Annotated in this window: 55 protein-coding genes and 6 tRNA genes (2 of these 61 only partly in view); 38 read left to right on the plus strand and 23 right to left on the minus strand. The window is 47.5% G+C overall.

The window, feature by feature from the left end:
* From H6X83_RS06010 to H6X83_RS06040, 7 genes are all read right to left on the minus strand, one after another.
* Nucleotides 1-79: the 5' portion of an energy-coupling factor transporter transmembrane component T family protein gene (locus tag H6X83_RS06010; RefSeq protein WP_212508222.1), read on the minus strand. It extends 755 nt beyond the left edge of the window; 79 of the gene's 834 nt are visible here — the first part of the coding sequence; the start codon lies at nt 77-79; its stop codon lies beyond the left edge, outside the window.
* Nucleotides 76-1803: an ABC transporter ATP-binding protein gene (locus tag H6X83_RS06015; protein ID WP_212508223.1), complete on the minus strand. Its 1728-nt coding sequence runs from the start codon at nt 1801-1803 to the stop codon at nt 76-78. The genes H6X83_RS06010 and H6X83_RS06015 overlap by 4 nt, the downstream gene beginning before the upstream one ends.
* A gap of 92 nt (nt 1804-1895) precedes the next feature.
* Nucleotides 1896-2453, minus strand: coding sequence for an ECF-type riboflavin transporter substrate-binding protein (locus tag H6X83_RS06020; RefSeq protein WP_212508224.1), 558 nt, complete (start codon nt 2451-2453; stop codon nt 1896-1898).
* A gap of 355 nt (nt 2454-2808) precedes the next feature.
* A complete protein-coding gene (locus H6X83_RS06025; protein WP_212508225.1) occupies nt 2809-3624 on the minus strand; it encodes a CAP domain-containing protein in 816 nt (271 codons plus the stop codon).
* 344 nt (nt 3625-3968) lie between these two features.
* Nucleotides 3969-4044, minus strand: a tRNA-Pro gene (locus tag H6X83_RS06030).
* A gap of 282 nt (nt 4045-4326) precedes the next feature.
* On the minus strand, nt 4327-4653 hold the full coding sequence (locus H6X83_RS06035; RefSeq protein WP_212508226.1) for an SCP2 sterol-binding domain-containing protein: 327 nt from the start codon (nt 4651-4653) through the stop codon (nt 4327-4329).
* A 140-nt stretch (nt 4654-4793) separates the two neighbouring features.
* Nucleotides 4794-4982: a hypothetical protein gene (locus H6X83_RS06040; RefSeq protein ID WP_212508227.1), complete on the minus strand. Its 189-nt coding sequence runs from the start codon at nt 4980-4982 to the stop codon at nt 4794-4796.
* Nucleotides 4983-5102: 120 nt separating this feature from the next.
* Here H6X83_RS06040 and gltX point away from each other — a divergent pair, with 120 nt between their 5' ends.
* The 9 genes from gltX to H6X83_RS06085 all read left to right on the plus strand — a co-directional run bounded on the left by gltX (nt 5103) and on the right by H6X83_RS06085 (nt 15010).
* Nucleotides 5103-6560 carry a glutamate--tRNA ligase gene (gltX, locus tag H6X83_RS06045; RefSeq protein WP_212508228.1) on the plus strand — a complete coding sequence of 486 codons (1458 nt, stop codon included), beginning with the start codon at nt 5103-5105 and terminating at the stop codon, nt 6558-6560.
* Between the two features lie 21 nt (nt 6561-6581).
* Complete coding sequence (locus H6X83_RS06050) at nt 6582-8273, plus strand: glutamine--tRNA ligase/YqeY domain fusion protein (RefSeq protein ID WP_212508229.1); 1692 nt, start codon at nt 6582-6584, stop codon at nt 8271-8273.
* A gap of 348 nt (nt 8274-8621) precedes the next feature.
* A complete protein-coding gene (locus tag H6X83_RS06055) occupies nt 8622-9803 on the plus strand; it encodes an acetyl-CoA C-acetyltransferase (protein WP_212508230.1) in 1182 nt (393 codons plus the stop codon).
* Nucleotides 9804-9840: 37 nt separating this feature from the next.
* Nucleotides 9841-10617: an enoyl-CoA hydratase-related protein gene (locus tag H6X83_RS06060; RefSeq protein WP_212508231.1), complete on the plus strand. Its 777-nt coding sequence runs from the start codon at nt 9841-9843 to the stop codon at nt 10615-10617.
* A gap of 47 nt (nt 10618-10664) precedes the next feature.
* Complete coding sequence (locus tag H6X83_RS06065) at nt 10665-11504, plus strand: 3-hydroxybutyryl-CoA dehydrogenase (protein WP_212508232.1); 840 nt, start codon at nt 10665-10667, stop codon at nt 11502-11504.
* Between the two features lie 36 nt (nt 11505-11540).
* Nucleotides 11541-12680, plus strand: coding sequence for an acyl-CoA dehydrogenase (locus H6X83_RS06070; RefSeq protein WP_212508233.1), 1140 nt, complete (start codon nt 11541-11543; stop codon nt 12678-12680).
* 21 nt (nt 12681-12701) lie between these two features.
* Nucleotides 12702-13484 carry an electron transfer flavoprotein subunit beta/FixA family protein gene (locus H6X83_RS06075; protein ID WP_212508234.1) on the plus strand — a complete coding sequence of 261 codons (783 nt, stop codon included), beginning with the start codon at nt 12702-12704 and terminating at the stop codon, nt 13482-13484.
* A gap of 18 nt (nt 13485-13502) precedes the next feature.
* Nucleotides 13503-14522, plus strand: coding sequence for an electron transfer flavoprotein subunit alpha/FixB family protein (locus tag H6X83_RS06080; protein ID WP_212508235.1), 1020 nt, complete (start codon nt 13503-13505; stop codon nt 14520-14522).
* 122 nt (nt 14523-14644) lie between these two features.
* Nucleotides 14645-15010: a DUF6483 family protein gene (locus H6X83_RS06085; protein ID WP_212508236.1), complete on the plus strand. Its 366-nt coding sequence runs from the start codon at nt 14645-14647 to the stop codon at nt 15008-15010.
* Nucleotides 15011-15062: 52 nt separating this feature from the next.
* Here H6X83_RS06085 and H6X83_RS06090 read toward each other — a convergent pair whose 3' ends face one another.
* The gene (locus tag H6X83_RS06090) at nt 15063-16406 is read right to left on the minus strand and encodes a butyryl-CoA:acetate CoA-transferase (protein ID WP_212508237.1); all 1344 of its coding nucleotides are present in this window, start codon (nt 16404-16406) and stop codon (nt 15063-15065) included.
* A 207-nt stretch (nt 16407-16613) separates the two neighbouring features.
* Between H6X83_RS06090 and H6X83_RS06095 the strand changes: the two genes are divergently transcribed.
* Nucleotides 16614-17678 (plus strand): helix-turn-helix transcriptional regulator, encoded by a 1065-nt coding sequence (locus H6X83_RS06095; protein WP_212508238.1) that lies wholly within the window; start codon nt 16614-16616, stop codon nt 17676-17678.
* Here H6X83_RS06095 and H6X83_RS06100 read toward each other — a convergent pair whose 3' ends face one another.
* Nucleotides 17679-18260, minus strand: a complete 582-nt coding sequence (locus H6X83_RS06100; RefSeq protein ID WP_212508239.1) for a manganese efflux pump MntP — start codon at nt 18258-18260, stop codon at nt 17679-17681.
* A 212-nt stretch (nt 18261-18472) separates the two neighbouring features.
* On the opposite strand from H6X83_RS06100, the gene hisH reads away from it, so the two are divergent.
* From hisH to H6X83_RS06115, 3 genes are all read left to right on the plus strand, one after another.
* Nucleotides 18473-19090 carry an imidazole glycerol phosphate synthase subunit HisH gene (gene hisH / locus H6X83_RS06105; protein WP_212508240.1) on the plus strand — a complete coding sequence of 206 codons (618 nt, stop codon included), beginning with the start codon at nt 18473-18475 and terminating at the stop codon, nt 19088-19090.
* A gap of 3 nt (nt 19091-19093) precedes the next feature.
* Nucleotides 19094-19855, plus strand: coding sequence for an imidazole glycerol phosphate synthase subunit HisF (hisF, locus tag H6X83_RS06110; protein ID WP_212508241.1), 762 nt, complete (start codon nt 19094-19096; stop codon nt 19853-19855).
* A 191-nt stretch (nt 19856-20046) separates the two neighbouring features.
* Nucleotides 20047-20637, plus strand: coding sequence for an ECF transporter S component (locus H6X83_RS06115; protein ID WP_212508242.1), 591 nt, complete (start codon nt 20047-20049; stop codon nt 20635-20637).
* 107 nt (nt 20638-20744) lie between these two features.
* Here the strand turns inward: H6X83_RS06115 and H6X83_RS06120 are convergent, their stop codons facing one another.
* The 5 genes from H6X83_RS06120 to nth all read right to left on the minus strand — a co-directional run bounded on the left by H6X83_RS06120 (nt 20745) and on the right by nth (nt 24942).
* Nucleotides 20745-22478, minus strand: a complete 1734-nt coding sequence (locus tag H6X83_RS06120; protein ID WP_212508243.1) for an ABC transporter ATP-binding protein — start codon at nt 22476-22478, stop codon at nt 20745-20747.
* 263 nt (nt 22479-22741) lie between these two features.
* A tRNA-Ala gene (locus tag H6X83_RS06125) sits at nt 22742-22817 on the minus strand.
* A 121-nt stretch (nt 22818-22938) separates the two neighbouring features.
* The gene (locus H6X83_RS06130; protein ID WP_212508244.1) at nt 22939-23766 is read right to left on the minus strand and encodes a Cof-type HAD-IIB family hydrolase; all 828 of its coding nucleotides are present in this window, start codon (nt 23764-23766) and stop codon (nt 22939-22941) included.
* A gap of 1 nt (nt 23767) precedes the next feature.
* The gene (locus H6X83_RS06135; RefSeq protein WP_212508245.1) at nt 23768-24292 is read right to left on the minus strand and encodes a cysteine hydrolase family protein; all 525 of its coding nucleotides are present in this window, start codon (nt 24290-24292) and stop codon (nt 23768-23770) included.
* The gene (nth, locus tag H6X83_RS06140; protein ID WP_212508246.1) at nt 24289-24942 is read right to left on the minus strand and encodes an endonuclease III; all 654 of its coding nucleotides are present in this window, start codon (nt 24940-24942) and stop codon (nt 24289-24291) included. The genes H6X83_RS06135 and nth overlap by 4 nt, the downstream gene beginning before the upstream one ends.
* Before the next feature lie 195 nt (nt 24943-25137).
* Here nth and H6X83_RS06145 point away from each other — a divergent pair, with 195 nt between their 5' ends.
* From H6X83_RS06145 to H6X83_RS06180, 8 genes are all read left to right on the plus strand, one after another.
* Entirely contained in the window at nt 25138-26391 is a 1254-nt protein-coding gene (locus tag H6X83_RS06145; protein WP_212508247.1) for a serine hydroxymethyltransferase, read from the plus strand.
* A 21-nt stretch (nt 26392-26412) separates the two neighbouring features.
* Nucleotides 26413-26565, plus strand: a complete 153-nt coding sequence (locus H6X83_RS06150; protein WP_212508248.1) for a hypothetical protein — start codon at nt 26413-26415, stop codon at nt 26563-26565.
* 27 nt (nt 26566-26592) lie between these two features.
* Complete coding sequence (locus H6X83_RS06155; protein WP_212508249.1) at nt 26593-27876, plus strand: replication-associated recombination protein A; 1284 nt, start codon at nt 26593-26595, stop codon at nt 27874-27876.
* 41 nt (nt 27877-27917) lie between these two features.
* Nucleotides 27918-28586, plus strand: coding sequence for a flavin reductase (locus H6X83_RS06160; protein ID WP_212508250.1), 669 nt, complete (start codon nt 27918-27920; stop codon nt 28584-28586).
* A 160-nt stretch (nt 28587-28746) separates the two neighbouring features.
* Complete coding sequence (locus tag H6X83_RS06165) at nt 28747-30483, plus strand: ABC transporter ATP-binding protein (protein ID WP_212508251.1); 1737 nt, start codon at nt 28747-28749, stop codon at nt 30481-30483.
* Nucleotides 30480-32231 (plus strand): ABC transporter ATP-binding protein, encoded by a 1752-nt coding sequence (locus tag H6X83_RS06170; protein ID WP_212508252.1) that lies wholly within the window; start codon nt 30480-30482, stop codon nt 32229-32231. Before H6X83_RS06165 ends, H6X83_RS06170 begins: the two co-directional genes overlap by 4 nt.
* A 149-nt stretch (nt 32232-32380) precedes the next feature.
* On the plus strand, nt 32381-33223 hold the full coding sequence (locus tag H6X83_RS06175) for a transketolase (protein ID WP_212508253.1): 843 nt from the start codon (nt 32381-32383) through the stop codon (nt 33221-33223).
* A gap of 2 nt (nt 33224-33225) precedes the next feature.
* Nucleotides 33226-34170 (plus strand): transketolase family protein, encoded by a 945-nt coding sequence (locus tag H6X83_RS06180; protein WP_212508254.1) that lies wholly within the window; start codon nt 33226-33228, stop codon nt 34168-34170.
* A gap of 74 nt (nt 34171-34244) precedes the next feature.
* Here H6X83_RS06180 and H6X83_RS06185 read toward each other — a convergent pair whose 3' ends face one another.
* Together H6X83_RS06185 and H6X83_RS06190 are read right to left on the minus strand one after the other, a co-directional pair.
* Nucleotides 34245-35246: a glycosyltransferase family 2 protein gene (locus H6X83_RS06185; RefSeq protein WP_212508255.1), complete on the minus strand. Its 1002-nt coding sequence runs from the start codon at nt 35244-35246 to the stop codon at nt 34245-34247.
* A 24-nt stretch (nt 35247-35270) separates the two neighbouring features.
* Nucleotides 35271-36536: an HlyC/CorC family transporter gene (locus H6X83_RS06190; RefSeq protein ID WP_212508256.1), complete on the minus strand. Its 1266-nt coding sequence runs from the start codon at nt 36534-36536 to the stop codon at nt 35271-35273.
* A 171-nt stretch (nt 36537-36707) separates the two neighbouring features.
* Here H6X83_RS06190 and H6X83_RS06195 point away from each other — a divergent pair.
* The 12 genes from H6X83_RS06195 to H6X83_RS06250 all read left to right on the plus strand — a co-directional run bounded on the left by H6X83_RS06195 (nt 36708) and on the right by H6X83_RS06250 (nt 46782).
* A tRNA-Ala gene (locus tag H6X83_RS06195) sits at nt 36708-36783 on the plus strand.
* A 105-nt stretch (nt 36784-36888) separates the two neighbouring features.
* On the plus strand, nt 36889-37701 hold the full coding sequence (locus H6X83_RS06200; protein ID WP_212508257.1) for a MerR family transcriptional regulator: 813 nt from the start codon (nt 36889-36891) through the stop codon (nt 37699-37701).
* Nucleotides 37702-37757: 56 nt separating this feature from the next.
* Nucleotides 37758-38435: a DUF554 domain-containing protein gene (locus H6X83_RS06205; protein WP_212508258.1), complete on the plus strand. Its 678-nt coding sequence runs from the start codon at nt 37758-37760 to the stop codon at nt 38433-38435.
* A gap of 20 nt (nt 38436-38455) precedes the next feature.
* Complete coding sequence (locus tag H6X83_RS06210) at nt 38456-39163, plus strand: B3/B4 domain-containing protein (RefSeq protein ID WP_212508259.1); 708 nt, start codon at nt 38456-38458, stop codon at nt 39161-39163.
* A 366-nt stretch (nt 39164-39529) separates the two neighbouring features.
* Complete coding sequence (locus tag H6X83_RS06215; RefSeq protein ID WP_212508260.1) at nt 39530-39943, plus strand: Fur family transcriptional regulator; 414 nt, start codon at nt 39530-39532, stop codon at nt 39941-39943.
* A 58-nt stretch (nt 39944-40001) separates the two neighbouring features.
* Complete coding sequence (locus tag H6X83_RS06220) at nt 40002-40547, plus strand: NADH peroxidase (RefSeq protein WP_212508261.1); 546 nt, start codon at nt 40002-40004, stop codon at nt 40545-40547.
* Between the two features lie 135 nt (nt 40548-40682).
* Complete coding sequence (locus H6X83_RS06225; RefSeq protein WP_212508262.1) at nt 40683-41801, plus strand: aminoacetone oxidase family FAD-binding enzyme; 1119 nt, start codon at nt 40683-40685, stop codon at nt 41799-41801.
* Nucleotides 41802-43421: an NAD(P)/FAD-dependent oxidoreductase gene (locus H6X83_RS06230; protein ID WP_212508263.1), complete on the plus strand. Its 1620-nt coding sequence runs from the start codon at nt 41802-41804 to the stop codon at nt 43419-43421.
* Between the two features lie 114 nt (nt 43422-43535).
* Nucleotides 43536-43609, plus strand: a tRNA-Gln gene (locus tag H6X83_RS06235).
* 35 nt (nt 43610-43644) lie between these two features.
* A tRNA-Pro gene (locus H6X83_RS06240) sits at nt 43645-43721 on the plus strand.
* A 178-nt stretch (nt 43722-43899) separates the two neighbouring features.
* A complete protein-coding gene (locus tag H6X83_RS06245; RefSeq protein ID WP_212508264.1) occupies nt 43900-44085 on the plus strand; it encodes a hypothetical protein in 186 nt (61 codons plus the stop codon).
* Nucleotides 44086-44970: 885 nt separating this feature from the next.
* Nucleotides 44971-46782: a PASTA domain-containing protein gene (locus H6X83_RS06250; protein ID WP_212508265.1), complete on the plus strand. Its 1812-nt coding sequence runs from the start codon at nt 44971-44973 to the stop codon at nt 46780-46782.
* Between the two features lie 120 nt (nt 46783-46902).
* Here the strand turns inward: H6X83_RS06250 and rpsR are convergent, their stop codons facing one another.
* The 5 genes from rpsR to H6X83_RS06275 form a co-directional block, all read right to left on the minus strand.
* Nucleotides 46903-47169: a 30S ribosomal protein S18 gene (gene rpsR / locus H6X83_RS06255; protein WP_212508266.1), complete on the minus strand. Its 267-nt coding sequence runs from the start codon at nt 47167-47169 to the stop codon at nt 46903-46905.
* A 50-nt stretch (nt 47170-47219) separates the two neighbouring features.
* Nucleotides 47220-47735, minus strand: coding sequence for a single-stranded DNA-binding protein (locus H6X83_RS06260; protein WP_212508267.1), 516 nt, complete (start codon nt 47733-47735; stop codon nt 47220-47222).
* Nucleotides 47736-47762: 27 nt separating this feature from the next.
* Entirely contained in the window at nt 47763-48059 is a 297-nt protein-coding gene (rpsF, locus tag H6X83_RS06265) for a 30S ribosomal protein S6 (protein ID WP_212508268.1), read from the minus strand.
* Between the two features lie 161 nt (nt 48060-48220).
* The gene (locus tag H6X83_RS06270; protein WP_212508269.1) at nt 48221-49096 is read right to left on the minus strand and encodes a UTP--glucose-1-phosphate uridylyltransferase; all 876 of its coding nucleotides are present in this window, start codon (nt 49094-49096) and stop codon (nt 48221-48223) included.
* Between the two features lie 66 nt (nt 49097-49162).
* A complete protein-coding gene (locus tag H6X83_RS06275) occupies nt 49163-50221 on the minus strand; it encodes an RING finger protein (RefSeq protein WP_212508270.1) in 1059 nt (352 codons plus the stop codon).
* Nucleotides 50222-50570: 349 nt separating this feature from the next.
* Here H6X83_RS06275 and prfB point away from each other — a divergent pair, with 349 nt between their 5' ends.
* Nucleotides 50571-51704, plus strand: coding sequence for a peptide chain release factor 2 (prfB, locus tag H6X83_RS06280; protein WP_212508271.1), 1134 nt, complete (start codon nt 50571-50573; stop codon nt 51702-51704).
* Between the two features lie 87 nt (nt 51705-51791).
* On the opposite strand, the gene H6X83_RS06285 is transcribed toward prfB, so the two are convergent.
* Together H6X83_RS06285 and H6X83_RS06290 are read right to left on the minus strand one after the other, a co-directional pair.
* On the minus strand, nt 51792-52772 hold the full coding sequence (locus tag H6X83_RS06285; protein WP_212508272.1) for an ATP-binding protein: 981 nt from the start codon (nt 52770-52772) through the stop codon (nt 51792-51794).
* On the minus strand, nt 52772-53794 hold the full coding sequence (locus H6X83_RS06290) for a DnaD domain protein (RefSeq protein WP_212508273.1): 1023 nt from the start codon (nt 53792-53794) through the stop codon (nt 52772-52774). Before H6X83_RS06290 ends, H6X83_RS06285 begins: the two co-directional genes overlap by 1 nt.
* Before the next feature lie 286 nt (nt 53795-54080).
* Here H6X83_RS06290 and H6X83_RS06295 point away from each other — a divergent pair, with 286 nt between their 5' ends.
* From H6X83_RS06295 to H6X83_RS06310, 4 genes are all read left to right on the plus strand, one after another.
* Complete coding sequence (locus H6X83_RS06295; RefSeq protein WP_212508274.1) at nt 54081-55292, plus strand: cation:proton antiporter; 1212 nt, start codon at nt 54081-54083, stop codon at nt 55290-55292.
* A gap of 122 nt (nt 55293-55414) precedes the next feature.
* Nucleotides 55415-55490, plus strand: a tRNA-Gly gene (locus tag H6X83_RS06300).
* Nucleotides 55491-55764: 274 nt separating this feature from the next.
* Entirely contained in the window at nt 55765-57585 is a 1821-nt protein-coding gene (gene typA / locus H6X83_RS06305; protein WP_212508275.1) for a translational GTPase TypA, read from the plus strand.
* A 23-nt stretch (nt 57586-57608) separates the two neighbouring features.
* Nucleotides 57609-57671: the 5' portion of a 3'-5' exonuclease gene (locus tag H6X83_RS06310; RefSeq protein WP_246419548.1), read on the plus strand. 825 nt of this gene lie beyond the right edge of the window; the window shows 63 of its 888 coding nt (coding positions 1-63); its start codon is at nt 57609-57611; its stop codon lies beyond the right edge, outside the window.

The following is a 57671-nucleotide window of genomic DNA, read 5'->3' on the forward strand; positions in this document are numbered from 1 at the left end:
AAAAAATGAGTTTGGTAACGCCGCACAGGCGGTGCATCCAGGTATCTTTTTCTTCGTAAGACAGCAGACGTCGATTCATTGCTGCACCTCCTCTTTTGCAGTTCGCAGGCTGCGGTCGTAGTGAATGAATCGTTCTACAAAACCGGAGCAGTCTGTGATTCCGCAGCGCTGTGCCAGATCATACAAACTTGTACGCTTTAAGTACGCTTTTTCTGCTAATTGTGTATCTGTCAATACCTGTGCGGGAGTTTCATCTGCCAGCAGGTGCCCTTCCGCGAGTACCAAAGCGCGGTCAGTATATTCAAGCATCAGGTGCATATCATGCGTAATCATGAGAATGGTAACACCGACTTGCTGATTGAGCCGTTTAATAAACTCCATGATTTCCGTATAATGCCGATAATCCTGACCGGCGGTTGGCTCATCCAGAATCATAATCTCGGGATTGAGCACCAGAATAGAAGCAATGGTCACACGTTTTTTCTGCCCAAAGCTCAATGCAGAAATAGGCCAGTTGCGCATTGGGTACAAACCGCAGGTTTTCAGTACTTCATAAATACGGGGGCGGGCTTCTACATCTGGTATGCGGCGTGCCGTTAAGCCCAGGGCAACTTCATCGTAGATCATTGGTTTGGAAATCATCTGGTTTGGATTCTGCATTACCAGACCAATGTGGTCCCCGCGCTCTTTAATCGAAAGGGGAGAAATGTCTTTGCTGTTCAGTAGGATTGTGCCGGAGCTTTGTTGTAAAAAGCCGCAGATCAGACTGGAAAGCGTAGATTTTCCAGCACCGTTGCGGCCGACCAGACTGACCATTTCGCCGCGATGCAATTTAAAGCTGACGTTTTGCAGTACGGGTTGATTCTGCGTGTAACCGAAACAGAGGTCCTTGACTTCCAACAGCGGTTCCGCTACTGGAGATTTGGAAAGGGAAGGGGAGGCGGTAAACCATTTGCGTACATTTTCAATACAGGAAGCAGAAAGATTCATGGTTTCAATGTGCTGAGGATGAGCAAATTCTTCAATTGTGCATCCAGCATATTTTAGTGCACTCAAATACAGAGGCTCGCGGATACCCTGCTCGGAGAGCAGGCTGCCGGAGAGCAGTTTGTCCGGAGTTGTATCGGCAGTAATGCGGCCGTTCCCAATTACAACAATGCGGTCAACATCACGCCATAATACATCTTCCAGCCGATGTTCAATGATTAAAATGGTGGTACCGTGCTTTTTCTGGATGTCATCAATCAGCGCAATAGTGTGTTTGCCGGTGGCAGGGTCCAAGTTGGCAAGCGGTTCGTCAAAAAGCAGCACATTTACATCACTTACCAGTACATCTGCAATGGCAACACGCTGTTTTTGCCCACCGGAAAGTGCATTTGGTGCATGGTCAAGCATACCAGACAAATCCACCATTTCTGCGGCCTGATTCACACGCTTGTACATTTCCTCCTGGGAAACCATATCATTTTCAAGTGCAAATGCAATATCCTCGCCAATCGTCAGGCCAAGGAATTGTCCATCGGTGTCCTGCAGAACAGTACCCACCGTTTTTGAAAGCTCAAAAATTCCCTGCTCCTTAACGGGGCGGCCGTTTACAAGGCAGTCGCCGGTGCTGGTTCCGGCATAGGAAAAGGGAGCAAGTCCGTTAATGCAGTGGGCCAGAGTCGATTTCCCAGAGCCGGAGGGCCCAAGAATCAATATTTTTTCTCCCGGGAAAATACGCAGGTTAATGTCGTACAGGGTTGGTTCCGTCTGGGAGCGGTATTTAAATGTAAAGTTTTTAAATTCGATGATAGGTTCCATAATCTTTCCTTTATTGTATGAATTACAGCACAGGGCGGCAGCCGAATGACTGACTGCCGCCCTGTATGAGATAAATTATGTAGAAACAGAATTTATTCTTCTTTTTTCAGGCTGGATGACTTTCCGGCAATTTTTGTGTATGCCACAGAAATCAATGTGCCGAGAATTGCAATAATAATAATGTTGGCAGCAAATGCGCAGATACCCTGTGTAAAGACTTTGTTAGCCGGTTCAGCATAAATCAGGATGTCAAGCGCAGGTGCCAAGGCACCCCATGCTACCAAATTGGCGATTACCTGCACAACGTTGAAAAGAATCGTATTCTTCTTGTTAAAGTTGCCTTCTTTAATGGCAAATTTCGTTGCAAACAGACCCATGATGATACCAAACAGTGCATCGGGGAAAACCCAGCTCCACCATACACTGCCGTAGAAAAGCGCATCACCGAGCGCGTGACCCAGCAGACCGATAATGCCGCCTGCCACTGGGCCGAACACAGCGGCAAAGAATGCCAGCAGAGCAGCACGAGGCTGCAGGGACGTGTTTGGGATGAAGCCTACCGGAATCTGTACTTCTGTCAGTGCAACGAACAGTGCAGTACCAATACCTGTAGCAACAACTTCACGGATACCGAATTTCAAAGATTTCATGTCTTTCCCTCCATTATACTTTTACGAAATAGTCAAGCGAATGTGCCGCATTTCGCTATTTTAACTACTACATTATAATAATTGCAATGATAAAAAGCAATACATGGAATGAAATTTGCAGGAAATTTGATCATAAAATGCAGGAATATTTGCAAGCAAATTTTGAAATTTTTAGATGCAACTGTGTAAATATATATTTACCATTCAAAATGTAATTTAAACGCCCTGCCTGTTATACCGTTTATATCCGGTTTAACAGGCAGGGCGTTTTTAACTTGAAATTCTAATCTTTTCTGAAATAGAAAGGGGAGAGTGAATGTTTAAATATCATAATCCTTATAAGAACTGGTTATGTTTAGCCAATAAACTGCTGGGTCCAAATATACTGTCCGTTTGTGTTTTTGGCAATGCCGACACCGATTTGTGTGAAAGAAGCATTCAAAATGTTTTTGCGGTGTCCTTCGGAGTTCATCCAGCCTGTCATGACCTGTTGCGGAGAAACCTGGCCTAATGCAATATTTTCTCCTGCGGTGCGGTAGCTGATACCGAATTGCTTCATCATTTCAAACGGAGTGCCATATGTTGGTGAAGTATGGTCAAAGTAATTCAGTTTGGCCATATCCTCAGATTTCAGAGTGGCAGTTCTTGTTAGCTGCGTATTAACGGATAAAGCGCTCAAACCGTTGGCTGCCCGCTGTTGATTGACCAGCGTGACCACTTCATTTTGAAAAGCAGCATAGCCAGACGAAATCTGTGAGGATACTGCACTTGAGGATTGCGCAGAAGAAGAGCTGTGGGATGCGCTGGAACTGCTTACCGGGATGCTGACAGCGCTGCTTGGCGGTAATGTATCAGAAGTAACTGAAGATGACTGACTGGGGGTATGGCTAACGGTACTGCTTGTTGGTTTGCCTACATTAGAAGATGTAGGACAGCTGGATTGTTTTTGAGAAGTACCACAGCTGGTATTGACAGATGCACCAGTGCTGCTGCTGACTTTGGAGGAAGATTGCTGTGAAACGAGCTCTACAGCTGTGTAGGAGGAAGTGCTTGCCGCTGAACTGGCAGCCGACTCGGACGTGGGTTTAGCCGGAGTCTGCGTTAAAGCAACGCCGCCAGCGGTAAGACTGGCAATTAAGGATGCGATGATTGCGAGCAATTTAAAATTCATGTTCTTATCTCCTTTTCAAAATCTAAGCAGATTACAAATATGTAATATTGCTTATGGTTATGTTACCACTGGAAAAGAGACATAGCAACGCACAAAACTTACCAATACCATTGAGAGATAGAAATCATTAGAGTTTCAAATTGCGGTGGCTGATTTTGCAGAGTGAATGTGCCCGAATTCGATTTTTAATGATATAGTGAACTTATAACGTTCCTGCTTAATGGATTAAAATACCTATTAAAAGCAGAAGAAATTTAGTCTGTTTCGTCCACACTTAGTCCATACATGGGAAGAAAAAACCGCACTGTTAAGCCATTTTTGACTCAACAGTGCGGTTTATCATATGGTCCGAGTGGCGAGACTTGAACTCACGGCCTCTTGACCCCCAGTCAAGCGCGCTACCAACTGCGCTACACCCGGATATCATTTTTGCAACGTTCATTATTGTAGCACAACTATTAAGAAAATGCAAGTATTTTATCAAACATAAAAGTATTGAAGGTGTTTTAAATAATGCAATGCATTTACAAAAATGAGTGTCTAATTACATTATTTCTGAATTAATGACCACATAACTTCCGTCACAGCTTATAGCAGAAATTCGTCAGAATTCACTTGCCTGTATAGATGATATTAAAACATTAATATACAGTAAAAAATAAAATCCACATGGACAAGTTTTGCCCGTGCGGATTTTATTTTTTACAGCAGCTTTTTCAGCTGCAGAACTTTTGTCAGGTTACCTTTAGTTTTGATTTTTCCATGTGCAAGCGCGGTCATGGGGTTTAGTCTGCGGTTAACAATATCCAAAAAATCTTCGGCAGAGATTTGCACACTGAGGTCTTTTTTTAAGCATGCTGTCGGTTCCATGAGAAACTCACCGTTCTTTACAGAAGCATAAAAGGCGCCGCCGCCCTCTCCGGTTAGTAAAACTTCAACCGTCAAGTTGCCAATTTTGCTTAAATCTGTGCGTGCCGCTTTGCCCACCATTTTTTCATGAATCAGCTGATAAGTATCCTGAAATGCCAATCTGTCCACTTCCTTGTATGATTTCTTGTTTTTCAGTATATCATATTTTTATGAGATGGCAAACAGAAAAATTGTAAAAACCAGAGAAGAGACTTTGAAAAAAGTCTGCTTCTCTGGTTCCAATCCGCACAGTCGGCTGCTTATTTTTCAACTTTTCCTTTTGGGGACTGCTGTTCCTGCTGCACATAATTTTCTGCAAACTTTGTTACAGCTTCAGCGGAACCTTCCTCCAGCGCAAGGCCGTGAATGGTTTCCTGCATGTAGACTGGAAGCTGTAACATGGCCTGCTGTGTGCTGCCCTTTTGCTGTTTCGTTTCGTTTTCCTGCATGTGTTTCACCTCCTGTAGGTAGGATTTACACGAATCTGTGAAATTACACTGGAAAATTTATTGCGTATTATCTGCTTTTTCGGTATAATAAAAAGAACGTCAACGAAAAGGGGTTATTATATGGAGAACCAGACAGTCAGGACCCGCTTTGCGCCCAGCCCAACGGGGTTTATGCATGTTGGCAACCTGCGCACAGCTTTATATGAATATTTAATTGCAAAGTCCCAGGGAGGCACCTTTGTTCTGCGGATTGAGGACACTGACCAGGAACGTTTTGTGGAAGGTGCCACCGATGTAATTTACCATACACTGCAGCAAGTAGGCTTACAGCACGACGAAGGTCCGGACATTGGGGGAGAGTACGGCCCCTATGTGCAGAGCAAACGTAAAGATATTTATCTGCCGTATGCACAGCAGCTTATTAAAGAAGGAAAGGCATACTACTGCTTCTGCTCGAAAGAACGCCTGGCATCCCTGCATGATGAAAACGGTCTTGGCGGGTATGACCGCCACTGCCGCGACCTGCCGCAGGAAGAAGTGGACAAGTTGCTGCAGTCCGGTACACCGTGGGTCATTCGTCAGAAGATGCCTATTGAGGGCAGCACGACATTTACGGACAGCGTCTTCGGCGACATCACTATTGAAAACAATGAGCTGGAGGACCAGATTTTAATTAAGTCAGACGGTTATCCGACTTATAACTTTGCAAACGTCATTGACGATCATCTGATGCATATTACCCATGTTGTACGCGGCTGTGAATATCTGACCAGCACGCCAAAGTACAACCTGCTGTACGAGGCATTCGACTGGGAAGTGCCGACTTATGTGCACCTCCCGCTGATTATGGGCCGCAATGCAGACGGCAGCACCAGCAAGCTTTCCAAGCGCCACGGTTCCACCGGATTTGAGGATTTAGTTAAAGAGGGCTACCTGCCGGAGGCAATTGTTAACTATATTGCGCTTCTCGGCTGGGCACCCAAGGGAACACAGGAACTGTTCACGCTGAACGAGCTGGCACAGAACTTTAATATTGAGGGCATCAGCAAAAGTCCGGCTGTGTTTGACTATGACAAACTGACATGGATGAACGGCGAATACATTAAAAAGATGCCGCAGCAGGAGTTTATCCAGAAAGCCATGCCGTATTTCTGCGAAGTGTTTGGCGATGCCGAAAAGGACTGGACCATTTTGGCGGACGTTTTGCAGCCGCGTGTACTGAAACTGCCTGACATTCCGGAAATGATTGCCTTCTTTAAGGAAATTCCGGACTATGGAGAAGATATTTTCATTAACAAGAAGAGCAAGGCAAACCTTGAGAACGCGCCAGTCATGCTGGAAGCTGCCATAGCGGATTTGGAAGCACTGACAGATTGGAGTGTTGCATCCCTGCATGAAAATCTGCTGAATTTGGCGAAAAAGCTGGAAGTGAAAAACGGCGTACTGCTTTGGCCAGTGCGTGTTGCTGCTGCAGGGCAGACGGTCACCCCCGGCGGTGCTATGGAAATCCTTTCACTGCTCGGAAAAGAAGAATCTCTGCACCGGCTGCAGGCAGGGCTGGACAAACTAAAGAAATAATAGGACAGCAGGAGGAACACCATGAGTGAAGCAAATGAAAATTTGACTGCACCGGAAGAGGGCAGCAGCAATTTTATTCATACATTTGTGACAGAGGATATTGCGGAAAACGGTCAGTTTGCCGGTCAGCGTGTACACACCCGTTTTCCACCGGAACCAAACGGCTATCTGCACATCGGTCACGCGAAGGCTATCTGCGTGGATTTCGGTACGGCGGAAAAGTTCGGCGGCCTGTGCAATCTGCGTATGGATGACACAAACCCTACCAAGGAAGACACCGAGTATGTGGATGCTATTAAAGAAGATATTCAGTGGCTCGGTTTCACATGGGATGACCGTTTCCACTATGCATCGGATTACTTTGATACCATGTATGAACTTGCGGTGAAGCTGATTCAAAAGGGTTTGGCTTATGTCTGCGAATTGACGCCTGAGCAGATGCATGATAATCGCGGCGATCTTTCCCATCCGGCGATCAGCCCTTATCGTGACCGGCCAATGGAAGAAAGCCTTGATTTGTTTGCCCGCATGAAGGCCGGAGAGTTTGAGGACGGCCGCATGACACTGCGTGCCAAGATTGACCTTACTTCCGGCAATTTCAATCTGCGTGACCCAGTCATTTACCGGATCAACCACATGAAGCACCACAGAACAGGTGAGAAATGGTGCATTTACCCGATGTACGATTTTGCACACCCTATTGAAGATGCAATGGAGAAAATTACACACTCCCTCTGCACACTGGAGTTTGAAGCACATCGCCCACTTTACGACTGGGTCATTGATAACATTGATCTGCCCGCAAAGCCCCGTCAGATTGAGTTTGCACGCCTTGGCATCAACAACACCGTTATGAGCAAGCGCAAACTGCGCAAACTGGTGGAGGGCGGTTACGTTTCCGGCTGGGACGACCCGCGCATGCCAACCCTGTGCGGTCTGCGCCGCCGTGGTTTCACTCCCGCTTCTATTCGGAATTTCTGTGAGCGCATTGGTGTTTCTAAAGTGAATTCCACTGTCGATTACGGTTTCTTGGAACATTGCCTGCGGGAAGACCTCAATGAAAATGCCCGCCGTACTATGGCCGTGCTGCATCCGGTCAAGCTGGTGCTGACTAACTATCCGGAAGAGCAGACAGAAGAATTTGAAGTGGAAAACAACCCGGAGCGTCCGGAAGACGGTACCCGCAGCGTTACGTTTTCCCGCGAACTGTGGATAGAGTCAGGTGATTTTCTTGAGGAACCTGTTAAGGGATACCGCCGCCTTTTCCCGGGGAATGAAGTCCGCCTGAAAACTGCTTATATTGTGCGCTGCACTGGCTGCGACAAAAATGAGGACGGCACAATTAAGACTGTTTATGCGGAATACGACCCGCAGACCCGCGGTGGCAATACGCCCGATGGCCGTAAGGTGCGTGGTACCATTCACTGGGTGGATGCGAACAACTGCGCAGAAGCAGAAGTCCGCCTGTACGGCAGTCTTTTTACAGTGCCGGAGCCGGAGCAGGAAGAAGACTTTTTGACTGTTCTGAATCCAAATTCTTTGGAAGTACTGTATGGCTGCAAGGTTGAGCCTTCCATGAAAGAAGCGGATGCAAAAACGGCATTTCAGTTTATGCGGGAAGGCTATTTCTGCTTTGATAAGGACTCTGCACCGGAACATTTGATTTTTAATCGTTCTGTTTCATTAAAAGATGGCTTTAAGCCTCAGAAATAAACGAAGAATCAAAAAGATTTCTTGATTTTCGAAAGTATAAAGGGTTTTACGGAAAATTATTTTCTGCAAAACCCTTTTGGTTTAAAAATTTCCAAATTTTTCGGTATTTCATAAAAATGTACAGGCATATTCGTCAGAAATATGGTATACTGTGAATGTTGAAACCGGGCATATTATGGATTATGCTGTTTGCAGCTTGCAAATGTATGAACATTGCTAAAACTTTAACGAAATTGTTGCAAACCCGGTGTGATTGTGATATATTTAACCTATGTGAATAACTGAGCTTTTTCGTGCCTGGGTGCAGCGAAGAGTACAGTGCTTAATTAATGAATGGAGGAAACAAACATGTCAAGAAAAATTGTTTTGGCCGGTGCGTGCCGTACAGCTATCGGTAAGATGGGTGGAGCTTTTGTTAATACAGAAACTCCCGAACTTGCAACGATTGTTGTTAAAGAAGCTATGAAGCGCGCAGGCATTCAGCCTGAGGTTGTGGATGAGGTTATCCTCGGCTGCGTATTCCAGGGCGGTATCGGCCAGAACGTTGCCCGCCAGGCAGCAATTTATGCCGGTATTCCGATTGAAACTCCTGCATTTACACTGAACAACCTGTGCGGCTCTGGCTTGAAGAGCATCAACGTTGCAGCTGCTCTGATTGCTGCCGGTGAAGCAGATATCATTGTTGCCGGCGGTGCTGAAAATATGTCCAACGCACCTTACCTGCTGAAAAAAGCACGTTTTGGCTATCGCATGAACGATGGCAAGATTATCGACTCCATGATTCATGATGGTCTGGAGGACAGCTTCCATCATTATCACATGGGCATTACTGCAGAGAATGTTGCTGAAAAATACGGCATTACCCGTGAAATGCAGGATGAATTCTCTGCAAACAGTCAGCAGAAGGCTCAGGCAGCTATTGCAGCGGGCAAGTTTAAAGATGAAATTGTTCCAGTCGAAGTTAAGCAGAGAAAAAAGACAGTCATTTTTGATACAGATGAAGGCCCGCGCGCAGGTGTTACAGCTGAATCCCTGGCTGGCCTGCGTCCTGCGTTCAAAGAGGGCGGCACTGTTACCGCCGGCAACGCTTCCGGCATCAACGATGCAGCCTGCGCTATGGTTGTCATGACAGAAGAAAAAGCAAAAGAACTGGGCGTAAAGCCGATGGCAGAGTGGGTCGGCGGCGCTTCCGCTGGTGTTGATCCGGCACTGATGGGCCTTGGCCCGATCGAAGCAACAAAGAAAGTTATGACAAAGACCGGACTGACTGTTGACCAGATGGATCTTGTTGAAGCAAACGAAGCATTTGCTGCGCAGTCCATTGCAGTTTGCCGCGATCTGAAGTTTGACATGAGCAAAGTGAACGTTAACGGTGGTGCCATTGCTCTGGGCCATCCGGTTGGCTGCTCCGGCGCCCGTATCCTGACCACACTAATGTATGAGATGAACAAGAGAGAGAGCGAGTACGGCCTTGCTACTCTGTGCGTTGGCGGCGGCATGGGCGTTGCTACTATCGTTAAGAAATATTAATTTCTTTGTTACTCTGAAAAAGAAAGCAGGATGAATCATGAGCTTTGTAAAATATGAGCAGAAGGACTTTGTCGGCGTAGTAACAATCGACCGCGAAAAAGCCCTAAATGCTTTGAATCCTGAAGTCCTGAAAGATTTGGAAGCGGTTATTGACGCAGTTGATTTGGATAAAACCCGCTGTTTAGTTCTCACCGGTGCCGGCCAGAAGGCTTTCGTTGCCGGTGCGGATATTGGTGCCATGAGCACCATGACTCCGGACGAGGGACGTGCTTTCAGCGCACAGGGAAATGCAGTGTTCCGCAAAATCGAGAAACTGCCGATTCCTGTAATCGCGGCGGTCAACGGCTTTGCACTCGGCGGCGGCTGCGAGCTGTCCCTGAGCTGTGACATTCGCCTTGCATCTGAAAATGCAGTGTTTGGTCAGCCTGAAACCGGCTTGGGCATTACCCCCGGCTTCGGCGGCACCCAGCGTCTTGCACGCACCATTGGTGTCGGCAAGGCAAAGGAACTGATTTATGCTTCCCGCAACATGAAAGCACCGGAAGCACTGGCCTGCGGCTTGGTAAATGCAGTTTATCCGGCAGAAGAACTGATGGATGCTGCACTGAAGCTTGCCAACCGCATTGCCGGCAATGCGCCGATTGCTGTGCGCCAAAGCAAAAAAGCTGTCAATATGGGCCTGCAGATGGACATTGACACTGCAGTTGCTTTAGAGCCGGAACTTTTCGCTGCGTGCTTCGGCACACAGGATCAGCAGAACGCGATGACCGCTTTCTGCGAAAAGCGCAAGCATGACCCGTTTATCAACAAATAATTTTGTTGATTTCCTGATAATTTAAATTCTGAATGGAGGATTTTCACATGATCGTTGGCGTTATTGGTGCCGGAACCATGGGCTCCGGCATTGCACAGGCTTTTGCGCAGACAGAAGGCTACGAAGTTCGTCTTTGCGACGTAAAGCCTGAGTGGGCTGAAGGCGGCAAGGGCAAGATCAAGAAGAGTCTGGACCGCTTGGTTTCCAAGGGCAAGATTGAGCAGGCTTACGAAGATTCTGTTCTGGCAAAGATTACAACCGGCACAAACGAAATTGCTGCCGACTGCGACCTGATTGTTGAAGCTGCTCTGGAAAAAATGGACATTAAGCAGGGTATCTTCAAGCAGCTCGATGAGCTCTGCAAGCCCGAGTGCATTTTTGCTTCCAACACATCTTCTCTGTCCATCACAGAGATTGCACACGGTGTGCAGCATCCGGTTGTCGGTATGCATTTCTTCAATCCGGCTCCTGTAATGAAGCTGGTTGAAGTCATTGCCGGCATCAACACTTCTGAAGAAGTTGTTGAGAAGATTAAGGCGATTTCCACAGAAATCGGCAAAACACCAGTACAGGTTAAGGAAGCTCCCGGCTTCGTTGTGAACCGCATTTTGGTTCCAATGATCAATGAAGCGGTTGTTGTTTTGGCAGAGGGTACTGCTACTGCTGAGGATATCGACACCGCTATGAAGCTTGGCGCAAACCACCCGATGGGCCCGCTGGCTTTGGCTGACCTGATCGGCAATGATATTGTTCTCGATGTTATGGAAGTACTCTATAACGAAACCGGCGACTCTAAGTATCGTCCTGCTCCGCTGCTCCGCAAAATGGTCCGCGGCGGCCTGCTTGGCAGAAAGACCGGCAAGGGATTCTATGATTATTCCAAATAAGAATCGTCCGTAAAGAACAGATTTGGAGGAACGAGTATGGACTTCACACTTAGTAAAGAACAGGAAATGGCCCGCACTCTCTTCAGAGAGATGGCGGAGAACGAAATTAAGCCGCTTGCCGCTGAAATTGATGAAGACGAGCGCTTCCCGAAAGAGGCACTTGCGCTTTTCCGCAAGTACAAAATGATGGGCATCCCGTACTCAAAAGAGTACGGCGGTGCTGGCTGCGATACCCTGACTTATGAGATTGCCCTTGAGGAAATCTGCAAGGTCTGCGCAACTACAGGCACCATGCTTTCTGCTCACATTTCCCTTGGCACATGGCCAATCGTGAAATTTGGTACACCAGAGCAGAAAGCAAAGTACCTGCCGAAGCTTTGCTCCGGTGAGTTTTTGGGCGCTTTTGCTCTGACAGAGCCGGGCGCCGGCACCGATGCTTCCGGCCAGCAGACAAAGGCTGTGCTGGAGGGTGACCATTATGTCCTCAACGGCAGCAAGATTTTTATCACCAATGCAGGCTATGCTGATACTTATGTTGTCTTCGCAATGACAGATAAGAGCAAGGGCAATCACGGCATTTCCGCTTTCATCGTAGAAAGCACTTTCCCGGGCTTCTCTGTCGGTAAGAAAGAGAAGAAGATGGGTATCCGCGGTTCTGCTACCTGCGAACTGATTTTTGAAAACTGCATTGTCCCGAAGGAAAACCTGCTTGGTCAGGAAGGCAAAGGCTTCGGCATTGCCATGGCAACTCTGGACAACGGTCGTATCGGCATTGCTTCCCAGGCACAGGGCATTGCAGAAGGTGCATTGGACGAAACAATCCAGTACATCAAGGAAAGAAAGCAGTTTGGCCGCCCGCTGGCAAAGTTCCAGAATACTCAGTTTGAGATTGCCGACATGGTTACAAAGACAAAGGCTGCACAACTGCTGCTGTACCGTGCTGCTATTGCAGCTTCCAATCAGAAGCGTTATTCTGAGGAAGCTGCTATGGCAAAGCTGTTCTGTGCCTCCAATGCGATGGATGTTACCACCCGCTGCCTGCAGCTGCACGGCGGCTACGGCTACACTCGTGAGTACCCGATTGAGCGTATGATGCGTGACGCAAAGATCACGGAAATCTATGAGGGCACCAGTGAAGTCCAGAAGATGGTTATTTCCAAGTATGCCATCGGCTAAAACTCGAAGGAGGGAAATTCGTTGAATATTGTCGTTTGCGTAAAGCAAGTTCCAAATACCAATGAAGTAAAACTTGACCCCAAAACCGGTACCCTGATTCGTGAAGGTGTACCGAGTATTATGAATCCGGATGATAAGGCTGGTCTGGAAGCTGCTCTGCAGCTGAAAGACAACACCGGTGCTCATGTAACCGTTGTTTCCATGGGCCCGCCGCAGGCAGACGCAGTTCTGCGTGAGGCTATGGCTATGGGTGCTGACGATGCTTATCTGGTAACTGACCGTGCATTTGGCGGCGCCGATACACTGGCAACTTCCACAACCATTGCAGCGGCTCTGAAGAAGATTCCGTTTGACCTCATCATCACCGGCCGTCAGGCGATTGATGGCGATACCGCACAGGTTGGCCCGCAGATTGCAGAGCACCTGGGCATTGCCAACGTCAGCTATGCAGAAGACATTAAGGTGGAGGGCGATACTGTTACTGTTAAGCGTCAGTATGAAGACCGCTATCATGTTGTGAAAGCAAAGCTGCCCTGCCTGATTACAGCTCTGGGTGATATGAACAAGCCTCGTTACATGACCCCAGGCGGCATTTTTGATGCTTATCAGCGCGAAGTTAATGTCATTACCCGCAAGGATATCGATGTTGAGGACGGCGTTATTGGTCTGAAAGGCTCACCAACCCGTGTTGCTCAGTCCTTCCCGAAGCAGCTTAAGGGCAGCGGCACAGTTATTACTCCTGATGATGCTGAGAGTGCTGCGGAGTATATTGTTGACCGTCTCAAAGAGAAATTCATTATATAGTTGAAAGTGGTGAGCAAAATGAGTTTTGAAGATTACAAAGGCGTGTACGTTTTCGTACAGCAGGTAGATAATAAAATCAGCGGTGTTTCTTTTGAACTGCTTGGCAAAGCCAAAGAGCTTGCGAAGGATATGGACACTGAAGTTACCGCTGTTCTGCTCGGTTACAAGGTTTCCAGCCTGTATGATGAACTGGCAAAGTGGGGCGCTGACAAGATTCTGGTCGTTGATGACCCGGCTCTGGAGCCTTACACAACTGAGCCTTATGCATACTGCATGAACTACATTATTAAGAATTATAAGCCGTCTGTTGTTCTGTACGGTGCTACTGCAATCGGCCGCGATCTGGCGCCGCGCGTGTCTGCACGTGTGAAGACCGGCCTGACCGCTGACTGCACAAAGCTGGAAGTAGACCCCGAAACCAAGGGCCTGCGCATGACCCGTCCGGCATTCGGCGGCAACATCATGGCTACTATTCTTTGCCCGGAACATCGTCCTCAGATGGCAACTGTCCGTCCTGGCGTTATGCAGAAGGTAAAGCCGCAGGCTGGCCGCAAGGTTCCGGTCGAGGTTGCAGATGTAAAGTTGGGTGCAGAGCAGAAGAATGTTGATGTTGTGGAAGTTATCAAAAAGATTTCCGACAAAATCGACATTCAGGATGCAAAGATCCTGGTAGCAGGCGGCCGCGGCATGGGTAAGGAAGAAAACTTCAAGCTTCTGAAGGATTTGGCTGACGTGTTGGGCGGCGAAGTTGCTTCTTCTCGTGCCTGCGTTGATGCTGGCTGGTGTGAAAAAGATATTCAGGTTGGCCAGACTGGTAAAACAGTTCGCCCGAACCTGTACATTGCGTGTGGCATTTCCGGTGCAATTCAGCATTTGGCCGGTATGGAAGAATCCGATGTGATTGTAGCTATTAACAAAGATTCTTATGCACCTATCTTTGAAGTTGCCGATTACGGCATTGTCGGCGATGCGCTGAAGATTGTTCCTGAACTGACCTCAAAGCTGAAAGAAGCACTTGCTGCTAAAGAAGCGGTCTGATTTTTCCCTTAAAAAAGCTTGGCTGTAAGTATTGGACTTGCAGCCAGGCTTTTTTGCTGTTATACTTGATTTGGCTACGAATAGCAACAAAATTCTCAAGTTTTCAAAGAAGGTACAGACTTATGCTGAAAAATGACTGGGCAGAAAAGCAAGTCGACGTAGATGCAAAAATGCTTGCAAAAATAATATTTAATAAGGAAACACCAAATTATCTGCCACTGGAGCACGAAAAAGATGTGCAGGTAAACGCGCTGTATGAGCAGTTGGATGAATTGCTCAAGCAAAATATGCTGAATGAAGCAGAGAATTTGCTTTACGAAAAAGTGGAAACACAGAATTTCCGTTATCTGGAGCTTGCAATTGATTTTTACGTAAAACTCAATCATAAAACAGATGATGAACTGGATGCGGCGGATTTTGACCGGCCCGAAATTGAGGAAGGCCTGCAGGAAATCATTCATCGCTTTAATATTACATTGCCCGCATAATAAAAAGCGGCTCCTATAAACGAATGTTATAGGAGCCGCTTTGCTTTGTAAATTAAATTTTGCTGCTTCTGTGCCAAATGCCCTGCTTTTCGGCATCTTGAATCAACTGTTCGCGGAAATTCGGGTGTGCAATGCTGATCAGTTTTTCAGCACGCTCCCACAGGGAAGCACCTTTCAAGTTGACCATGCCGTATTCTGTAACCACATACTGAATATTTGCACGGGTATCGGTTACCGTCGAGCCGGGATGCAGAATCGGCAGAATGCGGGACTGCAGTTCGCCTGCTTTGTCCTTAAAGGTAGAAGAGCAGCAAATGAAACTCTTGCCACCCTTAGAAAGGTATGCACCCATTACGTAGTCAAGCTGACCGCCTGCGCCGGTAATCTGGCGAATACCGTTGGATTCAGCATTTACCTGACCATACAAGTCCATGTTGACAATGTTGTTAATAGAAATCATGTTGTCATGCGCCGAAATTACACGAACATCATTGACATAATCAACAGGAGCTGCCATGCAGGCGGGGTTGTCGTCCAGATAATCGTAAAGCTTTTGGGTGCCGCAGGCAAATGCGTAAACTTGCCGACCGGGATTCAGCTGTTTTTTGGTGCCGGTGATAATTCCCTTTTCGGCCATATCGACAAAGGAATCAACATACATTTCGGTGTGGACACCGAGGTCTTTCAGGTCGGACTCTGCCAGCAGGGAACCGACTGCGTTTGGCATGCCGCCGATGCCAAGCTGCAGGCAGGCACCGTTTGGAATTTCATTGACAATAATTTTCGCAACTGCCTTGTCAACATCGGTTGCGGGGCGGCTGGCAGGCATACAGCGGGCATAAGGCTCTTTCATTTCGACTATTGCGTCTACTTTTGAAATGTGTACTTCTGCCTGGAAACCACCAAGGCAGCGCGGAATTTTATCGTTCACTTCTACAATAATGTGCTTTGCACGTTCGCAGATTGCTGCCTCCATGGAACCGGAAGGACCAAAGCTAAAGAAGCCATGTTTGTCCATTGGTGCAACCTGCAGCATGGCAACATCCATTGGTTCCACGTTTTCGCGGTAGTACCGCGGTATTTCAGAATAGCGAACGGGTACGTAGGTGATGAAGCCTTCCTTTGCCAGTTTGCGGTCAATGCCGGAATAATGCCAGGAGTAGAAAGAAAAATGTTCTTTCGAATTTGGAATCTTGAAAACTTCCGGTACTTCCATCAGAACTCCGCCGCGGATTTTTACGTCATGCAGTTCTTGACCACGTGCAGCTAGTGCAATGTCGAGATCATGTACAGTTGCCATGTTCCAGCCATAATCTACCCAGTCGCCGGGTTTTATCACTTTGACGGCATTTTCAGCGGTTGTCAGTTTTTGCTCATATTCTTTTGTGAAATCCATTCAAAAAACAGCTGCCTTTCTTTCGTTTCAAATGCAGAAAGCATTAAGTATACTTTACGAATGATTATGTAATAGCTTATTATACCATTTTCAAGAACAAATGACAAGTATCCGCTGGCTTGTACTTTGCACCGACAAAAAATTCTGCACTATTTTCAAAAACATGATAGAATAGTACACAAACAATAAAAAATGAAGAGATGGATTATGCTGACAGATGATATTTCAAAGCTGCGGCTGCTTGCGGTTATGCAGCTGTTAAACCACGTTTCCTCCAAAGAACACCCGCTGGGTATGCACGAGATAATCACACGGCTGAAAAAGCAGGGGATTACAGCGGAACGAAAGACGATTGGCCGCGACCTTACCGCCTTGCGCACAGTCGGATATCAAATTTCTTTTACGCGGACACCACAGCCAGGATATTATTTGACGCATCATTTACTGGAAGCGGCGGAGGTCCATTTACTGCTGGATGCAATCGGCGCAGCTCCTTTTTTGACAGAAGCAGCTACGCGTTCATTAACAGTAAAACTGCAGGAGTTGGTGGACTGTGGGGAGCAGAGGGTGCTGCAGGAGCAGGTGTACTTTGATGCCCAAAAGAAACTGACAAACGATGAAGTGGTAGATACTATTTCAGTTCTGCAGCAGGCGATTGCACAGAAGCAAAAAGTAACCTTTACTTATCATCATCGAGTGCTGTGCGATGGGCAGATTCAGATGGACAGCGGCAAACAGTTTTATTTAAGCCCTTATGCACTTTTTTGGCGGGATGACCATTATTATCTTGCCGGAAATTATGAAAAATACGATACGGTTGGGAATTACCGACTGGACAGAATGTACAGTGTTGTGATGCTGCCGGAGCCGGTTCGTCCATATTCCGAAATCACACCGTATACGGAGTATTTCGATACGCCGGATTACCTGCGGCACGAATTTTATATGTTTGGCGGCAGGGAAGAGCAGCTTTTGCTGCGATGCGATAATGGCCTGTTGGACATGCTGACAGACCGCTTTGGAACAGAACTGGAGGTGCTCGAATGGGATGCTTCCGAAACTTTTACCGCGCACGTCAGCGTACGGCTCAGTGAAGGACTGTATGACTGGCTTTTACAGTGCGGAGCACGGCTGGTAGTTCTTTCTCCAACCTATGTGCGGGATGAAATGCGAGGCCGGCTGTGTGAACTGTATCAGGTGTACAGAATTCCCACAGAAGAAGAAAAGCCGCCCAAAGAGGGCGGCTGTGAAAAGGCAAAGTTTGAATTGTGATTAAGAGCACCACATATGCTCCACAAAGATTTTAATGCCGATTGCAATCAGTACAAGGCCGCCAATAATCTGCGCTTTTGAAGTAAAAAGGTCGCCGAATTTTTTGCCAATATAAACGCCAATATAGCAAAGTACCAGTGTAATCACCCCGATAATACAAACCGAAATCAGCATGAGCTGCAGGGTGGCAGCACCAACGGCGCTTGGCAGAATAATGCCGGTTGCCAGTGCATCAATGCTAGTGGCGACTGCAAGGGTCAGCAGCGTTTTAAAAGGAATATCATCCTGCAGGCCATCTCCATTCTCATCTTTTTTGTGTGCTTCCCGCAGCATTTGAATGCCGATGAAGCACAGCAAAAACAGTGCAATCCAGTGGTCAACCGTGCTAATGAAGCTTTCTCCTGCTTTGCCGACCAGCCAGCCGATCATGGGCATGACTGCTTGAAAGATACCAAATGCTGCAGCGAGCTTCAGCGCGAAAGTCGGACGCACTTTGCGTGTTACCGCGCCATTGGCAATGCTGACCGCAAAAGCGTCCATACTCAGCCCCACAGCGATTCCAATTAATGCAACGTAATCCATTCTTATAATTCCTCCGAAATCCGCATATTTTATTATCATATCGCAAGGCAGGGCACCTGTCAAATTATTTTCAGCATTTGATGTTTATGCATGGTTTACCGCAATTATTGCAGCAAACATTGGATACTGTTGACTTTAGCGATGGACTATGCTAAACTATCTTGAAGAAGTGCAGTTTCGCGCTTCCTGACTCAGAAAACAGGGGTGTTACAATGATTGCAGTAATTGACTATGGAGCGGGCAACCTGCAAAGTGTGCTGAAGGCCTTTCAGTATATTGGCAGTAGCGTGCAGGTTACAGCTGACCCAGAGGTGCTCCGCGCGGCAGATGCAGTGGTTTTGCCGGGTGTGGGTGCCTTTGGCGATGCAATGGAAAACCTGAAAAAATCCGGTTTGGTCAATACTGTATATGACCTTGCCGATTCGAATAAACCATTTCTGGGTATTTGTCTGGGCCTTCAGCTGTTGTTTGAAGGCAGTGAGGAAGCGCCCGGCGTACCTGGACTCGGCATTTTTCGCGGTGAAATTCGCCGTATTCCTGCGGGAGAGGGGCTGAAAATCCCGCATATCGGCTGGAACAGCCTGGAGATTCGGGACAAAACGGGTGTTTTTCAAAATCTGCCGGAGAATCCGTATGTTTATTTTGTACATTCCTATTACTTAAAAGCTGACTACAAAAAGGAAGTGGCAGCTACTACACAGTATGGCGTGGAAATTGACGCTGCTGTACGCCGCAAAAATCTGTATGCCATGCAATTTCATCCGGAAAAGAGTGGAAAAGTCGGTTTGCAGATTTTACGGAATTTCACTGCGCTGACAAAGGAGGACTGAACCGTGTACGCAAAACGAATTATTCCATGTCTGGACGTAAATAACGGCCGCGTGGTAAAAGGAACCTCTTTTGTGCATCTGCGGGACGCGGGTGACCCGGTTGCCTGCGCCGCTGAATATGACCGGCAGGGGGCGGATGAATTGGTACTGCTGGACATTACCGCTTCTGCCCAAGCGCGCGGAACACAACTTGCGTATGTTAGCAGTGTTGCAAAGCAGATTTTTATTCCGTTTACAGTTGGCGGCGGAATTCGCACTGCAGAGGATTTTAATTCCCTGCTGCGTGCAGGTGCGGATAAGGTTTCTGTGAATAGTGCAGCGGTACAGCACCCGGAATTGCTGACTGAGGCGGCAAAAAAGTTTGGCAGCCAGTGTGTAGTGTGTGCGATTGATGCCAAGCGCAGGCTGCAGGGCGGCTGGACGGTGTACATTCACGGCGGACGAACAGACACCGGTCTGGACGCGGTAGAATGGGCACAGAAGGCGGTTGCGCTCGGTGCAGGAGAGATCCTGTTGACCAGTATGGACGAGGACGGCGTGAAGCAGGGCTATGATCTGGCTCTGACAGCGGCGGTCAGTGAGCGAATCAGTGTGCCGGTTATTGCATCCGGTGGTGCAGGCAAGCTGGAACATTTCTATGACGCTTTTACAAGAGGCAAGGCAGATGCGGTGCTGGCAGCGTCCCTGTTCCATTTTGGTGAAATTACAATTCCACAGTTGAAAACGTATCTGCAGGGCAGAGGGATTCCGGTTCGGCTGAACTGAACCAAGTCAGCAAGGAAAATATTTCCTTGTTTTTCCTGTAAAGTGTGCTATAATAAAGCAGCGAACATTCGTCATTTTTGGCGGTGGTTTGCTGCTTTTTCTTTTGGACTGTGGGGAATCTGCTTTCCCGTGTCAATAAATAAATTGCGCTGCATCTGCAAAAGCGGAGCGGCAGCAGGGAGGTTACTTTTATGAAAAAGCAGAAAACATTTCAACTGGCGCTGCTGGGCCTTTTCAGCGCGCTCATTATCCTGATGAGCCTGACACCAATCGGGTACATCCGCACGGGCGTGGTTTCTGTCACGCTGGTGCACATTCCGGTCATCATCGGTGCAATTATGCTTGGCTGGCAGGCGGGACTGATTCTCGGCGGTGTGATGGGCGTTTTCAGTATGATTTTGGCACTGACTGCACCCGGCGGCTGGATGGATGTGTTGTTCCAGAATCCACTGGTGGCTATTCCGTCACGTATGGCAATGGGACTTTTAGCAGCGCTTTTCTTTATGCTGTTTACCCGCCTTTTCAAAGGGAAAAAACAGTTGCTCAGCGTAGGACTTGCCGCAGCAGTCAGTAAATTCTGCAGTACGATTTTAACACTGCTTTCACTGGTGCTTGTCTATCATGGCGAGCTGGAACAGCATACCGGCCGCACTGCATTTGCGTGGCTGATTGGTTCTGTCATTACGGTAAACGGTATGGTAGAATTGGTGATTGGCATTGTCATTGCAATTCCGGTCTGTACAGCTCTGTTTAAGGCAGAACACAGGTTAGTGCACGCATAATAAGTATAAGAAAATTTACAATCTGTCAGGTGGTGGTACAGTTCCTGACAGAAATTAAAAAAGCTTTCGCAGAAATTACTCTGCGAAAGCTTTTTTGTGTTGCTGTGTCATTTTCCCTGGAACTGCATATTATAGTATTTTGCGTATAAACCGTTTTTGGCAAGCAGAGTTTCGTGCGTGCCGCGTTCCCGAATACCGTCGTTGTCAATCACAATAATTTCGTCAGCATTGCGGATGGTGGAAAGCCGGTGGGCAATCGTAATGGTCGTGCGGCCGTGTGCCAACTTGTCCAAGCTCTTTTGAATGTACTGTTCGCTTTCGTTATCCAGTGCGCTGGTGGCCTCGTCGAGAATCAGCATAGGCGGATTTTTCAGGAACACCCGTGCAATGGAAATGCGCTGTTTTTGACCACCGGAAAGGCGTGCGCCGCGCTCACCGACAAAGGTATCATAGCCGTCCGGCAAGGTGAGGATGAAGTCGTGAATATTCGCTTCCTTAGCGGCTTCCACAATTTCATCCATGGTTGCGTTCGGTTTACCGTAGGCAATGTTTTCCCTGACCGTACCGCCAAACAAGTATACGTCCTGCTGCACAATACCAATGGCATTGCGCAGACTTTGCTGTGTCAGGGTACGCACGTCTTTGTCGTCAATGCAGACCGCACCGCTGGTGACATCATAAAAGCGGGGAAGCAGGGAACACAAGGTGGATTTGCCGCCGCCGGAGGGACCGACCAGCGCCACGGAACGGCCAGCATCCACATGTACATTGATATGTTCCAGAACAGATTCTTCTTCGTTGTAGCGGAAAGAAACGTCTTTGTAGTCAATGCTGCCTTTCACATTGGTCAGTTCTGCAGCATTAGGGTCATCCTGAATTTCCGGAACAGTTTCCATGACTTCCGTAAAGCGGCGGAAACCGGAAATACCTTTTTGCAGCAGTTCTGTAAACTCAATCAATACTTCAATCGGATTGATAAAGATGTTGATATAAAGCGCATAAACTGCAAGGTCGGCGGCGTTCAGTGTGCCCTGCGCGATAAAATAGCCGCCTGCCACCAGTACGGTCAGAAAGAGCATTCCCTCAAAGAAGTTATTTCCGGAATGGAAAATGCCCATGCGCAGGTAGTTGCTCTCTTTGGAAACAAGGAACTGCTGGTTGCTTGTCTGAAATTTTTTGTGCTCCATTTCTTCGTTGGCAAAGGACTTTACAACGCGGATACCGGCAAGGCTGTCCTGCAGGCTTGCATTAACACTGGCAATCTTGCGGCGATTGTCCATGAAAGTCTCCTGCATTTTGTCATTTTGGTACAGGCTGAACAGCACCATGACCACCACCACAGCGGAAAGAATCAGTGTCAGTGGTACATTAATCATCAGCAGCAGAACAAAAGAGCCAATAATTTTAATAGCGGAAATGAAGATGTTTTCCGGCCCGTGGTGTGCCAGTTCGGAGATGTCAAACAAATCGGAAACCAGCTTGCTCATCATTTCGCCCGTGTTACTTCGGTCATAGTAAGAAAAAGAAAAGCGCTCATACTGGTCAAACAAATCCTGCCGCATATCACTTTCCATTTTTGCACCCATCACGTGTCCCTGATAGGTCACATAAAAGCGGCATGCAGTGCGGATAACGTACATGAAAAAGAGAGCAAGGCCCAATTTTAGAAGACCATTTAAAATCACGTTAGACTGCTGTGTAAAAAAGGTTTTGGTCAGGATGCTCAGTATCTGTGGAAATGCAAGGTCAACCGCGCTGACCACCAGCGCGCAAAGCATGTCTAGAAAAAACACCGCTTTGTAAGGCTTGTAATATTTTGCGAATTTTTTAAATAATTGCATGGTTACCTCCTGATTTTGTGAAGTAGTTGTTGAGGTGTCGAAAAATCAGGAATTTTGGAGTTGCCAATTTCCTGACATTCAGTTTTTGGTCATCGAGTTATACCATCCGTTCCACAATCTGACGGCGAAATTTTGGCTGTAAATGGGTGCTTGTGTGGTGTACTGCATGCGTAAAAAATTCTTTTCATATTTCTGATCGCCTCCAAAGTAAATAAAAAAATCCGCGAAACCCAAACGTTTCGCGGATTGTCCGGAATATCCGGTGGTGGAGCATAGGGGGATCGAACCCCTGACCTCCAGATTGCGAACCTGGCGCTCTCCCAGCTGAGCTAATGCCCCATTTGCCTGCTGCATAAACTGCATACGAAACTGCAGGCTAAAATGCAACGTAAATTATTATCGCATAACTGCCGCTTTTTGTCAATACCTGCAAACAAAAAAGTTGGGGATGCCACATGGCTTATGAAAAGCAGAAACGAAGCGTAGCTTTTGCCAGTCCATCGTTGTCGCAAGTGTCGGTAATAAACTCGGCATGCTGCCGAACATCGTTTTCCGCATTGCCCATGGCAACACTGACTCCTGCCCAGTCAAGCATTGTAACATCATTCAATCCGTCACCGACTGCCATGACAGCTTCTTGCGGAATTTGCAGAATCTTTGCAAGCGCTTGCAGCCCGCTGCCCTTTGTTGCTGTGACATTAGTAACTTCAATGGCGTTTGAAATGGAGTTGGTGACCGCGATTTCCGGCCAAGTGCAGAGTGTGTTCCAGCAGGATTGCCATTCCTCTGTGTCCTTGAAAATGGAAAAGATTTTTTCTGGACGAAGCTGATTGTGCTCAATAAAGTCAGGCAGGTTTTCCAGCGGAGAACGGGAAGCCAAAAATGTGTCCAAATGACGTGCATCCACACCGTAGTCTATCGGGTGTGCATAACGGATGGAATTTGTGTAGGCTTTGCCATCAATGTAAATGTCGGAACTGGCGCTTTTGCAGAGGCTGATTTCCCGGTAAGCGCGCAGAGCCTGCTCGGTTTCCATCAGGTCACTGTGCAGAATTTTCTGTTCCTGTCGGTCATAGACAACCGCGCCGTTGCTGCACAAATAGTACCGAATACCACTTAATTTTTCCAGCTCCGGCGGCAGGCCAGAAAATTGGCGGCCGGTGGCGGGCACAACGAGAATGCCTGCATTCACAGCTTTTTGTAAAGCCTTTTGATTAGTGGGGGAAAGCGTGTTTTGACTGTTGAGGGTAGTACCGTCCATGTCAATCGCGAGCAGCTGAATTTTCATGTTAACTCCTTATAACCTGAATCTGGATTCCTTCCATGCAGTGCAGAGCCTCCTCATTCTGCTGTTTGTCTGCACAGGCAGTGCAGGAAGCATCCACCAGAACGACAGCTTCCGGTAGGGCAGCTTTTGCTAAAACTGCATTGGAAAGTACACAAATATTGCTGACCAGCCCGCAGAGTTCTATAGAATTATATCTTTGTTCCTGCAAAAATGGGATTAATGCGGCACAGCCAAAGCAGGGCTTCTCAAAGACTCTGCAGTCTGCCAGAAGTGCGGCGGTTTTGCCGTAAAGTGCCCAGCCGGGGGTGTCCTTTACACAGTGAACGATTGGCAGAACACGTCCCTCGGCAGTGTTTAGGTAGTTTTCAGTATGCGTGTCCATGGTGTAAACAACATCATTTCCGGCGGCTTTGTATGCATTTATTTTTTGGCAGATTGGTGTTTCCAGCAGGCGCGCTTCCGGAAAGCCAAGGCTGCCGGTCACGAAGTCATTCTGGTAGTCCACTACAATCAGAAGTTTTTTCATGTTTCTGTGTTTCCTCCCTCTTCTTTGGCATATGCATTACAGAACCCACGCATACAGCACAGGCTGCACTTGGGACTGCGGGCAGTACACACGGCGCGGCCGTGCAGTACCAGACGGTGGCAAAAAGCATTGCTTTCCGCAGAGGGGAGGACTGCGCGCAGCTGCTTTTCCACTTTAGCTGGATTGGTGCCTTCAGAAAGCCCCAGTTTTCCGCAGATGCGGATGCAGTGTGTGTCTGTTACCACGGCGGGTTTATGAAAAATGTCGCCGACAATCAGGTTGGCGGTCTTACGGCCAACGCCCGGCAGCTTGGTCAGTTGTTCAATGGTGTCCGGTACAACACCGCCAAAGTCCTCTTTTAGCATTCGACACATAGCACAAATGTCACGCGCTTTGGTTTTGTACAGGCCGCAGGAGTGAATATAGGTGCCGACTTCCTCTGGCGCAGCTTCACAAAATGCTTCCAGTGTAGGAAAGCGTGCAAAGAGGGTAGGAGTAACTATGTTTACCCGTGCGTCTGTACACTGTGCGGAAAGCCGAGTGGCAATCAGCAGCTGCAGTGGGTCGGTGTAGGTTAGGGAGCAGATTGCATTCGGATATTCCTTTTTCAGCGCTTCTACTGCCAGCAGAGCCTGTTCCTGTATTGTCATTGCTCGCTTCCGCCTTTCTGCTTTATTTGCAATGTTTTTATTTTACCGCAAAATCAGAAAATAGTAAAGGCAGAGAGCACTTGCAGGAATACAGGTTTCATTATGCAGTTTCTTTAACCACAGTGTTGTATTTTCAAAGGGCAAAAGGTATAATAAGGTATAATGAAGAAAACTGACAGCAAGGAGAATACGGAAATGTACAAGGATATGATGGACACAATCGGATTTGTCAGCCAGGCCGACCCGGAAGTCGGCAGCGCCATGCAGGATGAGCTTGCCCGCCAGCGCCGTAATCTGGAGCTGATTGCTTCAGAAAATATCGTTTCTCCGGCCGTAATGGCGGCCATGGGCAGCGTTTTAACCAACAAATATGCCGAGGGCTATCCGGGCAAGCGCTACTACGGCGGCTGCCAGTATGTGGATGTTGTTGAGGAAATCGCTCGGCAGCGTGCCTGTAAGCTGTTTGGCGCAGAACACGCCAATGTACAGCCGCACTCCGGTGCGCAGGCAAACACAGCGGTTTACTTTGCACTGCTAAAGCCCGGTGATACGGTAATGGGCATGAATCTTGCGGAGGGCGGGCATTTGACGCACGGCTCTCCGGTTAACATTTCCGGCACCTATTTCAATTTTGTACCATATGGTGTGGATCCGGTTACCGGGCGCATTGATTACGACAAACTGATTGAGCAGGCCAAGCAGGTGAAGCCGAAGATGATTGTCGGCGGTGCCAGTGCTTATCCGCGCACCATTGACTTTAAAAAGTTCCGCGAAGCGGCAGATGCCTGCGGCGCGCTGCTGATGATTGATATGGCGCACATTGCGGGACTTGTTGCGGCGGGGCTGCATCCCAACCCGGTGGAGTACGCAGACATCGTCACCACCACAACGCACAAAACTCTGCGCGGCCCGCGCGGCGGCATGATTCTCTGTAAAGAGGAGTACGCGAAAGCAATCGACAAGGCGATTTTTCCCGGCACCCAGGGCGGCCCGCTCATGCACGTCATTGCAGGCAAAGCAGTCTGCCTGGGCGAAGCACTTAAACCGGAGTTTAAGGACTACGGTAAAAAAATCATTGAAAACGCACAGGCATTGGCAAAGGGGCTGCTCAGCCGCAATGTCAAGCTGGTTTCCGGCGGTACTGACAACCACTTGATGCTGGTGGATTTGACCGGCTTGGAACTGACCGGCAAGGAACTGGAAGCAAGACTTGACAGTATCCGCATTACCGCAAACAAAAACACGGTTCCAGGTGAACAGCGCAGTCCGTTCAAGACTTCCGGCCTGCGTCTTGGTACACCGGCCGTTACCACTCGTGGCATGCAGCCGGAGGATATGGATATTATTGCTGCTTGTATTGCTGACACCATTCATGACTTTGAGGGTACCAAAGACGCATCTCTTGCAAAAGTGGAGGCACTCTGCAAAAAGTATCCGCTGTACGAATAAGCAGAAAAGGAAGTGGCTTTTATGAAAAAGAGTACCGTCTTTTTTCTGTGTACAACCATGCTGCTGCTCGGTACGATTTTCGGCTTTTTGATGGCTCCCGCAAAAAAAGGAATCAGCATTGGTTCCAATAATTCCAACAACGGGAACAACAATACCGCGGAAAAGAAACCGTAAACAGCGCCGACGGAGGGAGGAAGTTTCATGGCTGCACCGCTTGCGGACCGCATCCGCCCGCAGACACTGGACCAAATTGTCGGTCAGCGTCATCTGCTTGGGGAAGGCAGGCCGCTTCGCCGCATTATCGAAAGCGGAGAAATTCCCAATTTGGTGTTTTATGGCCCCTCCGGAGTAGGCAAAACAACGCTGGCTTCCATTATTGCAAAGCGTACGAAGAAGCATTTGTGCAAACTCAACGGTACCTCGGCTTCTACAGCGGATATCCGGGAGGTTGTTAGTAAAGTTGGCACGCTGGAAGCGGTCAACGGAATCCTGCTGTATCTGGATGAGATCCAGTATTTTAACAAGAAACAGCAGCAGACCCTGCTGGAGTTCATTGAAAACGGAGATATTACGCTGATTGCATCCACAACAGAAAATCCATATTTTTACGTCTATAATGCAATTCTCAGCCGTTCCACTGTATTTGAGTTTAAAACGGTGGCACCGGAAGAAATCGTTCCGGCAGTCGAGCGGGCATTCCACATCCTTTCAGAAGAACAGGGAAAACCTGTAGAAGCGGAAGAAGCGGCACTGCACCGCATTGCGTTTGCCTGCGGCGGCGATGTGCGCAAGGCAATGAACGCGGCAGAATTGTGCACTTTGGCAGCGCCGGAAACAGACGGTGTGCTGCACGTTTCAGCACAGCTTGCCGCTGAACTGACGCAAAGCAGCGCTCCACGCTATGACCGCGAGGGGGATGAGCATTACGATATTGTTTCTGCTTACCAGAAGTCCATGCGCGGTTCCGACCCGGATGCGGCTCTGCATTATTTGGCGCGGCTGCTGGCAGCGGGCGACCTGCCCTCTGCCTGTCGCAGACTGATGGTCTGTGCCTGCGAGGATGTGGGGCTTGCTTATCCGCAGATTATTCCTATTGTCAAAGCGGCAGTGGATGCAGCGCAGATGGTTGGTCTGCCGGAGGCACGTATTCCGCTTGCGGATGCGGTGATTCTGGTTTGCCAGGCACCCAAAAGCAACACTGGGGAAGCGTCGATTGATGCGGCGCTTACGGATGTGCAGGCCGGAAAAATCGGTTCGGTTCCGCGCCAACTGCAGAACAAACACTATGACGGCGAGGATGCGGCGCGCAAGGGACAGTTTTATAAGTACCCGCACGCTTTTCCAAACCATTGGGTAGCGCAGCAGTACCTGCCCAACATTTTGCAGGGAACGGTGTACTACACGCCGGGTGACAACAAGTTTGAACAGTCGTTTGCCACTTACTGGGAGCGTGTGAAAGGGAAAAAGCCTCAGGCACAAAAGTAGTGTGCAGAAAATCCGGCTTTGAGAAAAGATGGAGGTATAGCATGAAAAATGAATCGCTCTTTAGTTTAACATACGGAATGTACGCAATAGGTGTGACCGATGGTATGAAACCTTCTGCCTGCATTGTGAATACAGTTACGCAGGCGGCAAATCAGCCTAATATGCTGACAATCAGTATGAACCGCCGCAATTACAGCTATGAATGTATTCGCCGCAATGGTCTGTTTACCGTCAGTGTTTTAAGTGAGGACACTTCCGGTGCAGTCATTGGCGCTTTGGGGTTTAACTCTGGCCGCAATGGCAACAAGTTGGACAACATCCGCTACAAAATGCTGCGCGAAGGAGTACCGGTCATTAAGGAAAACAGCTGTTGCTGGTTTCTTTGCAAAGCGGTGGATTCCATGGAAACACCAACGCATACGGTGTTTTTAGCGGAGATTCTTGCGGGAAGTGACAAAACTGTCGGTAAGCCGATGACGTACGAATATTATCATCGTGTGATTAAAGGAAACGCGCCCAAGAGCGCCCCGACCTATCAGGAACCAACACCGGACCTTTCCGGCAATGATGGCGAAAGTTTCATTTGCCGCGTTTGTCGGTATGTCTATGACGACCCGATTACACCTTTTGAGGAACTGCCGGAAGACTGGGTTTGTCCTATCTGCGGTGCACCAAAGTCCGCGTTTCAGCGAAAGGGAAATACCAAGTAATTAATAAAACTGGCTGTGTGCAAACTGCACAGCCAGTTTTTTATTGATTTCACGCCAGCATTGTCCATTTGTTTTTCCTCTTTTCGCACATATACTAGCGTTGGGGCAAAGAGTTGTGCTATACTGGTAGCTGTAAATTCAGTAGCAGAGGAGTATATCTATGCGGAAGTTGGCTAAGTATCTGAAAAAATATCGGGTGTTTATGATCTTAGGCCCAGCGTTCAAGTTGATAGAGGCAATTTTTGAATTAATTGTGCCGCTGGTCGTTGCGGATATGATTGACAACGGTGTGCGAAAAGGCAATTTGCCGTATGTTTATCATCAGGGAATGATTATGCTTGTCCTTGCGGCGGTCGGGCTTTGCAGTACGCTGGTCTGCCAGCGAATGGCCTCCTACGCATCACAGGGATTCGGCACCTCACTGCGCAGTGCTATGTATGAAAAAATCAACAGTTTTTCTCATACGGAAATTGATACATTTGGAACGCCGTCGCTGATAACAAGGATTACGAATGATATTAATCAGCTTCAGGTGGCAGTTGCCATGCTGGTTCGTCTGGTGATTCGCGCGCCTTTTTTGGCGATTGGTTCGGTCATTATGGCAATTTCGATTGATTGGAAACTTGGCTTGATTTTTCTGGTGGCAACACCGCTAATTGGTCTTGCACTGTACCTTATTATGAGCCGCAGTGTGCCGTTCTTTAAAGTTATGCAGCAGAAGTTGGACCGCATTTCATTGGTTTCACGTGAGGGCCTTTCCGGGGTGCGCGTGATTCGTGCTTTTTCTCGTGAAAAGACGGAAGAAGGACGCTTTAATACAGCTGCAGAAGCACAGGCAGATATTGCGGTGCGGGTCGGCAAACTTTCCGCTTTGCTGAATCCGGTGACTTACATGATTATGAACTTTTCAGTAGTTGCCATTCTCTGGTTCGGCGGTACGCAGGTAAATACCGGCAGCCTGAGCCAGGGGCAGGTCATGGCGTTTGTTAATTATATGAGTCAGACACTGCTTGCCTTAATGGTCGTTGCAAATCTGGTGGTTGTCTTTACAAAAGCATCTGCTTCCGCTTCACGTGTTACAGAAGTGTTGGAAACAGTGCCTGCTATTCAGGAAAAAGGGGACAAGCCGGTTCAGCCGGTACCCGGTGTGCCGAAAGTGGAGTTTCGCGATGTTAGCTTTTCCTATGACGGCAGCGACAAATATGCACTGCAAAATATCAATTTGACAATCAATAAGGGAGAAACGATTGGCATCATCGGCGGCACGGGTTGCGGTAAAAGCACCTTGGTCAGACTGATTCCGCGCTTATATGAAACAACAAAAGGGCAGGTTTTGGTTGATGGTGTGCCAGTACAGCAGTATCCGTTTGCACAGCTTCGCCATCTGGTTGGCATGGTGCCGCAGGAAGCGCGCTTGTTTACCGGCACGATTCGCAGCAACCTGCGCTGGCGGAACCAAACTGCTTCCGAGGAGGAACTGCAGACGGCGCTGCGAATTTCCCAGTCGGCGGAATTTGTCAGCCGGATGAAGCAGGGGATGGACAGTATTGTGGAAGCTGGAGGCAAGAACTTTTCTGGCGGACAGCGTCAGCGCCTGACGATTGCCCGTGCGCTGGTTGGCAGTCCGCAGATTTTGATTTTAGATGACTCCGCCAGTGCGTTGGATTTTGCCACAGATGCGGCACTGCGCAAAGCAATTCGTGAGGAAACGCAGGATAGCACGGTTATTTTGGTTTCACAGCGTGCCAATACCATTCGTACAGCGGATAAAATCATTGTGCTGGAGGATGGCGAAGCGGTCGGTATCGGTACCCATGAAGAACTGATGAAAAACTGCGAAGTTTACAAAGAAATTTGCTTGAGCCAGATGAGCAGAGAGGAGGCTGGTGTGAAATGAAAAAACCGATTTTGAAGCGCTTGCTTCGTTATATGAAACCGTATCTATCGATTCTGGTGGGGGCGCTTCTTTCAGCAATCGTCAATGTGACGCTGACTCTTTACGGCCCAATCCTAATCGGCAGAGCAATCGACCAGATTGTTGGCACAGGGCAGGTCAACTTTGTAAAGCTATTCCCAATTCTGGTTCAGCTGGCGGCTACGGTGGCCGGCAGTGCGCTGTTCCAGTGGGTACAGGCATACTGTACCAATAAGTCTGCTTACGAAACGGTTCGTGATTTGCGCATTCAGACTTACCGAAAAATCAATTCTTTGCCGCTTTCCTACATTGACAGCCACGCACATGGGGACATTATCGGCCGAATTGTCAATGATGTTGATCAGGTGAGCGATGGCTTGCTGCAGGGAATTACACAGTTTTTCACCGGTATTGTAACCATTGTGGGTACACTGCTGTTTATGCTGGCAATCAGTCCGGTGATTGCACTGGTTGTTGTGCTGGTAACGCCGCTTTCCATTTTTGCGGCGGCTATGGTTGCGCGTTTGTGCCACAAACAGTTCATTGAACAACAGGCAACGCAGGGCGAGCTGACAGGCTTTGTGGAGGAACATATCGGCGGCCAGAAAATTGTTAAAACTTTTGCCTACGAAAAGCACGCACAGGAGCAGTTCGAAGAAATTAACGGCAGGCTTTATCAGTCCGGCGTAAAGGCACAGTTTTATTCTTCGCTTTCCAACCCCAGCACACGGTTCGTCAACAATTTGGTTTACGCTGCTGTTGCTATTACCGGTTCTGCTTGTGTCATTACTGGTCAGCCAACCGTGCTGACGATTGGCCAGGTGCAAAGCTTCCTTGCATATGCAAACCAATACACCAAACCGTTTAATGACGTAACCGCAGTGGTGACACAGCTGCAAACTGCTTTTGCATCCGCACGGCGCCTGTTTGATTTTCTGGATGAAACTGAAGAAGTGCCTGACAAGCAGGATGCAGCCGCACTGACCAATGCAGCAGGTCAGGTGGATGTCAGCAGTCTGGATTTTTCCTACAGCAAAGAGATCAGCCTGATTGAAAATTTGAATATTCACGCAAAACCGGGTGCACGTATTGCAATCGTCGGACCGACCGGCTGTGGCAAAACAACCATTATCAATCTGTTGATGCGCTTTTACGATGCGGACAAGGGCAGCATCTGCATTGACGGCAAAAACGTACGGGATATTACGCGTGCAAGTTTGCGCTCAGTTTTCGGCATGGTGCTGCAGGACAGCTGGCTTTTTTCCGGCACTGTGCGGGAGAACATTGCTTACGGCCGCCCGGATGCGTCCATGGAAGACGTTGTTGCTGCAGCGAAAGCTGCCCATGCACACAACTTCATTATGCGCCTGCCGCATGGCTATGACACGATTATCAGTGAAGACGGCAGCAACTTTTCACAGGGGCAGCGGCAGCTTCTCTGTATTGCCCGCGTGATGCTGGTGGATCCGCCGATTCTGATTCTGGACGAAGCCACCAGCTCCATTGATACGCGTACGGAGATTCATATTCAGCACGCGTTTGACCGAATGATCAAAGGGCGTACCAGCTTTATTGTGGCACACCGCCTGTCCACAATCAAAAGTGCGGACTGCATTTTAGTAATGAACAAAGGGCACATTATGGAACAGGGCACCCACGAAGAACTGCTGCAAAAAGGCGGTTTTTACGCCAAGCTGTATAACAGCCAGTTTGCAGGCGCACAGATCTAAATGGCCAACTGCAAAAGTTGTATTGCTAATTTGTACTTCTTTTTAGGCATGCTTTCTGAAAATTTCTGCGCACACAGCCTTGTAAGGGCAATTCTGATAGAGTATAATGAAATGCGGAAGCATACGGAAAAATCATCAGGAGGGATATCATGAACAGTTCTGAGAAAAAAACGCTTGAGGTTACTGCCTGTAAGGTTCGCATGGGCATTATCGAAGGTGTGTATCATGCAAAATCCGGACATCCCGGCGGCTCGCTTTCTGCTGCCGACATTTTTACTTACCTTTATTTCAAGGAAATGAAGGTAGATCCCAAAAATGCAAAGGATCCTGACCGTGACCGCTTTGTCCTGAGCAAGGGTCACACCTGCCCAGGTCTGTATTCTGCGCTGGCCGAGCGCGGCTACTTTTCAAAGGAAGAACTGAAAAGCCTGCGTCATATCGGTGCAATGCTGCAGGGACATCCTGATATGAAACATACCCCTGGCATTGACATGAGCTCCGGCTCACTTGGGCAGGGCATTTCCGCAGCCTGCGGCATGGCACTTGCCGGCAAGCTGGATAAAAAGAATTATTCTGTTTATACACTTCTGGGTGACGGTGAGCTGGAAGAAGGACAGGTTTGGGAAGCTTCCATGTTTGCAGGTCATCACCATTTGGACAACCTTTGTGTGCTGGTGGATTCCAATGGCCTGCAGATTGACGGCCCGGTAGAAGAGGTTGGCGGCCCGGCTCCGATTGACAAAAAATTTGAAGCTTTTGGCTTTGATGTGCAGACGATTGATGGCCATGACTTTGAGGCAATGGAAAAGGCTTTTGCACATTTCCATGAAGTGAAGGACAAACCGTGCTGCATTATTTTGAAAACAACAAAGGGTAAGGGCGTTTCCTACATGGAAAATGCAGTTGGCTGGCACGGCAAGGCTCCAAACACTGAGGAGTATGAAAAGGCTATGACAGAACTGAAGGCTGCACTAGCCGGACTGGAGGCATAATGATGGCAGAGATGATAAAAAAGGCAACACGCGAATCTTTCGGCATGGCAGTTACAGAAGAAGCAAAGGAAAACCCGGATATCATTGTGCTGGATGCTGACCTTGCAGCGGCAACAAAAACCGCTATTTTTAAAAAAGAATTTCCGGAACGCTTTATCGATGTGGGCATTGCGGAGTGCAATATGATTGGTATTGCAGCCGGCTTGGCAGCCAGCGGCAAAATTCCCTTTGCCGCAAGCTTCGCAATGTTCAGTGCAGGCCGTGCTTTTGAGCAGGTGCGCAACTCTGTTGGCTATCCGCATTTGAATGTAAAAATCGTCGGTTCCCATGCGGGCATTTCTGTTGGTGAGGACGGTGCCACCCACCAGTGTCTGGAGGACATTGCACTGATGCGTACCATTCCGGGCATGGTTGTGCTGAACCCCTCCGATCATTACGAAATGCTGGCGGCTGTAAAAGCGGCGGCTGCGTACAATGGCCCCTGCTACATTCGCCTGGGCCGTCTTGCAGTGGAAAGCTTCAACAACAACGATGATTTCCACTTTGAAATTGGCAAAGGTATTACCCTGCGTGACGGCAGCGACATCACTGTAGCAGCAACCGGCCTGATGGTCAGCGAAGCACTGAAAGCGGCGGATGCACTGAAAGCAGAGGGTATTTCCGTACGTGTGTTGGACATCCATACGATTAAACCGCTTGACCGCGAGCTGATTGTAAAAGCAGCAAAGGAAACTGGCAAGATCGTGACCGTTGAGGAACACAATATTATTGGTGGACTTGGCGAAGCAGTGTGCAGCACGCTTTGCGAAGAATATCCTGCTCCGGTAATCCGCATGGGTACACAGGACTGCTTCGGACATTCCGGCCCGGCTGTGGATCTCCTTAAAGAATTTGGTCTGTGCGCAGAGGGCATTGAAAAAACTGTCAAGCAGGCAATGGGCAAATAATTCTATTTTTGAAAAAATAAAAAGAATATAAGAAAGACGCTTTTCACAGTCTTCTGACTGCTGAAAAGCGTCTTTTATTTTTTCTTGGTTTTCAAAAATGAACGTGCAGTTTTTGGGGACTGCTTTGTCGGACGGTACATCCATGGAAGGGTTTTCCACAGCATAATTTTCTTTTTCAGGGCGGGACTTGTGCTTTTCCCGGTAATCAGCATTTTGTCGTAGCCGCCATGATGCAGATACATATTTATTGTGTTGTAACTGCAGCCTTCCTGCAACAGTATGTCAATACAGGAGAAAATGGTTTCTGGGATGCGCTGTTCCTGAAACAGCGCAATTAAATCCGCTGTACCGCATTTGCTGGTGTGCAGTACGTCCAGAATACGCAACATTGCGTCTGCACGTTGCAGGATAGCCCGACCACAGGGAGCGGTTTTGCCGCGATGCAGTTCGTGTTCTATATCACGCTGCAGCAAAAGGGGAGACTGTGCCGCAGTATTGCTTAAAAGCATGCAACGCAGAATGAACTCTTCTGCATAGCCATAGCTGCAGGTTTCTGCGAACTGAATATGATTTTCTGTTAGGAAACTGGAGCGAACCATCATTGCCGAAATATCGATTTGAAGTTCGTGCTTTAAAAGCTGACGCGCAAAGTCAATGCTTTCCGGGCCAGTGCCTGGCAGCCGCTTTGACGCACGTTTAAAAGCTTCTTCGGTTGTACAGCCAAACACTAAATCTGCGTTTGTGCGAACAGCTGTCTGATAATAATTATTTAAGAAGTTACAATACAGTCGGCGTGCAAAGAGAAAAGAAACATAAGCACCGTGGACGCGCGCCAGACCGGTATTTAGTGCGGCCGCAATGGTGGCGTCACCGTTTTGAATCACACAGCCGCGCAAATCAGCAGCGTGCAGTGCCTGCACGGATTCCAGTACGGTACTGTCAGTGGAACCGATATCTACAATAATCAATTCAGCTGGCATGGAATGAATCTGTGCAGCTAGGAACTGAAGTATTCCGTCAATTTCCCGCTCCACATTGCGGACGGGCAGTATTAGTGATAGAGTGATATCAGGCATTTTTGTCCCTCCTCTGGACAAGGGTCAGTTTTCGCCGGTTAGGGAATGCTGGCTCTGCAGAACAATTTGAACCGCATGACGGGCGGCTGTTTTGGTGACAGTAACTGTGTAACCTGCATACGTAAAGGAATCGCCGATGGCAGGTATTTTTCCAAGGCGTTCCATAACCCAGCCGCCGACAGTCACGTAGTCAAAATCTTCCGCGTCAAGATCAATATGAAAGAATGTGAAAAAATCATCCAAATCAGCACTGCAGTTTACGGAATAACGCTGGTCATCGATTGTTTCGAAGTACTGAATGGCATGGTCATGCTCGTCCCAAATTTCACCAACCAGTTCTTCTACAATATCTTCCATGGTGATGATTCCCTCGGTTCCACCAAATTCATCCACCACAACCGCCATATGAGTTTGACTTTGCTGCAGCTCATGCAGCAGGTCGCTGATATGTACGCCGGTGCTGACATAAATAATCTTTTTAATAATTCCGCTAATGGAAGTCATGCCGGCATGCAGCCCACGAAAAAAGTCTTTTTCGTGAATCATACCGATAATGTTGTCAATCGAATTTTCGTAAACTGGTATGCGGGAAAAACCGTTGTTGATGAACAGATTTGTAATTTCATCGAGTGGCGCTTCGCGGTCGATGGCAATTACATCTACGCGGGGAGTCAGAATATCGCCTGCATCCAAATCATTGAATTCAATAGCGGAACGAATCAGGTCACCATTGCGTTCATCAATACCACCGTCATTCTGCGCTTCGTCAACAATCGTCATCAGCTCGTCCTGCGTCATTTTGCTGTCGTCTCCGCTTTTTTTGCACAGGTGGGTAAGCAGGGACTTCCATTTGAAAAACAGCCAGTTCAGCGGCGATAAAAGCAGAATCAGTACGCGCATGGCAGGCGCGACCGACATGGCATACCGATCTGGAAATTCTTTTGCAAGTCCCTTTGGCGTGATTTCGCCGAAAACCAGAACCAGTACAGTCATGATTACTGTTGCGGCAGTAACACCATCCTGCCCTAACAAGTATGTGAAAAACACCGTTGCAAGTGAGGAGGCTAAAATATTCACAACGTTGTTTCCAATTAAAATAGTAGAGAGCAGATTATCATAGTTCTCTACGATATGAAGTGTAAGCTGCGCGCGCTTGTTGCCGTCTGCCGCCATATTCTTTATGCGAACACGGTTCAGTGTGTTATAAGCGGTTTCTGCAGCTGAAAAAAATGCAGAAAGGATAACACAAAGAATAATGACAAATAATTGAGCCAGCAGCACATTGTCCATGATTGCAGTAAATCCCCTAACAAATGTTTTTAAAAAAGTCTATTTTTCATCTGATACAATTTTAACAGGAATGCAATTTGATTGCAATATGAAAAATAATTCGAAAAAAAGCTTGCATTTTCGAATTTTCTGTGATATTATAAACAAGCTGCTTTGAGTAGCAGGTAATTTGGGGCATTAGCTCAGCTGGGAGAGCGCCACACTGGCAGTGTGGAGGTCAGCGGTTCGAGCCCGCTATGCTCCACCAAAACACCGCATGGTTAAGCCGTTTTTAGGGCTTGGCTGTGCGGCTTTTTTAATTTATATTGAAATACTAAAGCGGCATCTTTGTAAGTTTAAATAGGAGGCTACTATGAATGAATTGTTTTCGATAGGAGAAATTTCTAAACTTTTTAATATAGATGTTCGTCTCCTTCGTCATTACGATAAGATATCTTTGCTAAAGCCCGAATCCGTTGACGAAAAAAACGGATATCGCTATTATTCCACCCGTCAATTTGAGTGTCTGAATACAATTCGTTATCTCCGATCATTAAATATGCCTCTGCCTAAAATCCGTGAGTTTTTTGAAAATCGTGATGATAAAAAGATGCTTGAAATTCTTGAGGAGCAAAAGCATCAAGTAGAAGAAGAGCGTAAACGGTTAGATCAAATCGAAAGAAAAATTGAAAACAGGTTACTGCAGATTGAACATGCATCTCAAACTGAATTTGATAAAATAGAAGAGCGTACTCTAAATGATAGAGAAATAGCTGTACTAAAAAAAGAACTCTCAATTTCGGACGACTTGGAACGACCAATCCGTGAATTGGCAAAACGTAATTCTCTCCACGCAGTGATGTTTCTTGGGAAAGTAGGCGTTTCCATATCATGCTTTAATCTTCAAGCAGGTAATTTTGATAAATTTTCTGCTGTTTTTGTTGTTATTGAACCGGAGGACAACTGCGGTGAAAACTTGTCTTGTTTGCCGGGCGGCAATTATTTGACTTTGCGCTTTCATGGTACACATAAAGACGCGAAAGCTTCCTATATCAGAATGCTTCAATATATGAAAGAAAAAGGGTATGCACTAACAGGAGATCCACTTGAATTTGCTTTAATTGATTACGGCCTTACCAACGATCCCTCGAAATTCGTTACCGAGATACAAATTCCATATAAATAAATCTTGACCCTCCAACTATTGGAGGGTTTATTATTTGTAATAAAGGGGGTCTCGTCGTGATAGGTACTATCGTAAATACGCTTACTATTTTAATCGGCAGCATAATAGGAGGCAGCATAAAAAAAGGCATTGGTGAAAAATATCAAAGTGCATTGTATAACGCTATGGGACTTGTTGCATGCGGTCTTGGAATAAACGCAATTGTTCAAAATATGTCTAAAAGTACTTTCCCAGTGTTGTTTATCATCAGTTTAGCAATCGGCAGTTTAGTCGGTTCTGTTTTAGATTTGAATGGCAGATTTGAAAGGTTCATAAAACGTTTCTCTACAGGAACTTTGAGTCAAGGACTCTCCACTGCCATATTGTTGTTTTGTATCGGAACATTATCTATCTTAGGACCTATGGAGAGCGCACTTCATGGCAACCAAACTTATTTGTATACAAACGCGACACTGGATTTCGTTACATCACTGGTTTTAGCGTCTACTTATGGTATCGGAATTGCTTTTGCCGCAGCAGTACTGTTCTTGTGGCAAGGCAGCATTTATCTTTTTGCAGGTTATTTATCACCTTTTCTGACCGCTGATTTACTTGTAGAAATCTCACTGATCGGCGGCTTTTTGATTTTGAGCTCCGGACTTTCCATTTTAAAAATCAAGGATTTCAATGCGCTGAACATGGTGCCTGCATTATTTGTGCCGATTGTGTGGTTTATAATAAAAGCTATATTATAAATTTAAAGGAGGAACATATTTTGAATTTTATTGTTGAACCATCGGTTTTTCAAACATTGAAAGGTGTTTGTTTTGCAGTCGTTAAGGCATCAGGTATTGATAATACACAGAAGATACCTGAAATTGATATGCTGCTGCAAAAAAGCATTGATTCTTGCGAAGTTTGTTTTGAAAATAAATCAGTAAAGCAAAGTGAAGAAATAGCCTGTTATCGGGATGCCTTTCGAGCGATGAATATAAACCCAAATAAATATATGTGTTCTATAGAGGCTTTGCTGACTCGAATATCCAAGAAAAAAGGACTACCTTCTATAAATCCAATTGTTGATTTGGGAAACGCTATTTCATTAAAATACAAAGTTCCTATAGGTGCTCATGATCTTAACAGCTCTGAAGAAGATTTTTATGTGCGTAATACGCAGACAGGGGACTTCTTTATCCCGTTCGGCCAAACCGAAAGCGAGTCGCTTGAAATTGGGGAAATCGTATATGCAACAGGACATTCTGTCCGCACTCGCCGATGGATTTGGCGGCAGAGTGAGCAGGGTAAAATTATTGACAGTACCAACAGCGTCCTTTTCCCAATTGATGGATTCGAATATTTCAATAAAAAACATCTTTTATCGGCGCAAGAAGAATTGGCAACTTTACTTCGACAATATTTCAATTGCAACGTTCAAGTAGGCTGGGTCAATTCTGAAAATAATACATTTACAATTCATTCTTGAAGAATAGATTTCCACAGAGTAGTAATTCATAAAATAATGTTGTGTAAACAATGTACAATTTCAAACATATAGCGTGCAGATCATGAATATAACACACACCTGAAGAGTTTCATGGAACCAGCAGCAAAAACAGTCGTACCTACCTGACAGCAGGGAGTACGACTGTTTTTATTTTGTGTGCAAAAAAATTAAAATATTTCAAAAAAGGTCTTTACAAAATCAAAACTGTGTGTTATTATACAGGCAGGGAATAAGAACAATAACTATTATCGATTTAGCCGCTGAACCTTTACACTGACAACCATATATGCTACAATATTTACGAAAAAAATAATTATTATCAGTTTAATTTGGAGTATTGCCATTATGGAGAAAAAACAAAATTTCAGTCGAAAGCGCAAAGCTATCCTTGAAGTCCTGCGGGGAACAAAGTCACACCCCACAGCAGATTGGGTTTATCAGCAGCTAAAACCTTCTTTTCCTGACTTGAGTCTAGGCACTGTTTACCGGAATCTTAGCCGATTTAAAGAAGACGGCACTGTGGTCAGCGTTGGTGTGGTAGAAGGGCAGGAACGCTATGATGCCGATGTTACACCGCACTCACACTTTGTCTGTACTGTCTGTGGCACGGTTTTGGATGTAGAAGACGAATTTGTTGATCCGGAGTCGGACAGCGAAGTTTCCCGTATCCTCGGAGTTCGTGTTCTCAGCCATCAGGTTGTGTTTCGCGGATTCTGTGGTGACTGCCTGGCAAAATTAAAGGCAGAAAAGGGTAAATGACCCTTTCTGATAGAACAAGTATTGGTAAAATTAAATTTTTTAATGGAGGTAATTACAAATGAAAAAGTGGGTTTGCTCAGTATGTGGATATGTTTACGAAGGAGATACACCGCCGGAATTCTGCCCGCAGTGCCATGCACCGGCTTCCAAGTTTAAGGAGCAGGTTGAAAATGTTGGTTTTGCCTGTGAACATGAGGTGGGTGTGGCACAGGGTTGCGACCCCGAAGTGTATCAGGGCCTGAAAGACAACTTCACTGGCGAGTGCACCGAAGTCGGTATGTACCTTGCAATGAGCCGTCAGGCAGAACGCGACGGTTATCCGGAAATTGCAGAAGCTTACAAGCGTTATGCATTCGAAGAGGCAGAGCACGCTTCCAAGTTTGCGGAGATGCTTGGTGAAGTGTTAACCAAGAGTACGAAGAAAAATCTACAGCTGCGTGCTGCTGCAGAAGCAGGTGCCTGCGAGGGCAAACTGGCTTTGGCAAAGAAAGCCAAGGCTCTGAACTACGACGCAATCCACGATACTGTACATGAGATGGCAAAAGATGAAGCTCGCCATGGTGCTGGGTTTCAGGGCCTGCTCAAGCGTTATTTCGGTGAATAATTTGTAATTTGATTCGTTTTCTGCCCCACCTGTGTTTCTGCATAGGCGGGGCAGAATTTTTTTCTAAACAGAAAGAAGTTTGCATTTTGCGGTCAGATTGTTTACAATAATACTGCTGTATAAGGAGGGAGCAGTATGCCAAAAATTTATACACTTGCTGTGATTGGCGGCGGTGCGTCTGGTCTGTTGGGTGCAGTTCGCGCAGCCGAACTGCTTGGCGGTGCCAATGTAATCCTGCTGGAAGCAGCGCCGCGGGTCGGGAAAAAACTGCTTGCAACAGGAAACGGACGCTGTAATCTGACCAACATGCACGCTGACGTTTCGCACTATCACGGTGACACAAAATATGCGGAAGGTATCCTGAAAGCGTTTCCGCCAAAAAGGATACTGGCCTATTTCCAGCAGTTGGGTTTGCTTTGCCGTGAACAGTCGGAAGGCAGGGTGTATCCTTACAGTATGCAGGCCGCAACCGTGCTGAATATTCTGCGTGCGCAGCTGGAGCGGCATGAAGTAACCGAACAGTGCGGTTTTGCTGTGCGTACTGTAAGGCGTACCTCCAATGGCTATACGATTCTTTCGCAGGATGGAACAACTGTGTGTGCCAGATTCCTGCTGTTGGCTTCCGGAGGAATGGCGCAGGCGGGGGCGGAGAGCGGCTATCCGCTGCTGCGGCAGCTAAAACACAGTATTACACCGCTGAAACCGGCGCTGGTACCGATTGCTGTAAAAGAGGTGAAGCGCGTTCGTGCTCTGAAAGGGGTGCGTGCGCAGGCCGCGGTTTCTCTGCAGCGAGGAAGCAAAATTCTGCGGCAGACTTGCGGTGAGGTGCAGTTTACCGAACACGGTCTTTCCGGTATCTGCATTTTTGAACTCTCCAGAGATGCGTTGCCGGGCGATACGGTTTCGATTGACCTTGTGCCGGATTATACGCTTTCGGAGCTGCAAAAGATTACCGGCGGCAGACTGGACGGCGTTCTGCACAAAGCATTGGTACAGGCATGCCCGTTTGCGCAGTGCAAAGACTTCTGCTTTACAGTAGAACATACGGAAGATTTTAAGCATGCACAGGTTACAGCGGGCGGTGTACCGCTTTCACAGTTGGATGAGACCTGCCAGAGCCTGCGTTCACCGGGAGCATGGATTGTAGGAGAAATCCTGAATGTTGACGGTGACTGCGGCGGCTTTAATCTGCATTGGGCGTGGAGTACTGCTCTGTGCGCAGTGCAGTCTGTTTGTGAGGAGGCACACAAATAAATGGTCTATCATGTATCGGAAATTGCACTTGGGCTGAACAGTGACGAACAGGAATTGACTGCACACGCAGCAAAACGTCTGCATGTTAAGGAACAAGATATTGTTTCCTGCAGGCTGTATCGCCGTTCAGTGGACGCACGCCGAAAAGAGAATGTTCACTTTACCTGCACAGCAGAAGTAACGTTGCGGCCAGGCATACAGATTCGCAGAAGTGTTCTTCAAAAAGACCGCAAAATCCAGGAAACACAAATCTATCAATATCAGCTGCCGCAGAGCCGACCACTGGCAGTTCGCCCGGTAGTAGCGGGCTTTGGCCCGGCCGGCCTTTTTGCGGCGCTGATTCTTGCGCAGGCGGGCCAAAAGCCAATCGTGTTGGAACGTGGTGCTTCTGTGGAGGAACGACAGAAGAATGTTCAGCAGTTCTGGGAAAGTGGTGTTTTAGATCCGACATCCAATGTTCAGTTTGGGGAGGGAGGTGCCGGTACCTTTTCTGACGGAAAGCTGACGACCGGTACAAAGGATCCGCGCATCCGTCATGTGCTGGAATCTTTTGTGCAGGCAGGTGCGCCGGAGTGCATTCTCTGGGAAGCAAAACCGCATATCGGTACGGACAAGCTGCCAAGCGTAGTAAAAACACTGCGCGAAAAAATTATTGCACTTGGTGGGGAAGTCCGCTTTCATTCAACTTTGAGCAATCTTTCTCTTCAAAATGGTGTATTGCGGTCTGTTACAGTCAGCCAGCAGGATGGCAATCAGTACGAACTGCCATGCCGGCACCTGATTTTGGCAGTTGGCCACAGCGCACGCGATACATTTGACATGCTGCTGAAAAATCAGTTGACCTTGCAGCAGAAACCCTTTGCGGTCGGTGTGCGTATTGAACACCTGCAGACCCAAATCGACAAGGCACAGTATGGAGCCGCCGCAGGTGATCCGGCGCTTGGCGCTTCTAACTATAAGCTTGCAGTGCATCTGCAGAACGGCAGGGGGGTGTATACATTCTGTATGTGCCCAGGCGGTACGGTTGTAGCTGCTGCGAGTGAAGACAAACGTGTTGTTACAAATGGCATGAGTGTTTTTGCACGTGATGGGGAAAACGCAAATGCGGCGCTTTTGGTGGGACTAACGCCGGAAGACTTTGGCAGCAGCAGTCCCCTTGCCGGTATTGAACTGCAGCGTACACTGGAAAGTCGCGCTTTTGAAGCAGGCGGCGGCAGTTATCTTGCGCCTGTACAGCGCTTGGGCGACTTTTTGGAGGGACGGGCAAGCATTGCCTTTGGACGAGTAAAACCTACGTACAGCCGTGGCGTGACGGGTACAGACCTGCATCGATGCCTGCCGCATTTTCTGACGGAATCGCTGGAGCAAGGGGTTCGCCAAATGGCTGGACGGCTGCAGGGGTTTGATGATCCGGATGCACTGCTGACGGCGGTGGAGAGCCGTTCTTCTTCGTCGGTGCGGATTGTGCGTACGGAAAACCTGACCGCAATTCATGCGGAAGGGCTTTATCCCTGCGGAGAGGGAGCGGGCTATGCAGGCGGGATCGTTTCTGCTGCGGTGGATGGTATTCGCTGCGCAGAGGCGATTTTACAGACTACAACGAAATCAGAAGTCGACTGAAGCCGAAATATAAACTTTTTCAATTATTTTTGAAAAAAGGGTTGACTTTTCTTTGAAGTTTGGTATAATAATACACGTTGCTTCACTTAGTACATGTGGTTGAGCAGCGGATATTGCGGAATTGTGTAAAGGTAGCACGACAGACTCTGACTCTGTTTGTGAGGGTTCGAATCCTTCTTCCGCAACCAACATAGAAGTCCCGGAAATACGGGACTTTCTTTTACGAGGTGTGGCTCAGCTTGGTAGAGCGCTACGTTCGGGACGTAGAAGTCGCTGGTTCAAATCCAGTCACCTCGACCAGAATGGAAATCTCGGAGGTCAGTACTAAATGGCTTCCGAGATTTTTTTGTTTTTCAAAAGGTTAAGGATTACGCGTTTTCTTACTCTTTTTGCCGATGCGGCGGGTGAAAAGTCGTTTCCACATAATACCTATTATAAGAATTGAAAATTGGAACACACTATCACCGAGGTGATTCCAATGGACAATATTTTTTTCACGGGTCAATTTCCCTATATGTATAGTCGCTTTTTTAACAACACACCGGATTTACAGGATTACTTCCTCTCATTGCCAGAAGATGCGCAAAGAGCGATTCTCAGCAAGGATATTCAAACAGAAGATGAGCTGCGTGACTGCATTACGCAGTATAAGCTGTGCGAATAATACAAAAAGGCAGACAGAAGTGTTTTCTGTCTGCCTTTTCTTATGTTGGTACTTTTTTAGTGTGAGGTTTAACTTGCTGCTGAAATCCAAAGGCACCTAGTGCTGCAGCGCTGAAGTCAACAAACTATAGCAGCTCATACGTTCTGGAATGTCAAAAGTTACTTTTGACAAAACGCCTATGCCTACAGCGCCGAAGGTATATCTGGTCAGTGCCTTGGTTGCGCAGATGCCAAGTGGGCAGCAGATCCTTTGAGACCGTGCTTATCATAATCAGGGTAAGTGACGCAATGGGAAGAAGAATAACGGCGGCAGTTATTACATAGACATGCATAAAGCCTTGAAAAGCACCTGCGTATCCGCCGATGGAAAGCAGGAAAAGGAAGTAGCCAACACGGAAGATCCGTTCATGATTGTTAAAAGATAAATGTCCAGACGGGTGGAACGGTTCAGTTGCCCCCATACAATGATGCAGACAAGCGTATAAGAGAAACCCGGAGCAGCATGGTAAATAACAGAATAGTGGGAAAAGGCAGTATCAAACTACCATTCGTTAGCATCCTAATAACTAACAGAAGAAAGCTTGTCAAAAAAGCAACGGCTAAATGCGATTAAGTACGGAAAAGAAACAGAAGTGTAACCATCTGCCGCGTGCGGCGACTTGATTTGTAACCATTCGCTGTGTTATAATATTAACTGATTCAAATCATCTTTTTCTATGAAAAGTTGTTAAAAAATTTCGTCATACAAAACCTATTTGTTAGAACCACAGAGCAAAGACGTTTTATCGGCAGAGGCAGGACCCTGTTCAGTGTATTTCCGTGCGGAAAACTGCGGGGGTCCTGCATCTGCTTTGTATGGCAATTTAGTTAAAAGGAGCAGGCATCTATGACAGGCTATGAACATCTATGCATGAATTGCATGTCTGACACAGAGGGAAAAGCGCAGTGCCCGCACTGCGGATTTTCAGAGGATGAGCCTCAGCAAAAGGACGCTTTGCCTTACCGCACGGTTTTGCAGGAACGCTATATGATTGGCCGTGTGAAATCTGCCAACAGTGAAGGATTTACTTACATTGGTTTTGACTTGCAGCAACTGTGTACGGTACAGATCCGGGAGTTTTTCCCAAAAGAAATCTGTGCACGTATGGTTGGCAGTACAGATATTGCGGTAATTGCGGGTAATGAAGTTCTGTTTGACGAATACCTCAGTGAATTTATTAATTATCAGGAATCAATCGCGAAATTCCATGAGCAGCAGGCTATTATTTCGGTGCAGGGTATTTTTGAGGAAAACTATACCGCATATGTGGTTTCGCCGTGGGAAGATGCGCTGACGCTGCGGGAGTTTGTGCAGCGCAGTGGCGGCTCCCTTTCATGGAATGCAGCATGGAAATTGGTAATGCCGGTTGTCAGCACGGTTTCCGCCATGTATGCTTCCGGCGTTGGACACTACGGTATCTCACCGGATACTTTGTTTATTATGCCAGACGGCAATTTAAAGCTGGGCAGCTTTTGTTCCTCAATCGTGCGGTTGGCAAACGGTGGATTAACACCGGATTTGGTTGAGGGCTGCGCTGCAGTGGAACAGTATGAACCGGATTCAAAATCAGGAGAATACACAGACGTTTATGGAATGGCTGCATCTCTGTTCTTTGTGTTGACCGGTGTACTCCCGAAATCAGCACTGGAACGCCGCAAGGATCCGCGCCTGTTACTGCCGTCAAGTACCCTGCGCAGCATTCCGCCGCATGTTATTACGGCTTTGGCAAATGCCCTGCAGGTTGAGCCGGGGGAACGCACAGCTACTTTTGAACGTTTTCGTGCGGAACTTTCCGCAGCACCGACGGCTACCGCTTCTTTGGAGGAAACTCAGAGCCTGCGCCGAATTCCCAGCCCATATGATGATTCTGTTGACCGCGAGGAGCGGGAACGCAGGGAAGAGGAACAGGAGGAGCACAAATCTATTCCGAAATTTGTTTGGGTTGTACTTATTTGTGTGGCGGCACTGGTTTGTCTGACAGTTGGCATTGTACTCTGGCAGTCTTCACATTCCGGCACAGCTGGGAGTACAAGTGGTTCTTCAATGGCTTCTTCAATGCTTTCCTCTGTATCCGGAGTAGCAAGCAAAGCCACATCTGCAAATGGTGCAGGCAATGCTTTAAACAATGCAGCAGATTCAGTGGCATCTGCCAGTACTTCCAGTGCAGCAAATTCCTCACAGGTATCTTCTGCAGCATCTAGCTCTGCGTCGTCAAGTTCCAATCAGGTCGATATTCCAAATTTGATTGGCAAGCGCTTTTCCAGCTTGGGAAATACCAGCGACTATCAGGTCGTCCAGACGAATAAGGAATTTAACGACAGTATTGAAGAGGGCTGCATTATCTCACAGACACCACAGGCTGGTTCAGGCAAGATGGTAAAGGGTGCTGCAATTTCTGTTACAGTAAGTCTTGGCAAGGCACTGCGCACGCTACCGGATATTACGGGACTGTCTTATGAAGATGCGAAATCCGCTGTGGAAGCCGCCGGTTTTGTACCTGACGGCAAGTCACAGCAGAGCAGCGACTCAGTTGCCAAGGATGAGGTAATCGGCTATGGCGGTGGGCTTTCTGCCGGCAGCAAGCTGAATTATCAGTATTCTGTTACAATTGTTGTCAGCACCGGCTCGCAGGGTACTGACGGCGATGGCAACCAGTAAAATGAAATCAAAAATGCACCGTCCATGGAAAGCAAATTTCCACGGATGGTGCATTTTTCTAAGAGAACACAATTAAAAAGAGCTTTCTCCGTTTGGAGAAAGCTCTCATTCATTCTGTAATCAGTCGCTGCTGAAAGGAAGCAGTGCAATGTGACGTGCACGCTTAATTGCAACAGTCAGTTCACGCTGATGATGGGCACAAGTGCCAGTCACACGGCGGGGCAAAATCTTTGCACGCTCTGAAATGAAGCGGCGCAGTTTTGCAACGTCTTTGTAATCAATGCTTTCAACCTTATCTACACAGAAGCTGCAAACCTTGCGGCGGCCCTTGCGTCCGCCGCGGCGGTTATCTCTGTCGCCTCTGCTGTCTCTATCTCTGTCAGCCATGGTACGGTACCTCCTTGATGAAAAAATTATTCAGAATCTTTTTTGCACGTTCAGAATGGCAAATCATCGTCATCTGGAAGTGCCTGAAAATCGCCCGTGTCACCACTGGAGTAAGCCGGTGCGGCAGGGGCGGGGGCTGTTGCGGGTGCACTGGGCTGCTGATAAGTGTTAGCACCGCTGTTGCTGTAGGACGACGAACCGCCGCCGTAAGAATTGCCGCCTTCGTAGCCGCCAGTTCCAGACTCACGCTTGCTTCCGCAGAAGCTCACATTGTCAGCCTGTACATCGTAGCGGGTGCGCTTATTTCCATCACGATCCGTGTAATTGTCAACGTGCAGGGAACCCTGTACGGCAATCATCGAACCTTTTGTAAAATAGCGGCTCACGAACTCGGCGGTCTGCCGCCACGCAGTAACATCAATAAAATCCGTTTGCTTATCTGCACCGGACTTGGAGTAAGCGCGGTCAACAGCAATGCGGATGGTGGTTACGGCTACATCATTTGGTGTGTGCCGCAGCTCCGGATCCGCTACCAAGCGACCCATTAGTACAACAACGTTCAGCATTTACACACATCCCTTTCGCAGCGCAAATCAGGCTTCCTTGCGGATGATGAGGGAACGGATTACGCCATCTGTAATTTTGTAGATACGATCCAGTTCAGCGGTGAAAGCGGGGACACTGGTGAAGTTAATCAGCACATAGTAGCCCTCAGTTTCCTTGTTGATTTCGTAAGCAAGTCTGCGCTTGCCCCATTCGTCAACACCGTCAACTGTACCATTCTCAGCAATCAGATCCTTGAACTTTGTCACCAGTGCGGCAGTTGCCTGCTCGTCCAGTTTGCTGGAGAGAATAAATACGGTTTCGTAAGCATTTTTGATTTCTTCCATTGATAAGCACCTCCTTTTGGACTTATGGCCCCGGAATCTGTCCCGGAGCAAGGATGTGTCAGCCAGAAAAGACTAACAAAATCATTATAACAGAACAGGCCCATTTCGTCAAGAGAATTCTTAAGCGAAACGAGCCTGTTCGTTTATCTACTTTGATAAGATTAGAGGCTTTTTGACAGATCTTTTAAATATGCGCGAAAATCTTCACCAAGTTCAGGATGCTGCAGGCCAACTTCTACTTGTGCCTTCAAAATGCCGAGCTTATTGCCCATATCATAACGTTTTCCGGTGTAGTCTACTGCTACCATGCCTTTGGAACGTGCCAGCGTGCACATGGCGTCTGTCAGCTGAATTTCACCGCCGGCGCCAGGCGCAGTTTGATCAATGATGTCGAAAATCTCCGGCGGCAGCACGCAGCGGCCGAGAATGGAATACAGGCTGAGTACTTTGTCTGGGGCTGGCTTTTCCACCATGTCTGTACATTTAAAATAATTGTCATGCAATGGTTCTACCTTCAGGGAAGAATACTTGCCGATGTCGGCAGGGGAAACTTTCTTTACGCCAAGAACGCCTTTGCCGAATTCTTCATAAGCGCGAATCAGCTGACCGCAGGCCGGGTCCTCACCGATGATAACATCATCACCGTATAAAACCGCAAATGGTTCATTCCCAACAAAGGAGCGTGCGCGGCTGATGGCGTGCCCAAGGCCAAGTGTTTCTTTCTGACGCACAAAGTAAAAGTTAGCAAGGTGCGCAATGCCTGCAACTTCTTTAAGAATAGGCTCTTTTTCTGCACCGCCTTTTTCCAGTTTTGCTTCCAGTTCCGGTACACGGTCAAAATGGTCCTCAATCAGGCCTTTGCCGCGGTTTGTAACAATTAGAATGTCTGTAATACCGGCACGGACTGCTTCTTCAACAATATACTGAATGGCAGGCTTGTCCACAATCGGCAGCATCTCTTTCGGCATGCTTTTCGTGGCGGGCAGTACACGTGTGCCAAGTCCGGCAGCAGGAATAACTGCTTTTGTAATTTTCATTATACAATTCACTCCTAGAATTTTAAATAGAGTGTACGGAAAGAACCCGCACATTTATAAACGAAATTAAATCATTAAATAAATCGAATTGCAGGCAATCAGGTAGCAGACAAGCACCACAACCAGCAAAATGGTATTAACGCCGCCGCGCTCCTGGTAGCGAATCAGCGTGTCGCTGTCGCTGAGCGTTTCTGAATGGATACTCTGCACGATTTTTATGCAGTGCTTCTGATACTTTGCGTTTGCAGTGAAGCCGATTACAACATGAATAATTAAAATAATCAGCGGTAGCACATTCGGCAGAAGGAATAGAAACTGCTGAGAAACCGGCAGTGAAGAAATGTGGCCGGCAATTTGATACAGCTGCTGTAAGTTAACGGAAGCAGTGCTGGAAATGCCCAACTGATTCATTGCCTGCAGCAGAATCGGACTGGAGTACTGCACCGTAAAGAACTGGGTAAGTACCTCCAGAACAAGTACAACTGCTGATACCACCGCACCGATGGGGTACATTTTGCGGTACAAAAGCCACCCACCGCCCAAAAGAAAGGCAGCAAAATTAAAGCGATGCTTATGAAATTTTTCATGATTCATGAATACCGGCAGATAATAAGTGGTGTTGCTTTGAATTACCTTGCACAGTTCACCAGCTTTTTCACCGTCAATGGTTTCTTCCGGGTCAATGCCTGCCATAGGGTCAAATACGAAGGGAACCTGTCCGTAGGGCCAGCCGTTTGGCTGTTGACCTGCTGCACCGAAAGGAGGGACAGAACCGCCATTTGGCTGCTGTGACCCGTTCTGCCCAAAAGGAGCGTACTGTTGGGTATATTCACCATCATCATTTTTCGAAATGGATGCACCGCAGTGTTCGCAGAAGAGTGCACCGGGGGCATTGTCGTGCCCGCATCTGGGGCAGCGCACAGAATCAGACTGATTTTCAGTGTGTACTTTGGGAGGCTGCCAGGAATCTGCCGTACCGTGCTTGTCTTCAAATATGCAGTGCCCCACTTCTTTGTAGCATCCCCGATGATAGGGCGCACCGCATTCCGGGCAGACAACAATATCATCGCCAGGTTGAAAAGGCTTATTGCATACAGGACAATTTACTCCGGTAAAATCGGTCATAAATTTCTCCTCCCAAGTTCGTTAAAACGTTTTGCCGCAGCACGGCACTATATTTCTTTATTGTATAGTTTTTTTTTCAAAACTGCAAGTTCCTGCACAGAAGTTTTAATTCTATTCATAATTGAACGGAGAAAACAGGCTGTGTGCTGACAGCTGAACTGCTGCTTTTCTACTGATAAAAGAAGTTCTTCATTTATGCCTCCTTTCTTTACATTCCAGTAAAAATAGAATATAATACATATCATATGCGGAATAGTTACCAGCACGTGCACTGCCTGTGAAGCTTTTGTGAACGGGTATATGTACCGGGTTTCAATATGAGATTTTGAGAAAGTAGGATGGAACAGATATGCTGCAATTTGAAGAACTGAAACAATCGCTTCAGGAAATGCTGCCCGGCTTAAATGACCTTGAGGATGCACTTGGCCTGAAAGCAATGCGCAATGAGATTGAAGAGTTGGACATGAAAGCAAGTGAGCCCGGCTTTTGGGATAATATGGAGAGGTCTCAGAAAATTTTGCAGCGCTCTGCACATTTGAAAGCGAAAATTGAGTCTTACGAAAAACTGCGCAGCCTTTGGGAAGATGCCGAAGCACTGTGTGAGCTTGCGGATGAAGAAGGCGACCTTTCCCTGCTGCCGGAAGCAGAAGGGGAAGTGAAGAAATTTGAGGCGGGCTTGGAACGTCAGCGCCTGCAGACACTGCTGACTGGCGAGTACGACGCAAAAAATGCAATTCTGACTTTTCACGCCGGTGCAGGCGGAACCGAAGCGCAGGACTGGGCAGAAATGCTTTACCGCATGTACAACCGCTGGGGTGAGCGTCACGACTATTCTGTAAAACTGCTGGATTATCTTGACGGTGAAGAAGCGGGCCTAAAAAGTGCTAGCATTCTGATTGAGGGCGAAAACGCTTATGGCTTCCTGAAAGGGGAGAATGGTGTACACCGTCTGGTGCGTGTTTCTCCGTTTGATGCTTCCGGCCGCCGCCATACCTCTTTTGCTTCCATTGAAGTTATGCCGGAAATCGATGATACAGTTGAAGTGGAAATTGACCCTGCAGATATCAAAATGGACGTTTACCGTGCAAGCGGTGCAGGTGGCCAGAAGGTTAACAAAACTAGTTCCGCAGTACGTTTAACACATATTCCAACCGGCATTGTAGTTGCATGCCAGGTGGAACGCAGCCAGTACCAGAACCGTGACGTTGCCATGCGGATGCTGAAGAGCAAGCTGCTGGAAATCAAAGAGCGCGAGCATTTGGAAAAAATTGAGGATATTAAGGGCGTGCAAAAAGAGATTGCCTGGGGTTCACAGATTCGCTCTTATGTCTTTATGCCATATACCATGGTAAAAGACCATCGCACTGGCTTTGAGACCGGCAATGTTGACGGTGTAATGGACGGCGATCTGGATGGCTTTATCAATGCTTACCTGAAAGCGTTGAATCAGAACACACTTGGCAATTATGCGGATGAGGACTAAGCAGAAAGACAATGAATATGTAAATGGGCATCACTTCCTGATGAAGAATCAGTGAAGTGATGCCCATTTTTTATATCTTATAAAGAATTAATGTTGTCCGCGCTTGAGCTGGCGAACGTCATTTCCGTAAAACGGCACACGCGTGTAGCTGCCGATAATACGGGAGGAAAAACGTTCTGTGTAATAATCCAGCATTTCCTGCATGGACAGATTGGTGCTAATGATAATCGGCTTGCCGGTAAGCTGCCGGGAATTAATGATGTTGTAAATTGCGGAAACTGTGAAATTACTGCGGAATTCTGTTCCAAGGTCATCCAGAATCAGTAAGTCACATTCCAACAGACTGTGCATGGTGTTACCATCACTGTGTCCAAAGTGTTCATCCTGAATTTTTTCAAGCAGATTTTGTGCGGAGCCATAGATCACACCGTAGCCACGGTCTATGACCCGACTGGCAATGGCGAGGGAAAGATGCGTTTTTCCAAGACCGGTTTTGCCAACCATTAAAAGATTTTCTGTGGTGTGTGTATCAAAGTTTTCAGCGTATTTTCTGCAGTAAAGGAAGTTGCGCTCCATCAGCTGACGCACAGTATGACCGTTTTTATCTGCTACATCTGGATAATAGGAGAGGTCAAATGCTTCAAAACTGCAAAGTGTCAGGGGAGTGTCTGTGTTTAGACGGCGCAAGGCTTCTTCTTTCAGCAATGCTTTCATACAGCTGCACATATGTCCATCTAGGCTGCCACAGTCATGACACAGCGGACACACATAGTGCGGTTCCAAATCGTCAGGGGACATGCTCTGCTTTGCTAAGAGTGCTTTGAGTTCCTCCTGCAGAGCATGACTGTGGCTGTGGAGCTGCTCCAAATTTTTTCGTACATCACCGCCGCGTATAACTGCTTTGGCAGCAGCCGAGCCAGCACGACTGAGTTCATGTTCGATTTCTAACCCGCGCGGTTCCACACGAAAGAAATCGGCGCGGCGGCGCTGAGCAGCCTGTTCCGCTTCCAAACGGCGGTTGTTGAGCAGTGCGTAAACGGCATCATAAACAGAACGGTCGTAACCCATCAATGGTTTCCTCCAATGGTATCAAACAAGCTGTCGCGCTCATAGGCTTCCAAATCAAATGAGGGCTGGTTTGCCTCTTTGCGGGCTTCCCGCCGCTGTTTTGTTTCGGCCTGTGCTTGTTCGGATGTCGAAATTCCCTCACGATGCCAGCGTTCCAGTATTTTGTTCATATAGTTTGCCTTAAAAACTCCGGTTGCATCCACACAGCGATCGTATGCAAGTTTGAGCATGGCAGGGGAAAATTTCCACTGCAAAACCCAGCAGGCAGCATAGCCCTTTTCCCGTTCCGTAGGTGCACGTTCCGGCAGACCGGCGGCTCGCTGTACAGTGTGCCACGCACGTCCCATATCAGTTAACTGCTGCAGCTTTTCTTCAGCCTGCATGTGTGTTGTGATTCCTTCGTCAGCCCAGTTCAGTGCAACTTTTTCTATGTAGCGCATATTGCCTTTTCCACTGCTTGCAGCGTACTGTACCAGCATAAGAATTACATCCGCCGGCAGTCCGTAACTGTCGTGAATCAGCAGCAGTGTGCTTAAATCGGAAGGGGACAGCGGCCGGCACAAAATTTGTTCGGCGTCCTGCATCATACAGCAAACCGTACTGTCTTCCTCCATACGCCGAGCGGTAAAGGCAGGATCTGGCCGTTCTGTGCGGGGAAGCGGAGCGTGTTGGACAGGTCTTATAGGTTCCGCGGCAGGTGTGGGCGAATTTGCTGCCGCTGTGCTGACCGTATGGACGGCGGGGTCAGGCACAGCAGATGCAGATACAGTGGCGTTGTCTGCACAACCGAGCTGCAGGACACCGGTTTCCTGCCAGTAGGAGAGCGCATCGCGTGCATCAGCAGAGTTGACACCGAGTGCTTGGGACAGGTCATTATCCGTAAAAGCAGTTCCTTGCTGACGCAGAACCCAAAGCAGTGCTTTCAGTTGAACACTTCCGGCCAGTTTCAAGTGGTAATCCACCACTGCCGTGGGTACTGCAAAAACGCTGTTCCATATTCCGTTGTCTGACTGATACTGCATAATTCCTGTTCCTCCACCGTACAAAAAATTTAAATCTATTATAACATCCGTCAGCTTGGATTACAACAAAATGAGAAGTACACCTGTTTCAGCGAAAATTGCTGTAAATTTTAGACAAATGATATAAATTGTCATACAAAATATACTATAAAATTTATTTTAGGGGTTTACAATAAGATTATTAAAAGACTATAATAACTTGTGCACTAAAAGGATTTAGCTATTTTTAGCGCAATTATGGCTGTACAAATTATGCAAAACTGTGCAGCAGAACTGGAGGAATAATATGGAAAACTATCAATTTTTGTTGGACTTGGCGCTGATTTTGCTGTCAACCAAGCTGCTGGGACTGCTGACGCGCAGATTCAATATGCCGCAGGTGGTGGGTGCCTTGCTTGCGGGTCTGATTCTCGGACCGGCAATGATTGGCATATTACAGGAAACCGATTTTACTGCCAAATTAAGTGAGGTCGGTGTTATTACGCTGATGTTTACCGCTGGCTTGGAAACAGATATGCAGGAAATGAAAAAAGCCGGGAAAACCTGCTTCATTATTGCTCTGATTGGTGTCATTGTACCGCTTATCGGCGGCTTTGCACTGGCCAGCGTCTTTAATACACAGCCTAATGACGCAAAGTGCTCACTTTTCCTGCAAAATGTATTTATCGGCGTTGTTCTGACGGCTACCAGTGTCAGCATCACAGTCGAAACACTGAAAGAACTCGGCAAGCTGAACACGCGTGCCGGCAATGCAATCCTCGGTGCCGCAGTCATCGATGATATCCTCGGCATTATTTGCCTGACGCTGATTACTTCTATGGCAGACTCCAGCATCAATATCGGTACTACTTTGGTCAAAATTGTTTTGTTCTTTATTTTGGCAATCGGTGTTGGTGTTATCTTTAATAAGCTGTTTGAGAAATATCAGGAATACTACAACAAAGATATGCGCCGTTTTGTAATTATCGGCTTTGTGTTCTGCCTGCTGCTTTCCTACTGTGCGGAGAAGTTCTTCGGCGTTGCTGACATTACCGGCGCATACCTTGCCGGTATGATTATCAGCAACACACAGCGCAGCAAATACATTTCCAATCGGTTTGAAACACTGAATTATGCATTCCTTTCACCGGTGTTCTTTGCCAGTGTTGGTTTGAAAGTAACGCTGCCCAGTATGACAGCAAATATCATTATTTTTGCATTACTGCTGACGGTGGTTGCGATTCTTTCAAAAATTGTCGGATGCGGTTTGGGCGCGAAGCTGTGCGGACTCAGCAATAAAGAATCCGTTCAGGTTGGTATGGGTATGATTTCCCGTGGTGAAGTTGCGCTGATTGTTGCTTCCAAGGGTTCATCGCTTGGGCTGATGAGCAGCGCTCTCTTTGGACCGGTGGTTATTGTTGTGATTGTCACCACGATCGTTGCACCGATTGTGCTCAAAATTTCATTTAAAGACAAGGCAGGAAAGAACACACCAAAACAGCAGCCGGCAGCACAGTAATAGCGCAGCTGCGTGTATATTCGTTTTTTGAAACATAAGACTGCAGGAGAAAAGCAAAAAAGTCAAAAAAGCTGTTGACAAATGCAAAATGTTGTAGTATCATATCTCTTGCAGTCAAGTTCGCGAATGTAGCTCATCTGGTAGAGCGCCACCTTGCCAAGGTGGAGGTAGCGAGTTCGAGCCTCGTCGTTCGCTCCAAGTTTTTAAGCCGTGTATCTCAGCGATACGCGGCTTTTTTCTTCCTTATCTGCTGAAAAGCACTTCCTTTCGGCAATATGCGCAAATATTTTTGCCGGGTTGCCTGCGCTTTCTGTTCCTGCCCTGTTTTCATTTAGCGAAAACTGTGATATAATATTTAAGTTTGAGGGAAAACCGGCGGTGCTTTGCTGCAGTTCGCAGGCAATGTCAGTCCCTGCGGATTTGCACCGCATCTTGCATAAATAGAATCTGATACTAAAGAGGTATGACAAAAATGGATACTAGAAATGAATTACGCAACGTTGCAATTATTGCCCACGTTGACCACGGCAAAACGACGCTGGTGGACCAGCTGCTGCGGCAGAGCGGCGTTTTCCGCAGCAACGAAGAGGTTGAGGAACGCGTAATGGATTCCAATGACTTGGAAAAGGAACGCGGCATCACCATCCTCTCCAAGAATACTGCGGTTATGTACAATGGTGTAAAAATCAATATTGTTGATACTCCCGGCCATGCGGATTTCGGCGGTGAAGTGGAACGTATTCTGATGATGGTGGATGGCGTTCTGCTTTTGGTCGATGCATTTGAAGGCTGTATGCCGCAGACACGCTTTGTACTGAAAAAGGCTTTGGGCCTTGGCAAGCGTCCGGTAGTTGTTGTTAATAAGATTGACCGCCCCGGTGCTCGTCCGGCAGAAGTTGTGGATGAAGTGCTGGATTTGTTCATTGAACTCGGCGCAAACGAAGACCAGTTAGATTTCCCTGTCGTCTATGCTTCCGGCCGTGATGGCTATGCAACAAACGACCCTGCTGACGAGGGAAAGGACATGACTCCGCTGTTTGAAGCCATCCTGAAGTACATCCCCGCACCAAAGGGTGATTTGAATGGCCCTGCACAAGTTTTGTTCAGCAACATAGACTATGATGACTATGTTGGCCGCATCGGCATTGGCCGTGTGGAACGCGGACAGATTCATGTAAATGATATGATGACACTTTGCCACCGTGACGGAACCACACACAACGAACGTGTTACCAAGCTTTATCAGTTTGAAGGACTCAAGCGTGTAGAGGTGGAAAGCGCAAAGTTGGGCGATTTGGTCGCTGTTTCCGGTATGCCTGACCTGAATATCGGCGAAACTGCATGTGACCCTGAGCATGTGGAGCCGCTGCCGTTTGTTAAGATTGATGAACCGACTGTTTCCATGATGTTCATGGTAAACAACAGTCCTTTCGCCGGCCGAGAGGGTAAGTTTGTTACTTCCCGTAATCTGCGTGACCGCTTGATGAAAGAAGTGGAAACCAACGTTGCTTTGCGCGTTGAAGAAACAGATTCACCGGATACTTTTAAAGTTTCCGGACGTGGTGAGCTGCATCTGTCCATCCTGATTGAGGAAATGCGCCGTCAGGGTTACGAATTTCAGGTTTCCAGTCCGGTCGTTATTTACAAGGAAATAGACGGAAAACGCTGCGAGCCGATTGAACTGCTGATGATTGAAGTGCCGGACAGCTATGTTGGTGCAGTTATGGAAAAGCTTGGTTCCCGTAAGGCTGAAATTGTCAATATGGGTACCCGTGACACCGGCATGACCCATCTGGAATTCCGTATTCCGGCACGTGGCTTAATGGGTTACCGCCAGGAGTTCTTGACGGATACGAATGGCAACGGTATTATGAACAATCTCTTTGATTCCTATGAACCGTACAAGGGCGACCTTACTGTACGCAACACCGGCAGCCTTGTTGCTTTTGAAACCGGCGAATCCACTGGTTACGGTTTGTGGTATGCGCAGGATCGCGGCCGTCTGTTTATTGGAACTGGCACAGAAGTGTACGAAGGCATGGTTATTGGCGTCAGCCCCAAGAGCGACGATATTGCAGTGAATGTCTGCAAGAAAAAGCATGTTACCAACACGCGTGCAGCTGGTTCCGATGAAGCATTGAAACTGACTCCGCCCAGTATTCCCAGCTTGGAACAGTGCATGGAATTTATTAAAGAAGATGAACTGCTGGAAGTTACCCCGAAATCCCTGCGTATGCGCAAAAAGGTCCTGAATAAGGAACAGCGCATGAAGCAAATGAACAAAAAGAAATAAATCATTTGCATAAAGGAATGCCTATGAAACCAATCGTTATCTTGGATTTGGAGTGGAATGGGACTTACAGTAAACGACTGAAAGGC

Source organism: Caproicibacterium amylolyticum, assembly GCF_014467055.1.
In the GTDB taxonomy this organism is placed as follows: domain Bacteria; phylum Bacillota; class Clostridia; order Oscillospirales; family Acutalibacteraceae; genus Caproicibacterium; species Caproicibacterium amylolyticum.

Bases quoted from the DNA above. Each gene is read 5' to 3' on its own strand.
- H6X83_RS06015 (WP_212508223.1), bottom strand. From the start codon at position 1,803: ATGGAACCTATCATCGAATTTAAAAACTTTACATTTAAATACCGCTCC.
- H6X83_RS06020 (WP_212508224.1), bottom strand. From the start codon at position 2,453: ATGAAATCTTTGAAATTCGGTATCCGTGAAGTTGTTGCTACAGGTATT.
- H6X83_RS06025 (WP_212508225.1), bottom strand. From the start codon at position 3,624: ATGAATTTTAAATTGCTCGCAATCATCGCATCCTTAATTGCCAGTCTT.
- H6X83_RS06040 (WP_212508227.1), bottom strand. From the start codon at position 4,982: ATGCAGGAAAACGAAACGAAACAGCAAAAGGGCAGCACACAGCAGGCC.
- gltX (WP_212508228.1), top strand. From the start codon at position 5,103: ATGGAGAACCAGACAGTCAGGACCCGCTTTGCGCCCAGCCCAACGGGG.
- H6X83_RS06050 (WP_212508229.1), top strand. From the start codon at position 6,582: ATGAGTGAAGCAAATGAAAATTTGACTGCACCGGAAGAGGGCAGCAGC.
- H6X83_RS06055 (WP_212508230.1), top strand. From the start codon at position 8,622: ATGTCAAGAAAAATTGTTTTGGCCGGTGCGTGCCGTACAGCTATCGGT.
- H6X83_RS06060 (WP_212508231.1), top strand. From the start codon at position 9,841: ATGAGCTTTGTAAAATATGAGCAGAAGGACTTTGTCGGCGTAGTAACA.
- H6X83_RS06065 (WP_212508232.1), top strand. From the start codon at position 10,665: ATGATCGTTGGCGTTATTGGTGCCGGAACCATGGGCTCCGGCATTGCA.
- H6X83_RS06070 (WP_212508233.1), top strand. From the start codon at position 11,541: ATGGACTTCACACTTAGTAAAGAACAGGAAATGGCCCGCACTCTCTTC.
- H6X83_RS06080 (WP_212508235.1), top strand. From the start codon at position 13,503: ATGAGTTTTGAAGATTACAAAGGCGTGTACGTTTTCGTACAGCAGGTA.
- H6X83_RS06085 (WP_212508236.1), top strand. From the start codon at position 14,645: ATGCTGAAAAATGACTGGGCAGAAAAGCAAGTCGACGTAGATGCAAAA.
- H6X83_RS06090 (WP_212508237.1), bottom strand. From the start codon at position 16,406: ATGGATTTCACAAAAGAATATGAGCAAAAACTGACAACCGCTGAAAAT.
- H6X83_RS06095 (WP_212508238.1), top strand. From the start codon at position 16,614: ATGCTGACAGATGATATTTCAAAGCTGCGGCTGCTTGCGGTTATGCAG.
- H6X83_RS06100 (WP_212508239.1), bottom strand. From the start codon at position 18,260: ATGGATTACGTTGCATTAATTGGAATCGCTGTGGGGCTGAGTATGGAC.
- hisH (WP_212508240.1), top strand. From the start codon at position 18,473: ATGATTGCAGTAATTGACTATGGAGCGGGCAACCTGCAAAGTGTGCTG.
- H6X83_RS06115 (WP_212508242.1), top strand. From the start codon at position 20,047: ATGAAAAAGCAGAAAACATTTCAACTGGCGCTGCTGGGCCTTTTCAGC.
- H6X83_RS06120 (WP_212508243.1), bottom strand. From the start codon at position 22,478: ATGCAATTATTTAAAAAATTCGCAAAATATTACAAGCCTTACAAAGCG.
- H6X83_RS06130 (WP_212508244.1), bottom strand. From the start codon at position 23,766: ATGAAAATTCAGCTGCTCGCGATTGACATGGACGGTACTACCCTCAAC.
- H6X83_RS06135 (WP_212508245.1), bottom strand. From the start codon at position 24,292: ATGAAAAAACTTCTGATTGTAGTGGACTACCAGAATGACTTCGTGACC.
- nth (WP_212508246.1), bottom strand. From the start codon at position 24,942: ATGACAATACAGGAACAGGCTCTGCTGGCAGTAGAAGCGCTGAAAAAG.
- H6X83_RS06145 (WP_212508247.1), top strand. From the start codon at position 25,138: ATGTACAAGGATATGATGGACACAATCGGATTTGTCAGCCAGGCCGAC.
- H6X83_RS06150 (WP_212508248.1), top strand. From the start codon at position 26,413: ATGAAAAAGAGTACCGTCTTTTTTCTGTGTACAACCATGCTGCTGCTC.
- H6X83_RS06155 (WP_212508249.1), top strand. From the start codon at position 26,593: ATGGCTGCACCGCTTGCGGACCGCATCCGCCCGCAGACACTGGACCAA.
- H6X83_RS06160 (WP_212508250.1), top strand. From the start codon at position 27,918: ATGAAAAATGAATCGCTCTTTAGTTTAACATACGGAATGTACGCAATA.
- H6X83_RS06165 (WP_212508251.1), top strand. From the start codon at position 28,747: ATGCGGAAGTTGGCTAAGTATCTGAAAAAATATCGGGTGTTTATGATC.
- H6X83_RS06170 (WP_212508252.1), top strand. From the start codon at position 30,480: ATGAAAAAACCGATTTTGAAGCGCTTGCTTCGTTATATGAAACCGTAT.
- H6X83_RS06175 (WP_212508253.1), top strand. From the start codon at position 32,381: ATGAACAGTTCTGAGAAAAAAACGCTTGAGGTTACTGCCTGTAAGGTT.
- H6X83_RS06180 (WP_212508254.1), top strand. From the start codon at position 33,226: ATGGCAGAGATGATAAAAAAGGCAACACGCGAATCTTTCGGCATGGCA.
- H6X83_RS06185 (WP_212508255.1), bottom strand. From the start codon at position 35,246: ATGCCTGATATCACTCTATCACTAATACTGCCCGTCCGCAATGTGGAG.
- H6X83_RS06190 (WP_212508256.1), bottom strand. From the start codon at position 36,536: ATGGACAATGTGCTGCTGGCTCAATTATTTGTCATTATTCTTTGTGTT.
- H6X83_RS06200 (WP_212508257.1), top strand. From the start codon at position 36,889: ATGAATGAATTGTTTTCGATAGGAGAAATTTCTAAACTTTTTAATATA.
- H6X83_RS06215 (WP_212508260.1), top strand. From the start codon at position 39,530: ATGGAGAAAAAACAAAATTTCAGTCGAAAGCGCAAAGCTATCCTTGAA.
- H6X83_RS06220 (WP_212508261.1), top strand. From the start codon at position 40,002: ATGAAAAAGTGGGTTTGCTCAGTATGTGGATATGTTTACGAAGGAGAT.
- H6X83_RS06225 (WP_212508262.1), top strand. From the start codon at position 40,683: ATGCCAAAAATTTATACACTTGCTGTGATTGGCGGCGGTGCGTCTGGT.
- H6X83_RS06230 (WP_212508263.1), top strand. From the start codon at position 41,802: ATGGTCTATCATGTATCGGAAATTGCACTTGGGCTGAACAGTGACGAA.
- H6X83_RS06245 (WP_212508264.1), top strand. From the start codon at position 43,900: ATGGACAATATTTTTTTCACGGGTCAATTTCCCTATATGTATAGTCGC.
- H6X83_RS06250 (WP_212508265.1), top strand. From the start codon at position 44,971: ATGACAGGCTATGAACATCTATGCATGAATTGCATGTCTGACACAGAG.
- rpsR (WP_212508266.1), bottom strand. From the start codon at position 47,169: ATGGCTGACAGAGATAGAGACAGCAGAGGCGACAGAGATAACCGCCGC.
- H6X83_RS06260 (WP_212508267.1), bottom strand. From the start codon at position 47,735: ATGCTGAACGTTGTTGTACTAATGGGTCGCTTGGTAGCGGATCCGGAG.
- rpsF (WP_212508268.1), bottom strand. From the start codon at position 48,059: ATGGAAGAAATCAAAAATGCTTACGAAACCGTATTTATTCTCTCCAGC.
- H6X83_RS06270 (WP_212508269.1), bottom strand. From the start codon at position 49,096: ATGAAAATTACAAAAGCAGTTATTCCTGCTGCCGGACTTGGCACACGT.
- H6X83_RS06275 (WP_212508270.1), bottom strand. From the start codon at position 50,221: ATGACCGATTTTACCGGAGTAAATTGTCCTGTATGCAATAAGCCTTTT.
- prfB (WP_212508271.1), top strand. From the start codon at position 50,571: ATGCTGCAATTTGAAGAACTGAAACAATCGCTTCAGGAAATGCTGCCC.
- H6X83_RS06285 (WP_212508272.1), bottom strand. From the start codon at position 52,772: ATGGGTTACGACCGTTCTGTTTATGATGCCGTTTACGCACTGCTCAAC.
- H6X83_RS06290 (WP_212508273.1), bottom strand. From the start codon at position 53,794: ATGCAGTATCAGTCAGACAACGGAATATGGAACAGCGTTTTTGCAGTA.
- H6X83_RS06295 (WP_212508274.1), top strand. From the start codon at position 54,081: ATGGAAAACTATCAATTTTTGTTGGACTTGGCGCTGATTTTGCTGTCA.
- typA (WP_212508275.1), top strand. From the start codon at position 55,765: ATGGATACTAGAAATGAATTACGCAACGTTGCAATTATTGCCCACGTT.